At 67.0% G+C, this 56663-nt stretch carries 49 protein-coding genes, 1 tRNA gene and 3 pseudogenes (1 of these 53 running past the window's edge); 24 read left to right on the top strand and 29 right to left on the bottom strand.

Features of this window, described 5'->3' with window-relative positions:
- The first annotated feature begins 243 nt into the window (after window positions 1-243).
- From KNW02_RS06525 to KNW02_RS06535, 3 genes and pseudogenes are all read left to right on the top strand, one after another.
- Window positions 244-597 (top strand): toxin-antitoxin system TumE family protein, encoded by a 354-nt coding sequence (locus KNW02_RS06525; RefSeq protein WP_216032463.1) that lies wholly within the window; start codon window positions 244-246, stop codon window positions 595-597.
- Window positions 594-983: an HVO_A0114 family putative DNA-binding protein gene (locus KNW02_RS06530; RefSeq protein WP_216032464.1), complete on the top strand. Its 390-nt coding sequence runs from the start codon at window positions 594-596 to the stop codon at window positions 981-983. Before KNW02_RS06525 ends, KNW02_RS06530 begins: the two co-directional genes overlap by 4 nt.
- A pseudogene (locus KNW02_RS06535) lies at window positions 980-2020 on the top strand (recombinase family protein); the annotation flags it as partial. The gene KNW02_RS06530 and the pseudogene KNW02_RS06535, both read left to right, overlap by 4 nt.
- Window positions 2021-2596: 576 nt before the next feature.
- Here KNW02_RS06535 and KNW02_RS06540 read toward each other — a convergent pair.
- Window positions 2597-2686 (bottom strand) — tRNA-Ser (locus KNW02_RS06540).
- Between the two features lie 96 nt (window positions 2687-2782).
- Here KNW02_RS06540 and KNW02_RS06545 point away from each other — a divergent pair.
- From KNW02_RS06545 to KNW02_RS06560, 4 genes are all read left to right on the top strand, one after another.
- Window positions 2783-3655: a DUF2059 domain-containing protein gene (locus KNW02_RS06545; RefSeq protein ID WP_216032465.1), complete on the top strand. Its 873-nt coding sequence runs from the start codon at window positions 2783-2785 to the stop codon at window positions 3653-3655.
- Complete coding sequence (locus tag KNW02_RS06550; protein WP_348524691.1) at window positions 3652-4743, top strand: NUDIX domain-containing protein; 1092 nt, start codon at window positions 3652-3654, stop codon at window positions 4741-4743. Before KNW02_RS06545 ends, KNW02_RS06550 begins: the two co-directional genes overlap by 4 nt.
- Window positions 4744-4836: 93 nt before the next feature.
- Complete coding sequence (locus KNW02_RS06555) at window positions 4837-5868, top strand: cysteine synthase A (RefSeq protein ID WP_216032466.1); 1032 nt, start codon at window positions 4837-4839, stop codon at window positions 5866-5868.
- 6 nt (window positions 5869-5874) lie between these two features.
- The gene (locus KNW02_RS06560; RefSeq protein ID WP_216032467.1) at window positions 5875-8358 is read left to right on the top strand and encodes a DUF3772 domain-containing protein; all 2484 of its coding nucleotides are present in this window, start codon (window positions 5875-5877) and stop codon (window positions 8356-8358) included.
- A gap of 17 nt (window positions 8359-8375) precedes the next feature.
- On the opposite strand, the gene KNW02_RS06565 is transcribed toward KNW02_RS06560, so the two are convergent.
- The 4 genes from KNW02_RS06565 to KNW02_RS06580 form a co-directional block, all read right to left on the bottom strand.
- Window positions 8376-9491 carry an AI-2E family transporter gene (locus KNW02_RS06565; protein WP_216032468.1) on the bottom strand — a complete coding sequence of 372 codons (1116 nt, stop codon included), beginning with the start codon at window positions 9489-9491 and terminating at the stop codon, window positions 8376-8378.
- A gap of 59 nt (window positions 9492-9550) precedes the next feature.
- The gene (gyrA, locus tag KNW02_RS06570) at window positions 9551-12247 is read right to left on the bottom strand and encodes a DNA gyrase subunit A (protein WP_216032560.1); all 2697 of its coding nucleotides are present in this window, start codon (window positions 12245-12247) and stop codon (window positions 9551-9553) included.
- Window positions 12248-12399: 152 nt separating this feature from the next.
- Window positions 12400-12885 carry a disulfide bond formation protein B gene (locus KNW02_RS06575; protein ID WP_216032469.1) on the bottom strand — a complete coding sequence of 162 codons (486 nt, stop codon included), beginning with the start codon at window positions 12883-12885 and terminating at the stop codon, window positions 12400-12402.
- A complete protein-coding gene (locus tag KNW02_RS06580) occupies window positions 12882-13460 on the bottom strand; it encodes a YqaA family protein (protein ID WP_216032470.1) in 579 nt (192 codons plus the stop codon). The genes KNW02_RS06575 and KNW02_RS06580 overlap by 4 nt, the downstream gene beginning before the upstream one ends.
- A 189-nt stretch (window positions 13461-13649) precedes the next feature.
- Between KNW02_RS06580 and ypfJ the strand changes: the two genes are divergently transcribed.
- Window positions 13650-14495 carry a KPN_02809 family neutral zinc metallopeptidase gene (gene ypfJ, locus KNW02_RS06585; protein WP_216032471.1) on the top strand — a complete coding sequence of 282 codons (846 nt, stop codon included), beginning with the start codon at window positions 13650-13652 and terminating at the stop codon, window positions 14493-14495.
- Window positions 14496-14651: 156 nt separating this feature from the next.
- Here the strand turns inward: ypfJ and KNW02_RS06590 are convergent, their stop codons facing one another.
- Window positions 14652-14837 (bottom strand): hypothetical protein, encoded by a 186-nt coding sequence (locus tag KNW02_RS06590; RefSeq protein ID WP_216032472.1) that lies wholly within the window; start codon window positions 14835-14837, stop codon window positions 14652-14654.
- 68 nt (window positions 14838-14905) lie between these two features.
- Between KNW02_RS06590 and KNW02_RS06595 the strand changes: the two genes are divergently transcribed.
- The gene (locus tag KNW02_RS06595) at window positions 14906-15376 is read left to right on the top strand and encodes a type II toxin-antitoxin system RatA family toxin (RefSeq protein ID WP_216032473.1); all 471 of its coding nucleotides are present in this window, start codon (window positions 14906-14908) and stop codon (window positions 15374-15376) included.
- Window positions 15377-15552: 176 nt separating this feature from the next.
- Window positions 15553-16671, top strand: coding sequence for a pentapeptide repeat-containing protein (locus KNW02_RS06600; RefSeq protein WP_216032474.1), 1119 nt, complete (start codon window positions 15553-15555; stop codon window positions 16669-16671).
- Window positions 16672-16706: 35 nt separating this feature from the next.
- Here KNW02_RS06600 and metK read toward each other — a convergent pair whose 3' ends face one another.
- The 6 genes from metK to KNW02_RS06630 all read right to left on the bottom strand — a co-directional run bounded on the left by metK (window position 16707) and on the right by KNW02_RS06630 (window position 24313).
- Entirely contained in the window at window positions 16707-17885 is a 1179-nt protein-coding gene (gene metK, locus KNW02_RS06605) for a methionine adenosyltransferase (protein WP_216032475.1), read from the bottom strand.
- Window positions 17886-17888: 3 nt separating this feature from the next.
- The gene (ahcY, locus tag KNW02_RS06610) at window positions 17889-19283 is read right to left on the bottom strand and encodes an adenosylhomocysteinase (protein WP_216032476.1); all 1395 of its coding nucleotides are present in this window, start codon (window positions 19281-19283) and stop codon (window positions 17889-17891) included.
- 507 nt (window positions 19284-19790) lie between these two features.
- On the bottom strand, window positions 19791-20489 hold the full coding sequence (locus KNW02_RS06615) for a WHG domain-containing protein (protein ID WP_216032477.1): 699 nt from the start codon (window positions 20487-20489) through the stop codon (window positions 19791-19793).
- A gap of 318 nt (window positions 20490-20807) precedes the next feature.
- Window positions 20808-22628: a translational GTPase TypA gene (typA, locus tag KNW02_RS06620; protein WP_216032478.1), complete on the bottom strand. Its 1821-nt coding sequence runs from the start codon at window positions 22626-22628 to the stop codon at window positions 20808-20810.
- Window positions 22629-23001: 373 nt separating this feature from the next.
- Window positions 23002-23757 (bottom strand): hydroxypyruvate isomerase family protein, encoded by a 756-nt coding sequence (locus KNW02_RS06625; protein ID WP_216032479.1) that lies wholly within the window; start codon window positions 23755-23757, stop codon window positions 23002-23004.
- 7 nt (window positions 23758-23764) lie between these two features.
- Entirely contained in the window at window positions 23765-24313 is a 549-nt protein-coding gene (locus tag KNW02_RS06630; protein WP_216032480.1) for a DUF1285 domain-containing protein, read from the bottom strand.
- A gap of 64 nt (window positions 24314-24377) precedes the next feature.
- Between KNW02_RS06630 and KNW02_RS06635 the strand changes: the two genes are divergently transcribed.
- The 8 genes from KNW02_RS06635 (at window position 24378) to lpxB (ending at window position 34541) form a co-directional block, all read left to right on the top strand.
- Window positions 24378-25385, top strand: coding sequence for an AAA family ATPase (locus KNW02_RS06635; protein ID WP_216032481.1), 1008 nt, complete (start codon window positions 24378-24380; stop codon window positions 25383-25385).
- Window positions 25386-25392: 7 nt separating this feature from the next.
- Window positions 25393-26262, top strand: a complete 870-nt coding sequence (locus KNW02_RS06640) for a DUF58 domain-containing protein (protein ID WP_252733508.1) — start codon at window positions 25393-25395, stop codon at window positions 26260-26262.
- Complete coding sequence (locus KNW02_RS06645) at window positions 26262-29027, top strand: DUF4159 domain-containing protein (RefSeq protein WP_216032482.1); 2766 nt, start codon at window positions 26262-26264, stop codon at window positions 29025-29027. The genes KNW02_RS06640 and KNW02_RS06645 overlap by 1 nt, the downstream gene beginning before the upstream one ends.
- Window positions 29024-31129: a hypothetical protein gene (locus KNW02_RS06650; RefSeq protein WP_216032483.1), complete on the top strand. Its 2106-nt coding sequence runs from the start codon at window positions 29024-29026 to the stop codon at window positions 31127-31129. The genes KNW02_RS06645 and KNW02_RS06650 overlap by 4 nt, the downstream gene beginning before the upstream one ends.
- A 111-nt stretch (window positions 31130-31240) precedes the next feature.
- On the top strand, window positions 31241-31720 hold the full coding sequence (fabZ, locus tag KNW02_RS06655) for a 3-hydroxyacyl-ACP dehydratase FabZ (RefSeq protein WP_216032484.1): 480 nt from the start codon (window positions 31241-31243) through the stop codon (window positions 31718-31720).
- Entirely contained in the window at window positions 31713-32501 is a 789-nt protein-coding gene (lpxA, locus tag KNW02_RS06660) for an acyl-ACP--UDP-N-acetylglucosamine O-acyltransferase (protein ID WP_216032485.1), read from the top strand. Before fabZ ends, lpxA begins: the two co-directional genes overlap by 8 nt.
- Window positions 32498-33295 carry an LpxI family protein gene (locus KNW02_RS06665; RefSeq protein WP_216032486.1) on the top strand — a complete coding sequence of 266 codons (798 nt, stop codon included), beginning with the start codon at window positions 32498-32500 and terminating at the stop codon, window positions 33293-33295. Before lpxA ends, KNW02_RS06665 begins: the two co-directional genes overlap by 4 nt.
- A gap of 85 nt (window positions 33296-33380) precedes the next feature.
- Window positions 33381-34541 (top strand): lipid-A-disaccharide synthase, encoded by a 1161-nt coding sequence (lpxB, locus tag KNW02_RS06670; protein ID WP_216032487.1) that lies wholly within the window; start codon window positions 33381-33383, stop codon window positions 34539-34541.
- Here lpxB and KNW02_RS06675 read toward each other — a convergent pair.
- The 3 genes from KNW02_RS06675 to gatB form a co-directional block, all read right to left on the bottom strand.
- Window positions 34519-34869 carry a RidA family protein gene (locus KNW02_RS06675; protein ID WP_216032488.1) on the bottom strand — a complete coding sequence of 117 codons (351 nt, stop codon included), beginning with the start codon at window positions 34867-34869 and terminating at the stop codon, window positions 34519-34521. The genes lpxB and KNW02_RS06675 overlap by 23 nt on opposite strands.
- A 4-nt stretch (window positions 34870-34873) precedes the next feature.
- Window positions 34874-35629, bottom strand: a complete 756-nt coding sequence (locus tag KNW02_RS06680) for a sulfite exporter TauE/SafE family protein (RefSeq protein ID WP_216032489.1) — start codon at window positions 35627-35629, stop codon at window positions 34874-34876.
- 233 nt (window positions 35630-35862) lie between these two features.
- A complete protein-coding gene (gatB, locus tag KNW02_RS06685; RefSeq protein ID WP_216032562.1) occupies window positions 35863-37377 on the bottom strand; it encodes an Asp-tRNA(Asn)/Glu-tRNA(Gln) amidotransferase subunit GatB in 1515 nt (504 codons plus the stop codon).
- Window positions 37378-37695: 318 nt separating this feature from the next.
- Here gatB and KNW02_RS06690 point away from each other — a divergent pair, with 318 nt between their 5' ends.
- A complete protein-coding gene (locus KNW02_RS06690; protein ID WP_216032490.1) occupies window positions 37696-38319 on the top strand; it encodes a lytic transglycosylase domain-containing protein in 624 nt (207 codons plus the stop codon).
- Window positions 38320-38369: 50 nt separating this feature from the next.
- Here KNW02_RS06690 and KNW02_RS06695 read toward each other — a convergent pair.
- The 10 genes and pseudogenes from KNW02_RS06695 to KNW02_RS06740 form a co-directional block, all read right to left on the bottom strand.
- Window positions 38370-38553 (bottom strand): annotated as a pseudogene (locus KNW02_RS06695) (IS1595 family transposase); the annotation flags it as partial.
- A 14-nt stretch (window positions 38554-38567) separates the two neighbouring features.
- Window positions 38568-38732 (bottom strand): annotated as a pseudogene (locus tag KNW02_RS06700) (IS256 family transposase); the annotation flags it as partial.
- 296 nt (window positions 38733-39028) lie between these two features.
- The gene (locus KNW02_RS06705) at window positions 39029-40015 is read right to left on the bottom strand and encodes an ABC transporter substrate-binding protein (RefSeq protein WP_216032491.1); all 987 of its coding nucleotides are present in this window, start codon (window positions 40013-40015) and stop codon (window positions 39029-39031) included.
- A gap of 25 nt (window positions 40016-40040) precedes the next feature.
- Complete coding sequence (locus KNW02_RS06710; RefSeq protein WP_216032492.1) at window positions 40041-40883, bottom strand: ABC transporter permease; 843 nt, start codon at window positions 40881-40883, stop codon at window positions 40041-40043.
- Entirely contained in the window at window positions 40880-41743 is an 864-nt protein-coding gene (locus tag KNW02_RS06715; RefSeq protein ID WP_216032493.1) for an ABC transporter permease, read from the bottom strand. Before KNW02_RS06715 ends, KNW02_RS06710 begins: the two co-directional genes overlap by 4 nt.
- Window positions 41740-42189: a GNAT family N-acetyltransferase gene (locus KNW02_RS06720; RefSeq protein WP_216032494.1), complete on the bottom strand. Its 450-nt coding sequence runs from the start codon at window positions 42187-42189 to the stop codon at window positions 41740-41742. The genes KNW02_RS06715 and KNW02_RS06720 overlap by 4 nt, the downstream gene beginning before the upstream one ends.
- On the bottom strand, window positions 42182-42961 hold the full coding sequence (locus tag KNW02_RS06725; protein WP_216032495.1) for an ABC transporter ATP-binding protein: 780 nt from the start codon (window positions 42959-42961) through the stop codon (window positions 42182-42184). The genes KNW02_RS06720 and KNW02_RS06725 overlap by 8 nt, the downstream gene beginning before the upstream one ends.
- The gene (locus KNW02_RS06730) at window positions 42958-43413 is read right to left on the bottom strand and encodes a hypothetical protein (protein ID WP_216032496.1); all 456 of its coding nucleotides are present in this window, start codon (window positions 43411-43413) and stop codon (window positions 42958-42960) included. Before KNW02_RS06730 ends, KNW02_RS06725 begins: the two co-directional genes overlap by 4 nt.
- A complete protein-coding gene (hydA, locus tag KNW02_RS06735) occupies window positions 43413-44864 on the bottom strand; it encodes a dihydropyrimidinase (protein ID WP_216032497.1) in 1452 nt (483 codons plus the stop codon). The genes KNW02_RS06730 and hydA overlap by 1 nt, the downstream gene beginning before the upstream one ends.
- A gap of 69 nt (window positions 44865-44933) precedes the next feature.
- Window positions 44934-46199: a Zn-dependent hydrolase gene (locus tag KNW02_RS06740; protein WP_216032498.1), complete on the bottom strand. Its 1266-nt coding sequence runs from the start codon at window positions 46197-46199 to the stop codon at window positions 44934-44936.
- A gap of 349 nt (window positions 46200-46548) precedes the next feature.
- Here KNW02_RS06740 and KNW02_RS06745 point away from each other — a divergent pair, with 349 nt between their 5' ends.
- Window positions 46549-47166, top strand: a complete 618-nt coding sequence (locus KNW02_RS06745; protein WP_216032499.1) for a TetR family transcriptional regulator C-terminal domain-containing protein — start codon at window positions 46549-46551, stop codon at window positions 47164-47166.
- Window positions 47167-47291: 125 nt separating this feature from the next.
- Here the strand turns inward: KNW02_RS06745 and KNW02_RS06750 are convergent, their stop codons facing one another.
- On the bottom strand, window positions 47292-47609 hold the full coding sequence (locus KNW02_RS06750) for an FYDLN acid domain-containing protein (RefSeq protein WP_216032500.1): 318 nt from the start codon (window positions 47607-47609) through the stop codon (window positions 47292-47294).
- 100 nt (window positions 47610-47709) lie between these two features.
- Here KNW02_RS06750 and KNW02_RS06755 point away from each other — a divergent pair, with 100 nt between their 5' ends.
- Both KNW02_RS06755 and KNW02_RS06760 read left to right on the top strand, forming a co-directional pair.
- Window positions 47710-48396, top strand: coding sequence for a M48 family metallopeptidase (locus tag KNW02_RS06755; RefSeq protein WP_216032501.1), 687 nt, complete (start codon window positions 47710-47712; stop codon window positions 48394-48396).
- A gap of 31 nt (window positions 48397-48427) precedes the next feature.
- Complete coding sequence (locus KNW02_RS06760; RefSeq protein ID WP_216032502.1) at window positions 48428-49072, top strand: GntR family transcriptional regulator; 645 nt, start codon at window positions 48428-48430, stop codon at window positions 49070-49072.
- Window positions 49073-49081: 9 nt separating this feature from the next.
- Here KNW02_RS06760 and KNW02_RS06765 read toward each other — a convergent pair whose 3' ends face one another.
- Both KNW02_RS06765 and hemB read right to left on the bottom strand, forming a co-directional pair.
- Window positions 49082-49690 (bottom strand): lipid-binding SYLF domain-containing protein, encoded by a 609-nt coding sequence (locus KNW02_RS06765; protein ID WP_252733511.1) that lies wholly within the window; start codon window positions 49688-49690, stop codon window positions 49082-49084.
- A gap of 70 nt (window positions 49691-49760) precedes the next feature.
- A complete protein-coding gene (gene hemB / locus KNW02_RS06770; RefSeq protein ID WP_216032503.1) occupies window positions 49761-50756 on the bottom strand; it encodes a porphobilinogen synthase in 996 nt (331 codons plus the stop codon).
- Window positions 50757-50854: 98 nt separating this feature from the next.
- Between hemB and KNW02_RS06775 the strand changes: the two genes are divergently transcribed.
- Together KNW02_RS06775 and KNW02_RS06780 are read left to right on the top strand one after the other, a co-directional pair.
- Window positions 50855-51427, top strand: coding sequence for a hypothetical protein (locus KNW02_RS06775; RefSeq protein ID WP_216032504.1), 573 nt, complete (start codon window positions 50855-50857; stop codon window positions 51425-51427).
- 118 nt (window positions 51428-51545) lie between these two features.
- Window positions 51546-52808, top strand: a complete 1263-nt coding sequence (locus KNW02_RS06780; protein ID WP_216032505.1) for a SulP family inorganic anion transporter — start codon at window positions 51546-51548, stop codon at window positions 52806-52808.
- Window positions 52809-53065: 257 nt separating this feature from the next.
- Here the strand turns inward: KNW02_RS06780 and KNW02_RS06785 are convergent, their stop codons facing one another.
- A protein-coding gene (locus KNW02_RS06785) for a vitamin B12-dependent ribonucleotide reductase (RefSeq protein ID WP_216032506.1) crosses the window boundary here: on the bottom strand, window positions 53066-56663 show its 3' portion. It continues 47 nt past the right edge of the window; only the last 3598 of its 3645 coding nucleotides appear in the window; its start codon lies beyond the right edge, outside the window — the gene reads right to left on this strand; its stop codon occupies window positions 53066-53068.

Genomic DNA, 56663 nt, shown 5'->3' on the forward strand with positions numbered 1-56663 from the left:
TCCGAGACGGCGAAAAAGAAACGAAAGGAGACATCTGCATTGACGCCAACATGACGCGCAGAACATAACAACCGGGTGGGTCAGATCTCGGTGACAATGCCGGGTCAATTCTCAGTGGCAATCAACAGTCGAAATCTTCGAGCGGCATTTCGGCGATGTGCTCGACCGGCTGTTTGGCCCGATAGACGGCAACCACGACAGTCCAGACTTGCCTGAATTAACACCAGATGGTAACGGTAGGCCATGAGCGGGGATCGGGACGCGAGCCTCGACATGCTTCTGGATCTCGATGGCCAGTTGCTTGTTGTCGATCCCGAGGGCGGCCATTGGGTGAAGTTCGTTATCACCCGCGTTCCGGTCTCGACGGAAAAGCCGCATGGCCTCGATTACTCGCTCACGCTTCACGGGCCTACGGGCGAACGGCTGGTCGGCTTTGACAACGCCCATCCGGTCGGTAGGGGCAAACGCGGTGAACCGATGGATCATCGGCATCGCCTCCTGACCGTGAAGCCCTACGCCTACGAGAATGCGGCCACTTTACTGGCCGATTTCTGGCAGGCGGTGGATGCGGTGTTGAAGGAACGAGGTGTGCTATGACCACATTGAAAGTCGGGATCGCCGACTATGAAGAAATGAAGGCCCGCACCCTGCGGATTGCGCGCGGCGAGGAAAAGCCCGGCGCGGACGATCCGAAAGTGTGGTTCACCTCCACCGAATCCTTCGCGCAAATCCTTTCCAGCGGGAACCGCGAGCTGCTGCGCGTCATCCACGAGCACGCCCCCGGATCACTGGAAGAACTGTCACGGCTGACCGGGCGAACGAAGCCCAGCCTGTCCCGCACTCTCAAGACAATGGCGAACTACGGCCTGATCCGCATGGACCCCGGAGACGGGCAGAAGGTGGTGCCCAAGGTGCTGCATGACCGGGTGGCGCTGGAATTGCCTTTGCTGGAGCCGCGCGGCGCGGAAGGAGGCCGGTCATGAACACACAAACCCCGAATGTCGCTTTACGGGCTGCCCTTTACCTGCGTGTCTCGACCGCACGGCAGGCCGAGCATGACGTGTCGATCCCCGACCAGAAACGGCAGGGCGAGGCGTATTGCGTCTCACGCGGCTATCAGCTTGTCGAAACTTTCGTGGAGCCGGGCGCGTCGGCCACCAATGACAAGCGCCCCGAGTTCCAGCGCATGATCGAGGCAGGCACGTCAAAGCCCGCCGCTTTCGATATTGTCGTGGTCCATTCATTCAGCCGCTTTTTCCGCGACCATTTCGAGCTGGAGTTCTACGTCAGGAATCTGGCCAAGAACGGCGTCAAGCTGGTCTCCATCACGCAGGAGATGGGTGATGACCCTATGCACGTCATGATGCGGCAGATCATGGCGCTGTTCGATGAATACCAGTCCAAGGAAAACGCCAAGCACGTCTTGCGCGCCTTGAAGGAGAACGCCCGGCAAGGCTTCTGGAACGGTTCGCTGCCGCCCATCGGCTATCGCGTTGTCGATGCCGAGCAGCGCGGCGCGAAGATGAAGAAGAAGCTGGAAATCGACCCGCTCCACGCCGACACGGTGCGGATGATCTATCGTCTGGCGCAGGAGGGCGACGGCATGTCCGGCCCGATGGGCGTCAAGGCCATCGTCAATCATCTGAACGGCAACCGCATCTTCACCCGCAATGGCGGCCGCTGGGGCATCGGCCAGCTTCACCGCGTCCTGACCCGCCGCACCTATATCGGCGAGCATCAGTTCAACAAACGGTCCAAGAAGGGTGAGGTGAAGCCGGAGAAGGAGGTTGTCACCGTCCCGGTGCCGCCGCTGATTGACCGCGAGACCTTTGACGCCGTGCAAGCCCGCTTGAAGGCTAACAATCCCAAGGTGACACCGCCGCGCGTGGTCAGTGGCCCGAATCTGCTGACTGGCATCTGCTATTGCGGAAACTGCGGCGGCGCGATGACGCTGCGCACCGGCAAGAGCGGTCGCTATCGCTATTACGCCTGCTCGATCCGCGCACGTCAGGGCGAGACCGGTTGCAAGGGCCGGGCGATTCCCATGGACAAGCTCGACAAGATGGTCGTGAATCACATTGAGGAACGCCTGCTCGACCCCGAGCGGATCGAAGAGGTGCTGGCCTCGCTGCTGGATCGCCGACAGGAGGGCGTCGAGCGCCGCAGCCAGCACATCGGTGAACTGAACCAACGTGCCGCCGAGGCCGACATGCGGCTCAAGCGTCTTTACGATGCCATCGAATCTGGCTCGCTCGATCCCACCGAATCCGCCTTGGGTGAACGCATCGCGGGATTGACAGCATTACGCGACCAGGCACGAACCGACGCAACACGGATCGAAGCCATGCTGGCCAGCTCCACCCATCAGCGCCTGACAGGCGAGGCTGTGCGCGAACTGACAATTGAAGCGCGTCGCAGATTACGACTTGGAAAAGGCGGCTATCGGCGGGAACACGTCCGGGCCTTCGCCCAGCGTGTCGAGGTCGCGGACGACGCAATCTACATCAAGGGCAACAAAAACACCCTGCTGCGGACGCTGGTGGCGACAAAAGGAGGGAAATCGGCGGCTACCGGCGTTCCCGGTTTTGTTCCGAAGTGGCGGAGAGACAGGGATTCGAACCCTGGGACCCCGCAAAGGGTCAACGGTTTTCGAGACCGCCCCGTTCGACCACTCCGGCACCTCTCCGCGCTGTGGTGTGGTGAGGCGGGGATTTAGAGGGCCGGGGGTTGAAGTGCAAGGGGGTTTCGCTCAAAAATCCTGTCGGTAAGCGAAAGGCGGGCCATGTTCAGAACTCTTTGCCTCGCGGCCGCGGTGGTTCTTACTCAGAGTGCGGCAGCGCAGGAGCCGGCTGGCCCCGGGATCCCGCCGGCCGGCGTGGTGCCGGCGCATGAGGTGGCGTCCCGGATCTGGGCGGCACTGGACATGCAGGCGCTGATGCCGATCCTGCGTGACGAGGCCCTGGCCGAGGCCGAAGCCATGCAGGAGAACCTGCCGGAGAGTGGCGCGGATCGGGGCTGGCTTGAGGCGGTGGCGCAGATCCACGAACCTGAGCGTCTGGCGGAGCTGTTCCGGGCCGGCATCGCTGACCGGTTGTCGCTTTATCCGGACCAGCGGCTGGACGGGGCGCTGGCCTTCTATGAGGCTGAATTCGGCCAGCGGCTGGTCGGGCTGGAGACAAGCGCACGTCGCGCGATGCTGGATCCGGATGCCGAGGCGCTGGCGCGCGAGGCATTTTCGACCGCTGCCAGCCATCAGGAGGCAAGGGTCGAGCAGATCGGCCGGCTGATCGAGGTGGCCGACCTGATCGGCCCGAACGTGGCCGGGGGGCTGAATGCCGCGGTGGCCTTTTCGCGTGGCTTCGCGGAAGGCGGCGGCTTCGACATGCCGCTGTCGGAAGAGCAGATGCTGGCCGATGCCTGGTCGCAGGAGCCCGAGATCCATTCCGAAACGCTGGGCTGGATGGAGGCCTATCTGATGCTGGCCTATTCGCCGCTGAGCGATGCCGAACTTGAACGCTATATCGGCTTTGCGGCGTCGCCGGAGGGGCATGGCCTTGCCGCGCTGCTGTTTTCGGGCTTTGACCGGCTGTTTCAGCAGACATCGCGCGATCTTGGACTGGCGGCGGCCGGGCTGATGCGCGGGCGCGATCTGTGAGCGATCCGCTGCTTCTGGTCGGGGCGCTGGCCGATCCGCGGATGCTGCGCGTTCTGGGGGCAGAGGCGATCGGGGCGCCGGTGACGCTGGCGGCGGGGCTGATCGGCGGCGGTCGTGCCGGGATCGTGGCGGGTGACTGGCCGGCGCTGTCGCCCGGGCGGGGCGAGACGCAGGCGGTGGCGGTGAGGCCGGGTCCGGCCCTGTGGCGCTATGCGGCGGTGATGGGGCTGTCGGTGTGGCATCTTGCGGGCCGGGCGCTGATGGGAGTGCAGGCGCAGCCGGGCGACGGGGCGGCCTGGCCGCGTTCGGACTGGTTGCCGGAACTCGCCGCGGCCATCGCACGGGAAATTCTCGATCAGCCGCTTGCGATCGAGCCCGAGGACATCGCGGCGCGGCTGCCCATGATCGGGGTCTGGGCCGAAAGCCGTTTGCGCGGGGCGTCCGGCCCGGTCTCGGGCGGCGATCTGGTGGCGCGGCGCGGTGCGCAGGATGTGCGGCTGCACGGCCGTCGAGAACCCTATGCGGGTTTCTTTTCGGTCGATGTCTGGAATTTGTCGCATCGCACCCATGCCGGTGGCTTCACCCCCGCGATCACCCGCGAGGGCTTTGTCATGGGCGATGCGGTGGTCGTGCTGCCCTGGGATCCGCTGCGCGACCGGATCCTGCTGATCGAGCAGTTCCGCTTTGGGCCGGCGCTGCGCCGCGATCCCCAGCCGTGGCTGCTGGAGCCGATCGCGGGCCGGGTCGATGCCGGCGAGGCGGTCGAGGCCGCGGCCCGGCGCGAGGCGCGGGAGGAGGCGGACCTGCACCTGCGGCATCTGTTTCCGGCCGTCCATCACTATCCCAGCCCCGGGGCGGTGACCGAGTTCCTGTATCTCTATGTCGGCATCGCGGATCTGCCCGACGGGGTGGCGGGCGTGCATGGGCTGGACGGAGAGGCCGAGGATATCCGCGGGCATCTGGTCGGACGGGACCGGCTGCTTCGGATGGTGCTGCAGGGGCAGATCACCAATGGCCCGCTGGCCCTGCTGGCGCTGTGGCTCGAGCAGAAAGCCCCGGATTTGCGTCGGGAACTGGCGGCTTCGTGACTGCCGCCGCGTCACGGCGCGGGGTTGCCCCTGCTGCCCGGCCATGTGTAGGTATTCGGAAACCGGGAACTCCCAGAAAGAAGGTCGGTCGCCATGCGAATCTGCTCTGATCTGTCCGATGCGATCGGCAACACGCCGTTGATCCGGCTGAACCGCGCCAGCGAAGAGACCGGCTGCGAGATCCTCGGCAAGGCCGAATTCATGAATCCCGGCCAGTCGGTGAAGGACCGCGCCGCCCTGTTCATCATCCGCGACGCGGTGGCGCGGGGCGATCTGAAGCCCGGCGGCACCATCGTCGAGGGCACGGCCGGCAATACCGGCATCGGGCTGGCCCTGGTCGGAGCGTCGATGGGTTTCCGCTCGGTGATCGTCATTCCCGAGACCCAGAGCCAGGAAAAGAAGGACATGCTGCGGCTGGCCGGTGCCACGCTGGTCGAGGTTCCGGCGGCGCCCTACAAGAATCCGAACAACTATGTCCGCTATTCCGGCCGTCTGGCCGAGGCGCTGGCCCGGACCGAGCCGAACGGTGCCGTCTGGGCCAACCAGTTCGACAATGTCGCCAACCGGCAGGCCCATGTCGAAACCACCGGCCCGGAAATCTGGCAGCAGACCGGCGGCAAGGTGGACGGCTTCACCTGCGCCGTGGGCTCGGGCGGCACGCTGGCGGGCGTCGCCATGGCGTTGCAGCCGAAGGGCGTGAAGATCGGCCTGGCCGATCCCGAGGGCGCGGCGCTGCATTCCTTCTACACCGCCGGCACCTTCGACAGCCCCGGTTCCTCGATCACCGAGGGTATCGGGCAGGGCCGCATCACCGCCAATCTCGAGGATTTCACACCCGATTTCAGCTGGCGCATTCCGGACAGCGAGGCCCTGCCGATCATCTTCGATCTGCTGGAACGCGAGGGGCTGTGCCTTGGGGGATCCACGGGCATCAATATTGCCGGGGCCATCCGCATGGCCCGCGAGATGGGGCCGGGCCACACCATCGTCACGGTGCTGTGTGACTATGGGAACCGTTACCAGACCAAGCTGTTCAACCCGGAATTCCTGCATGCCAAGGGATTGCCGGTGCCCGGCTGGATGACGCGTGAGGCGCCGGACCTTCCGGAAGTCTTCGAGGACTGAGGGATCATGAGCCGAATATTCCTGGCTGTCCTTCTGACGGCCCTGATCACCATTGCCACGCCGCTTGCCGCGCAGGATCGACCGGAAGTGGATTATCCGGCCTGGAGCAACACGGCCGCCCTGGCCGAGGCTGTCGTGGCCGAAGAGGATGCGCCCGAGCAGGAACTGCTGCAACTGCGCTCCGAGATCGTCGAGTGGCGCAAGACTTTCGAGGACGCGCAGAACGTCAATTCGGGGCGGATCGCCACGGTCAACGCGCAGATATCCGCGCTTGGGCCGGCCCCGGCCGAGGGCGCGACCGAAGCCGAGGATGTCGCGCGGCGCCGTGAGGAACTGCAAAAGCAACTGTCGGAACTTCAGGCGCCGCGCCTGACCGCGGTCGAGGCGTTCAGCCGCGCCGATGCCATCGTCCAGCAGATCGACGCGATCACCGCTGCCCGGCAGGCAAGCCAGCTGGCCAAGAAATCTCCCTCGCCGCTGCTGCCGCTCAGCTGGGCGCCCGCGCTATCGGACGGGCTGAGCCTGGTCGAGGGAATCGGCACCGAGCTTGGCCTGCTGAGCGATCGCGCCATCTGGCAGGAACTGAAGCCGAAGCTGCCGCTGATCGTCGCTTATCTCGCGGCGGCGCTGCTGCTTCTGACCGCCGGCCGGCGTTGGGTCAGGGGCCTGCCCTCAAGACTGTCGGCGCATGCCTCCGAACATTCGCGCTCGGTCGTGGCGTTCATCGCCTCGCTTGGTCAGATCGTCCTGCCGATGATCGGCGTCTATCTGGCGATCCGCGCCATCAAGGTCGCTGCGCTGACCGGTCAGTGGACGGCGCCCTTCGTGGACGCCTTGCCATCTGCGGCGGTGATCCTGTTCAGCGGCAGCTGGCTGGCCGGCCAGATGTTCCCGCGCCAGCGCCTTTCTCATGACAGCCTCGTCCTGGATTCCGGAACCGGGAACAAGGTGCGCCGGACGATGAACGCGCTGGCGGTGATCTTTGCGCTGCATCACATCCTGTCCCGGGCGGTGCTGCCGCAATCGGGCCTTTACGAGCGGGTCGGCGACCACATTGTCCGCGTCCCCGTGGCGTTTTCCGACGCTGGCGTAGCAGTCTGGCATTTCGTCATCATGCTGGTTGCCGCCGTCTGCCTGTTCCGCCTGGGCAGCATTCTGCGGCGACTGAAACGCGGCCTGTCCGAGCGCGAGATCATGTACCGCCACCGGGTGCTTGTCGCCATGGGCTCGGTGATCCGTGTGGTCGCGATCGTCGCGGTGCTGGTCGGCGCGCTTGGCTATATCAACCTTGCCAACATGCTGATCTGGCCCAGCATGCTGACGCTGGCGCTGATCCAGCTGTTGATCCTGCTGCAGGATTTCATCGCCGATCTCTTCGACATGATGAGCGGCGGCGAGGAGGGGGCCCGCGAGGGGCTGGGTCCGATGCTGACCGGGATCCTGCTGATCGTGCTGTCGGTGCCGCTGTTCATGATGATCTGGGGGGCGCGGCAGACCGATCTGGCCGAATACTGGGGCAGTTTCCAGCGCGGTGTCAGCCTGGGCGGTGTGCATCTGTCGCCCAGCGGCGTGCTGCGCTTTCTGCTTGTCTTCGGCATCGGCTATTCGATCATCCGGGTCATCCAGGAGGTGTTCCGCAACACGATCCTGCCCAAGACGCGGCTCGAGCCGGGGGTGCAGAACGCGGTCGTCTCGGGCCTCGGCTATGTCGGCGTCGCCCTCGTCGTCGTGATGGCGGTCACCTCGGCCGGGATCGACCTGTCATCGCTTGCCATCGTTGCCGGTGCGCTGTCGGTCGGCATCGGCTTCGGCTTGCAGACCATAGTGTCGAATTTCGTGTCGGGCATCATCCTGCTGATCGAACGTCCGGTCAGCGTGGGCGACTGGATCGATGCCGGTGGCCAGCAGGGGATCGTCAAGCGGATCTCGGTCCGTTCGACCCAGATCGAGACCTTCGACCGGACCGAGGTGATCGTTCCGAACAGCGATCTGATCAGCCAGCCGGTGACCAACTGGACCCGCCACAACAAGATCGGCCGGATCATCATTCCGCTGGGCGTCGCCTATGGCACCGATACCCGCAAGGTCGAGCGGATCCTGCGCGAGATCATTCAGGATCAGCCGACCGTGACCATCGACCCGCCCCCCGCGGTGCTGTTTCGCGGCTTCGGCGCCGACAGCCTCGACTTCGAGATCCGGGCGATGCTGTCGGATGTGACCGGCGGGATGGGCGTGACCTCGGAAGTCTGCCACCAGATTGCCGAGCGTTTTGCCCGCGAAGGGATCGAGATACCCTTCGCGCAGCGCGACATCTGGCTGCGTAACCCCGAGGCGTTGCGCGGCGATGCCGTGCCCGCCCCGGCCCGGGAAACCCTGCCCGGTACCGTGCCGGACGCGCAGCGGCCCGTCACCCCGTCGGTTTACGATCCGCGCCTCACCTTCGACGGTGACGACGGGGATGGCGGTGATGGCGGGGACGGCGATCGCTGAACAGGGGCGCGACCGGCTCAGGCCACCAGCGAGGGTGGCGGGGCCTGCTCGTCGTCGCTGCTGCCGTCATCCGGCAGCCCCTCGCGCGACAGCATGACGGCGACGGGGCGAAGCCAGGGGATATGGGCGCAGACGATCATCAGCGCCACCATGATCGGCACGGCAAGGAACATCCCCGGGATCCCCCAGATCGCGCCCCAGAAGGCGAGGCTGAGGATGATGCCGAAGCTGGACAGCCGCAGCGTCTGGCCCAGCAGCATCGGGTCCAGCACATTGCCGATGACGAACTGCACCATCGTGCAGGCGGCGCCGACCAGCAGCGTCAGCGTGGTGTCGCCGCTGAGGACGAAGACCAGGACCGCGGCGATGACCGTGGCGATGATCGAGCCGACCGAGGGGATGAAGTTCAGCACGAAGGTCAGCAGGGCGACGGCGCCGGCAAGTTCCAGCCCGGCCATGCGAAAGATGAACCACACCGCCGCCGCCGTGACCGCGCTGACCCCGGCCTTGACGATCAGATAGCGGTTCACCCGGTGCATGATCGAGGCGATGATGCGCCGCACATGCAGCGATCTGTCGCTGTCGCCGGTCAGCCGCTCGATCTTGACCGGAAACCAGACCTGTTCGGCGAACATGAAGCCGACGAACAGGATCACCAGAACGCTGCCGGACAGCAGGTTAGAGGCCTGACCCGCCAGCGACCGGATCCAGCCGGTGATGTTGAAATTGCCAAGCGCGGTCAGCACCCGCTCCTGCGCCTCGGGGCCCAGCCATTCGGTCAGGCTGGGCAGCGCGGCCTGGGCCTGCTCGGCATAGGCGATGGCGGTCACGACGACCTCGTTGACCTGCGCGACGATGGTGGTCGAGATCCACAGAAGCCCAAGCGCGATGCCGACCAGCGCCAGCGTCGTCGCCAGCCAGTTGGGCACCTTCAGCCGCGAGGAAATGGCGAAGATCGCGTCCGAGGTCAGCGAGAACAGGATGATCGCGATGGCCAGCGAGATCAGCAGAAAGCGCGCCTGCACCAGCATGAACAGGGCGATGCCGAAGGCGATGAGACCCAGAAAGCCCGTCTGAAGCCTCTCGCGCAGGACCGACTCGCCCGATCCCTGTTCCAACCTGTCCTTCACCATTGCCCTCCATTCTCCGGCAGGCGCGCCAATGGCCGCACCCGCCGGCCCATCAGGGCATCTTAGCCGTCGGTTTCGTCGTTGTCTGCGGCTTCTGCATCGCCCTGTTCCGCGATCCGCGCGACCGAGACCACGACCTCGCCATTGGCGGTGTTGAAGACCCGGACGCCGCCCGCGCTGCGCGAGCGGAAGCTGATCCCGTCGACCGGCACCCGGATCGACTGGCCGGTCGAGGTGGCCAGCATGATCTGGTCGTCGATCTCGACCGGGAAGCTGGCGACCAGCGCGCCGCCGCGCATCGCCTTGTCCATTGCCATCACGCCCTGACCGCCGCGCCCGCGCACCGGGTGGTCATGGCTGGAGCTGATCTTGCCCGAGCCCTTGGCGGTGATGGTCAGGATCAGGTCCTCGGCCGCCGACATCTCGGCATAGCGTTCCTGGGTGATGCTGCCCTCGGCCACGGCATCCTCGTCCTCGTCGGCCTCGGCGCCGTCATCCAGCGCGCCGGCGACGGCGCGGCGCATCTTCAGATAGGCGGCGCGTTCCGCCGGGTCGGCCTCGAAATGCCGGATCACCGACATGCTGACGACGCGGTCGCCATTGGCCAGCCTGATGCCGCGCACCCCGGTCGAATCGCGACCCTTGAAGACCCGGACATCGGTGGTCGGAAAGCGGATCGCGCGACCCGAATCGGTGACCAGCATCACGTCGTCATCCACGGTCGCCATGCAGACGCCGATCAGGCTGACGCGCTCGGGCAGCTTCATGGCGATCTTGCCGTTGGATTTGACATTGGTGAAATCCGACAGCGCGTTGCGGCGCACATCGCCCTTGTCGGTGGCGAAGATCACCTGATAGCTGTCCCATTCCGCCTCGGGCGCGTCCTGCGGCAGCAGCGCGGCGATGCTGACGCCCGGCTCGATCGGCAGGATGTTGACGATGGCCTTGCCCTTGGCGGTGCGGCCGCCCAGCGGCAGCCGCCATGTCTTCAGCCGGTAGACCATGCCATCGGTGGTGAAGAACAGCAGTTCCGTATGGGTATTGGCGACGAACAGCGTGGTGACGACATCGTCCTCCTTGGTCGACATGCCCGACAGGCCCTTTCCGCCGCGGCGCTGCGACCGGAAATCGGCCAGGGGCGTGCGCTTGATATAGCCGCCCGAGGTGATGGTCACGACCATGTCCTCGCGCTCGATCAGGTCCTCGTCCTCCATGTCACCGGACCATTCGGTGATCTCGGTCCGGCGCGGCACGGCGAACAGGGTCTTCACCTCGCGCAATTCGTCCGAGATGATGCCCATGATCCGCTCGCGCGAGGCGAGGATGGCGAGGTATTCGCGGATCGCGTCGGCGAGACTCTGCAACTCGTCGGTGACTTCCTGCACGCCCAGCTGGGTCAGGCGCTGCAGCCGCAGATCGAGGATCGCGCGGGCCTGCGTCTCGGACAGGTTATAGGTGCCGTCCTCGTTCACCGGATGCAGCGGATCGTCGATCAGCCGCAGATATTCGAGGATCTCATGGGCGGGCCAGCGCCGTTCCATCAGCCGCTCGCGCGCCTCGGCGGCATCGGCGCTGCTGCGGATGGTGGCCACCACCTCGTCGACATTGCTGACCGCCACGGCCAGACCGCACAGCACATGGCTGCGCTCGCGCGCCTTCTTCAACTCGAAGGCCGTGCGGCGGGCGACGACCTCCTCGCGGAAGCTGAGGAAATGGGTGAGGAAATCGCGCAGGGTCAGCTGTTCGGGCCGGCCGCCGTTCAGCGCCAGCATGTTGCAGCCAAAGCTGGTCTGCATCTGGGTAAATCGGAACAGCTGGTTCAGCACCACATCGGGGGTGGCATCGCGTTTCAACTCGACCACCACGCGCACGCCCTGACGGTCGGATTCGTCCTGGACGCTGGCGATGCCCTCGATACGCTTTTCCTTGGCCAGTTCGGCGATCCGCTCGATCATGCTGGCCTTGTTCACCTGATAGGGGATCTCGTCCACGACGATGGCGAAACGGTCCTTGCGCGGTTCCTCGATATGGGTCCTGGCGCGGATGATGACGCTGCCGCGCCCTTCGAGATAGGCCTTGCGCGCGCCCGAGCGGCCAAGGATCAGCGCGCCGGTCGGAAAGTCGGGGCCGGGGATGATCTCCATCAGCCGTTCGGTCGGCAGATCGGGGCTCTCGATCAGCGCCAGCGTGGCATCCACCACCTCGCCCAGATTGTGCGGCGGGATATTCGTGGCCATGCCGACGGCGATGCCGCCCGCGCCATTGACCAGCATGTTCGGAAAGCGCGCCGGCAGAACCGTGGGTTCGCGGTCCTTGCCGTCGTAATTGTCCTGGAAATCGACCGTGTCCTTGTCGATATCGGCCAGCAGGAAATTCGCCGGCTTGTCCATACGCACCTCGGTATAGCGCATGGCCGCGGGGGGATCGCCGTCCATGGAGCCGAAGTTGCCCTGACCGTCCAGCAGTGGCAGCGACATGGAAAAATCCTGCGCCATCCGCACCAGCGCGTCATAGATCGCGGCGTCGCCATGAGGGTGATATTTCCCCATCACGTCGCCCACCGGGCGGGCCGACTTGCGATAGGGCTTGTCGGAGGTGTTGCCGGTCTCGTCCATCGCATAGAGGATGCGGCGGTGCACCGGCTTCAGCCCGTCGCGCAGATCGGGGATCGCGCGGCTGACGATCACCGACATGGCATAGTCCAGATAGGAGGTGCGCATCTCGGACGAGATGTCGATCACCGGCCCGTCATGCGGCATCACATAGCGCGTGTCCGCGCCATTCTCGTCGCCCTCATCGGGGGTTTCCGGCAGATCGTCTTCTGGGGTGTCGGCCACGGGTATTCCTCAACATCTTGTTGGGGTTCGGTATAGCCGAGGCTGCTGTTGGGGGCAATCTTGCGGGGGGGATTTCAGGCCCCGAAACGGGACCCGCCGCCACGGATCGCGGCCAGACCCCAGATCACCGCCAGAGCCGCCGACCAGAAGGCGTTCCAGCCGGCCATCGAGAGGCCGAGAAAGCTCCAGGCGACCTCGTCGCAGCGCACCACCGGCGCCTCTTGCAGCCGCGCCATCAGATCCTGCGTCGACATGGTCGCAAGATTGCCGACCCCGCCGCTGCAATGCTGCGGGCCGGGCCACCAGCCGATCTCGACCCCGCTGTGATAGATGGCCAGCCCCATGGCCACGCCGACGGCGATCATGCCCAGAACGGCCATGACCCGGACCCGGCCGGTCAGCCACAGCAGCGCGGCGATGAGGACCGCCGCGACATGCGGCCAGCGTTGCAGGATGCACAGCTCGCAGGGCGCATAGCCGGCGGCCTGAAATCCCAGTGCCGCGATCAGCAGCGCTGCCGAGCCGGCGCCCGCCAGCAATCCCAGTCGTGTTCCGCTCATAGATACCTCAGCGCGGCGAAGCCTCCGATGAGGCAGATCATGAAGATGGTGAAGACCAGACCCAGCCGTTCCTCGATGAAGCTGCGCACCGGTGGGCCAAAGCGCCACAGCAGGCCCGAGACGATGAAGAACCGCGCCGCCCGGCCGATCGCCGAGGTCACAAGGAACAGCGGCAGCGGCAGGCCGACCGCGCCCGAGAAGATGGTGATGACCTTGAAGGGAAAGGGCGTCAGCGCCGCGAAGAGGACCGCCCAGCCGCCATATTCGGCAAAGCGGGCCGCCAGATCCTGATAGGCGGTCTCCTTGCCATAGACGGTCAGCACCCATTGCCCGACGCTGTCCATCAGCACCGCCCCGATCCAGTAGCCCAGCAGGGCGCCGAGGACCGAGCCCACGGTCGCCACCAGCGCCACCATGAAGGCCCGCGCGCGGTCGGCCAGAACCATCGGGATCATCAGCACGTCGGGCGGGATCGGAAAGACCGAACTTTCGATGAAGCTGACCCCGAACAGGGCCGGCATGGCGTGACGGTGGGCGGCCAGCCCCATCGTCCAGTCGTAAAGCCTGCGCAGCATCACTGTCCCTTTTTTCGTCCCGCCGTGGATGGACCGGCACCATCCCGGGGTCAAGCATCTTGCGCGACCGTCGCGCGGCTGTGATCATTGGTCAGGCCGTCCGGCGGCGGAACCGCCATGCCGGACAACGAGTTGCGATGACGTTGCGCGGGCCTCGGGCCGGCGGGATCACAGGGAAGGTGTTTCACAATGCAATGGCGTGGCAGGCGCGGAAGCCGCAATATCGAGGACCGGCGTCGCATGGGTCGGGCCGGGGCAGGGGGGATCGGCATCGTCGGCATGCTGGCCGTTCTGGCATTCGGCTATTTCTTCGGCGTGGATATCAGTCCGATCGTCAGCGGGCTGGATCAGGGCCAGCCGCAGGACGGCGCGCCCTTGTCCGAGCGCGATCAGCAATATGGCGAGTTCGTCTCGGTCGTGCTGGCCGATACCGAGGAGGTCTGGGGCGGCACGCTGCCGCAGCAGGCGGGCCGCGACTATGTCGAGCCGAGCCTGGTCCTGTTCCGCGGCGCGGTGCAGTCGGCCTGCGGCGGCGCCTCGGCGGCGATGGGGCCGTTCTACTGCCCGGGCGATCAGAAGGTCTATCTGGATACGGACTTCTTCGACCTGATGGCGCAGCGGATGGGGGCCGGCGGCGATTTCGCCTTTGCCTATGTGATCGCGCATGAGGTCGGGCACCACGTCCAGAACCTTGTCGGGACGCTGGGGCAGGTGAATGCCGCCCGCAGCCGCGCCAGCCAGCGCGACTCCAATACCCTGTCGGTGATGACCGAGTTGCAGGCCGATTGCTATGCCGGCATCTGGGCCCGGCAGGCCCAGCAGCAGTTCGGCTCGCTGGAAGAAGGCGATCTGGATGAGGCGATCGGCGCGGCGCAGGCGGTCGGCGATGACGTGATCCAGTCGAATGCCGGGCGCACGCCGGTACCCGACAGCTTTACCCATGGCAGCGCCGAGCAGCGCCGGACCTGGCTGCTGCGGGGGCTTCGCTCGGGCGACATGCGACAATGCGACACCTTCAGCGAGGCCGGCCTGTGACCCAGATTCAGTCAGGCAGACACAGGAGAACGACATGCTTGCCCTGACATGGCTTTTCGTGACGGCCCTGGCCGCCGTCCTGACCTTCGCTGCACGCGGCAATGCCGGCGCGAGGCCGGTGCCGGTCGCGGCGCGGGGCTAGACGGGCCTCGGCTGTCAGCGGGGCGGGCGCGGGGCGCGGCCCTGTTCCATCTTCGCCCAGTCGGGCCACCAGCCCATTTTTTCCAGAACGACGATGGCGATGGCCAGCGCGACGATGGCCAGCACCAGCCGCACCATCCGCGCCGAGGGCGGGTTTCTTGCCCATTTCGACGCCCGAAGAAGCCAGATCAGGTTGTTCATCGCCCGCTTGCCCTGCTAAGCCCGGCAGAGACCTGACACAGCGACGCGCCGAAATTCAAGAGTTCTCCTTGCCCCAACATCAGGACAGCCGCGACCTTCCCTATTCCGCCCGCCAGATGTTCGACCTGGTGGCGGATATCGAAAGCTATCCGAAATTCCTGCCCTGGAACAGCGCCGCCCGGATCCGTGCGCGCAAGCCGCTGCGCGACGGCAGCGAAGAGATCTCGGCGGATTTGGTCATCAGTTTCAAGGTGTTCCGCGAACGCTTCGGCAGCCGCGTGGTGCTGCGCCCGGCCGATCCCGAGACCGGCCGGCTGGAGATCGACACCGAATATCTGGACGGCCCGTTCCGGCATATGCGCAGCGGCTGGACCTTTCTCGACCGGCCCGAAGGCGGCTGCCATGTCACCTTCTTCGTGGATTTCGATTTCCGCAACGCGATCCTGCAAAAGCTGATCGGCACGGTCTTTCACGAGGCCATGACCCGCATCGTCCGCGCCTTCGAGGATCGCGCCAGGGCGCTGTACGGGGCCGGCTGAGATCGGGTTAACGCAACGGCGTGGTGCGGGCGTAGGGCAGGCGGTGGAGGGGGTCTGAAAAACAAGGAAAAATGCCTGCACGGGGCGTCCACCGGCGATGCACGGGGCGTGCACAGCCTGTACACCGCCTGCGCACGCCGCGTTAAGCGGTCGGGCGCAACGGCGGGGCGTGTCGCATGGGCGGTTTCGTGATAGGATCGGCGGGTTCGCCGTGCCGTGTCAGGATCTGCCCCCCGTGTCCCGCCAGAGCCGACAGCTTCGCCAGATCGGCCGCAGCATGGGCGCGCGCGCCCAGGCGTGAGGGGCCGCCGCAGATCGATCCGGTCGCGCGGATCGACGCGCTGACCGCGACCGGGCGGGCGAACTGGTTTGCGCTGCTGGCCTATCTGGCCTTCGCGCTGATCACCACGCTGGGGGTCGAGGATGTCGATTTCTTCGTGGACAGCCGGCAGACGCAGCTGTCGCTGGTCAATGTCTCGATCCCGACCTTTTCCTTCTTCGTCTTCGCCCCGATCCTTGGCGCGGCGCTTTATGCCTATCTGCACCTGCATATCCGCAAGGTGACCGAGCCGCTGGCCGAGGCGCCGCAACCCGCGTACCTTAAGGCGAAGCGGCAGGCGTGGTGCACAGCGCGCGGCTATGTCGAGGGTGCAGACCCGGATTGCGCCGGTTTCTTTGCCCGGATCGAGCAGGATTTCGACGTGGAATGGATCACCTATCGCAAGGCCCTGATCGCCTTGATCGCCAAGCCCGACCTGCGCGGCAAGGACCTGCGCCGGGCCCTGCTGTCAGGGGCAGAGCTTTCCGGAATCGATTTTCGCGGGGCGCTGATGCAGGGGGCGAACCTCGGCTGGGCGGGCTTGCAATCCGTTAAATGGCAGGGTGCCAAAGGCAGTGCATCGCTCGCCCATTCCGCGGATTTTCGTGGAAGCACCGGTCTGATGCAGGAGCTTCTTTCCACAATGATCGGAAATCCCGAAACATTGCTGCCGGATACCCGCGATGCCGCAACGGGCGAATCGTTGTTCGTTCCCTCTTGCTGGCCCTTCGAACCCAAAGGCTGGCATGTGCTTGTCGGGGCTCTTGCCCGAAACGGAATGACCGAAGAGAGGATGCGTGCCGAATTCCTCTGCGCGCCCGGCGAGGCGCCCCGGAAGACCGGCACGCCTTGGCCATTGGACCGCGATCCACCTTGGGTCGAGGACCCGGGCTGGATGCCACAGGATAGAGGCGAGATGGTGATCTATACGCCGACGCCGGCTCCGCCGAAGGCTTTTGCTCCGCCTGCCCTGTAGAAGCAAAAGGGGCGGCAGCGCCGCCCCTCTCGGGGTCAGGTCAGGGCTGCCCGCAGCGCCTCGGCCTTGTTCGCCTGTTCCCAGCTGAAGGCCAGGGCATTGGCCAGCGCGTAGGGTTCGCGGCCGAAATGGCCGTAGCTGGCGGTCGGGCGGTAGATCGGGTGCAGAAGGTCCAGATCGCGGATGATGGCGAAGGGGCGCAGGTCGAAAACCTCGCGCACCGCCGCCACGATCCGGTCATGGGGCACGGTCTCGGTGTCGAAGGTGTTCAGCGAGATCGAGGTCGGCTGCGCCTCGCCGATGGCATAGCTGACCTGAATTTCGCAGCGCGAGGCCAGGCCGGCGGCGACGATGTTCTTGGCCACCCAGCGGCCGGCATAGGCGGCCGAGCGGTCGACCTTGCTGGGATCCTTGCCCGAAAACGCGCCGCCGCCATGGCGCGCCATGCCGCCATAGCTGTCGACGATGATCTTGCGCCCGGTCAGGCCGCAATCGCCGACCGGGCCGCCGATGACGAACTTGCCGGTCGGGTTGATGAAATACTTGGTGCCGGCGGAGAGCCATTCGGCCGGCAGCACCGGCCTGATGATTTCCTCGATCACCGCCTCGCGCAGGTCCTTCAGCGCGATCTCGGGGTTGTGCTGGGTCGACAGGACCACGGCGTCGATGCCCTCGGGGCGGCCGTCGGCGCCATAGCGCAGCGTGACCTGCGATTTCGCGTCCGGGCGCAGCCAGGGCAGGGTGCCGTCGCGGCGGACCTTCGACTGGCGTTCCACCAGACGATGCGCATAGGTGATCGGCGCGGGCATCAGCACGTCGGTCTCATCCGAGGCATAGCCGAACATCAGGCCCTGGTCGCCGGCGCCCTGATTTTCGAGCGTGTCGCGGTCAACGCCCTGATTGATCTCGGGCGACTGCTTGCCGATGATGTTGATGACCGAGCAGGTGGCGCCGTCGAAGCCGACCTCGCTGCTGGTATAGCCGATATCGTTGATGACGCTGCGCACGATCGATTCCAGATCGACCCAGGCGGTCGTGCTGATCTCGCCCGAGATGATGGCGACGCCGGTCTTGACCATGGTCTCGCAGGCGACGCGGGCGCGCGGATCCTCGGCCAGGATGGCGTCGAGGATGGCGTCCGAGATCTGGTCGGCGATCTTGTCGGGATGGCCCTCGGACACGGATTCCGAGGTGAAAAGGGAATACTCGCTCATGGTTCAGTACCGGTAATGATCAGACTTGAAGGGACCTTCGGGGGTGACGCCGATATAGGCGGCCTGCTCGGGCGACAGTCTGGTCAGCCTGACGCCGATCTTGTCGAGATGCAGGGCCGCGACCTTTTCGTCGAGCGCCTTGGGCAGGATATAGACGCCGGGCCGGTAGTCGTTGCCCTTGGTCCACAGCTCGATCTGGGCCAGCACCTGATTGGTGAAGCTGGCCGACATGACGAAGCTGGGATGGCCGGTGGCGTTGCCGAGGTTCAGGAGCCGGCCCTGCGACAGCAGGATGATGCGGTGCCCCGAGGGCATCTCGATCAGGTCCACCTGGTCCTTGATATTGGTCCATTTGTGGTTTTTCAGCGCGGCGACCTGAATCTCGTTGTCGAAATGGCCGATATTGCCGACGATGGCCATGTCCTTCATCGCCCGCATGTGTTCCAGCCGGATCACGTCCTTGTTGCCGGTGGTGGTGATGAAGATGTCGGCGCTGTCGGCCACGTCTTCCAGCGTGACCACCTCGAAGCCGTCCATGGCGGCCTGCAGCGCGCAGATCGGATCGACCTCGGTCACCTTCACCCGGGCGCCGGCGCCGCGCAGGCTGGCCGCGCTGCCCTTGCCGACATCGCCGTAGCCGCAGACCACGGCGACCTTGCCGGCCATCATCACGTCGGTGGCGCGGCGGATGCCGTCGACGAGGCTTTCCTTGCAGCCGTACTTGTTGTCGAATTTCGACTTGGTGACGCTGTCGTTGACGTTGATCGCGGGGAAGGGCAGCAGGCCCTTCTTGTGCAGGTCATAGAGGCGATGGACGCCGGTGGTGGTTTCCTCGCTGACCCCTTTGATCGCGTCGCGCTGGCGGGTGAACCAGCCGGGGCTGGCCTCGAGCCTCGTGCGGATCTGGGCGAAAAGCGCCTCTTCCTCTTCGCTGCCAGGCGTGGCGATCAGCTCGGTCTCGCCGGCCTCGACCCGCGCGCCCATGAGGATATAGAGGGTCGCGTCGCCGCCGTCGTCGAGGATCATGTTCGCCGTGCCTTCGCCGCCGAACTGGAAGATCCTGTCGGTATAGGACCAGTATTCCTCGAGCGTCTCGCCCTTGATGGCGAAGACCGGCACGCCCGAGGCCGCGATCGCCGCCGCCGCATGGTCCTGCGTCGAGTAGATGTTGCACGACGCCCAGCGGACCTCGGCGCCAAGCGCGGTCAGGGTCTCGATCAGCACCGCCGTCTGCACGGTCATGTGCAGGCTGCCGGCGATCCGCGCGCCCTTCAGCGGCTGGGCGTCGCCATATTCGGCGCGCAGCGCCATCAGGCCCGGCATCTCGGTTTCGGCAATGTCCAGTTCCTTGCGGCCAAATTGGGCAAGGCCGATATCCCTGATGATATAGTCGGTCACGCTGTCCGTCCCTCGTCACTCTGAAAATCGGGCCGGTGATAGCGCAGGACCCGGACGGACGGAAGGGTATTCGGGAAAGGTGTTACGAAGTCGTTTCCGAGCCGATGGGTGCCGTGGCCGGGGGAGAGGGGCGTTAAGGCTGCGGCAGAACCCCAGACCCGCCGCAGCCCGGAAAGGCGACAGTGCGCTGTCTCCCCTCCATCTTGTGGGGCGGGGGTCCTGGACGGCCTCGCGGCCTCGTCCGGAACCTGCCCCCGACACATATGCCCGACATCACTGCAACAACCGTTCGGCTGGCCTGCGGGAAAATCACGCGGCAGCGGCTCGTGCTACTCGGTCCGGTCCGGCGTCGGGCCGCAGGAACCGGAAACTCTGGGCGGCCCGTTGCCCGAATTTTGCGTGACATGCAATGCCCGGCCGGAATCTTGTTCCTTCACCATGACCTCCGCGCCGCAGTCACCGGATCCGGCGCGGAGGCAGTCAGCCTTTCTCGTCCTGTCCTGCAATTCAGCGCTGCCGCCGCAGGGAGCCACGGGCGAATCGGCGCACGAAATCGTGCAGCACCACCTTCGCGGCCTCGATCGGCGCCGCGTCAGGATACCACTCGGCCATGCGATGGTCGATGACCATGCGCGCCAGCCCGTAGGCGAAGGTGCGGCTGGAGAGGACCATCAGGTGGATATTCTCGTCCGGGGACAGGCGGCCCGATTGCTGCGCGCGTTCGAGCATCCGTGTCATCAGTTCGGTGAGCGAATCGAGGTAGCGGCGAAGCTGCGGCGTGCCCAGCGTATCCAGAAGCCGGTCATCCGACAAAAGCCGGAACTGGGCGTGATAGACGCTGGCCCAGTCGATATAGGCATCGCCGAGCGCGGTGAACTGGGCGACGGCATCCTCGGGGTCGACCTTGACCACGGCCTTCACGCAATTGTCGATCAGCAGCACCAGGGCCTGCTCGGCCGCGGCGACCATAACGGCATGAATATCCGGGAAGATGCGCTGCACATCCTCGAGCGGCACCTCCAGCGCCTCGGCGACCGCGTCAAGCTGCGGCAGGGTCGTCTGGCCCCGTTCAAGCAGGTCCAGCATCGCCACGATCGTGCGTCCGTGCAGGCCCAGCCCCTCGGCGATGCGCTGGTGCTTGCTCATCGGGCCGTCCTCGAAGCCGGGCGTGGCGCCGGCGGGCGCCGGGTGGTCGTCAAGTGACATCGTTTGTCCTTACCTGATGACTCAGGATAACCCGAAACCAGCCGGAATGGTTCAATTTTATGCAGATCGTGCAGGCGCGGCCGGCAACGGCGGCCGGCCGCCGGAGGCCGGCCGGACAAAGCCCGGCCCGCGGAAGGGTACGCGGCTGCGCCGCATCGGGATGCGGGGACCTCGGACCGTCGCCGAGTAATCCGACCTGGACAAGACGTCATCGGCAAGCGCCTCGGACCGTGAGTGATACGGACCAGCGTATCACCCTCGCCGGAGGCTGCGAACTGGGAGAAAAGGTCAGGTTCGGTCGCGGATGGACCGGCCGGCTCAGGCTTCGGCGCGGGCCTGACGCTTGCGCTCGTGCGGGTCGAGGTGCCGCTTGCGCAGGCGGATGTTCTTCGGCGTGACCTCGACCAGCTCGTCATCGTCGATATAGGCGATGGCCTCTTCCAGCGACATGCGCACCGGCGGCGTCAGGCGCACCGCCTCGTCCGTGCCCGAGGCGCGGACATTGGTCAGCTTCTTGCCCTTCAGCGGGTTCACTTCCAGATCGTTGTCGCGGGAATGCTCGCCGATGATCATGCCCTCATAGACCTGTTCCTGCGCGCCGATGAACATCTTGCCGCGCTCTTCCAGGTTCCACAGCGCATAGGCGACCGAGACGCCGTCCTCCATCGAGATCAGCACGCCCTGGCGGCGGCCCTGGATCGCGCCCTTGTAGGGGGTCCAGCCGTGGAAGATGCGGTTCAGCACGCCGTTGCCGCGCGTGTCGGTCATGAATTCGCCGTGATAGCCGATCAGCCCGCGCGAGGGCACATGGGCGACGATCCGGGTCTTGCCATGGCCGGCGGGGCGCATGTCCAGCATCTCGCCCTTGCGGTCGCCGGTCAGCTTTTCGATCACCGCGCCGGTGAAATCGTCATCGACATCGATGATGACCTCCTCGACCGGTTCCAGCCGCTGCTCGTCCTCTTCGCGGTAGATCACGCGCGGGCGCGAGATCGACAGTTCGAACCCCTCGCGGCGCATGTTCTCGATCAGCACGCCCATCTGCAACTCGCCGCGGCCCGAGACCACGAAGGCGTCGCCGCCCGGCGTGTCCTCGACCTTGATGGCGACGTTGGATTCCGCCTCTTTCAGCAGCCGTTCACGGATCACGCGGGACTGCACCTTGTTGCCGTCGCGGCCGGCGAGCGGCGAATCGTTGATGCCGAAGGTCACGCTGATCGTCGGCGGGTCGATCGGCTGGGCGGGCAGCGCGGTATCCACCTCGGGGGCGCAGATGGTGTCGGCGACCGTGGCTTTGGCCATGCCGGCCAGGGTGACGATATCGCCGGCCTGGGCCTCGTCGATGGGCTGCTGGGTCAGGCCGCGGAAGGCCAGCACCTTCGAGATGCGGAACTGTTCGACCCGCTGGCCGTCGCGCGACAGGGCCTTCACCGTGTCGCCGGCCTTTGCGCGGCCGGCCTCGACCCGGCCGGTCAGCAGGCGGCCGAGGAAGTTGTCGGCGCCGAGCGTGGTGGCCAGCATCTGGAAGGGCTCGGATTCGCGGGCGATCTGCTTCGGCGGCCCGACATGGCTCAGGATTAGGTCGAACAGCGCCGACATGTCCTTGCGCGGGCCATCGAGGGCCGCATCCGCCCAGCCGCCGATGCCGCTGGCATAGAGATGCGGGAAATCCAGTTGCTCGTCGCTGGCGCCGAGATTGGCGAAGAGGTCGAAGACATCGTTCAGCGCGTCATCGGGTTCGGCCGCCGGCTTGTCGACCTTGTTCAGCACGACGATCGGGCGCAGGCCAAGCGCCAGCGCCTTCGAGGTCACGAACTTGGTCTGCGGCATCGGGCCTTCGGCGGCATCGACCAGCAGGCAGACGCCATCGACCATCGACAGGATCCGCTCGACCTCGCCGCCGAAATCGGCGTGGCCGGGGGTGTCGACGATGTTGATGCGGGTGCCTTTCCATTCGACCGAGGTGGCCTTGGCGAGGATGGTGATGCCGCGTTCGCGTTCGATATCGTTGCTGTCCATCACCCGCTCGGCGACCGACTGGTTCTCGCGGAAGGATCCCGATTGCTTCAGCAACTGGTCCACGAGTGTCGTCTTGCCGTGATCGACATGGGCGATGATGGCGATATTGCGGATATCCATTGGCGAACCTTCTGCTGTCGCGGTCGCCCTACAGAAAGCCGCCGCGAAACGCCAGCCGCAAATGTGCGCCCGTCCGCCCCTAGCGCAGGCCGAGGAAGGACAGGATGAACAGGACCACGACCACCAGGCCGACGATATAGATGATGGAGTTCAAGGCGCTTTCCTTTCCTGTTGCGCGGTCGGGGCCGGGATCAGAACACGAAATTCACGATGGCGAGGACGATCACCACCAGACCGACCAGATAGATGATGCTGTGCATGGCTCCTCCCTTCATGCCTGCTGCCGGGGCGCCGTGCAGGTGCCGCCCCGTCGTCCGAGGAAAAACGCCCCCTGCGGCCCGGAGGTTCCCGCCTGTTTCGCGCGCCCGTCAGATCAGGCGCCCCGCAGCCAGCCGAGCCCGGTCTCGGTATGTCGTTCGGGGTTGTATTCCGCGCTGACCCAGCCGCGATAGCCGTCCGCATCCAGTTGCGCGAAGAAGGCCGGATAGTCGATCTGGCCGCCCGCGGGCTCGTGCCGGCCGGGGCAGCCGGCGATCTGGACATGCCGCACATGGGCCGCGACCCGGCGCCAGGCGGCGGGCATGTCGCCGGTGATCATCTGGGCGTGATAGGCGTCGAATTGCAGGCCCAGATTCGCCGCCCCGATCTGGCCGATGATCTCGGCCGCCAGATCGAAATCCGACAGGAAATAGCCGGGCATGTCGGTGCGGTTGATCGGCTCGATGGTCAGGCTGGCATGGGGCGCGCGCTCGGCCGCCCAGGTCAGGTTCCCGATGAAGGTCCGCTGTGCCGCCTCGCCTTCGGCCACGCCGGCCATGATATGGATATGCCGCGCCCTGAGCGCCTGGGCAAAGCGCAGCGCGCGGTCGAAATCGCGGCGGAACCGGTCCTCGAGGCCCGGCTGGGCGGCAAAGCCGCGCGGCCCGCCGGCCCAGTTCGGCGGCGGCGTGTTGATCAGCACCATCTCGAGCCCGGCCGAGATGGCGGCGCGCGACAGGTCGCGGGCGGGGATGTCGTAGGGAAACAGGATCTCGACGCCCTCGAAGCCGGCCTCGGCGGCGGCGGCAAAGCGGTCGAGCATCGGCAGTTCGGTGAACAGCAGCGTCAGGTTGGCGGCAAAGCGGGGCATTCTTGCCTCATGGTTCCAGCGCGAAGAACTGCCCGGCCGAGCGCACCCCGGCGCGCCCCTCGGGTCCTTCGCCCGCCGCCGCCGCCAGCCGGTAGAAGGTCTTGCGGTCGATCAGCGCCTCGAGGCCCGCGCGGACATGGACATAGGGGCGCGGCTCGGCCTGGTCGCCGCGGATGACGATCGGATGATCGGCATCGGCCACGACCCGGTCGCCGACATTGGTGGTGAAGGTGATCCGGTCGGGGCCGATATCGGCGTCGATGGCGACGAAGGGCGCGTCCTCGACCCGGATGCCGACCTTCTCGATCGGGGTGACGAGGTAGAACTTGCCGTCCTCGCGCTTCAGCACCGTGGAAAACAGCCGCACCATCGCCGGGCGGCCGATCGGCGTGCCCTGATAGAACCAGGTCCCGTCGGCGCGGATCTCCATGTCAAGATCGCCGCAGAAGGGCGGGTTCCACAGATGCACCGGCGGCAATCCGCCCTTTTGCGCCGCCTTGCTGGCAGCGGCGGCAATCCCTTCGGCACTCACGCTTTTGTCACTCTGATCTGCCATTGGTTATGGTCGCCCCGTCATGACTTCCCTATGCTCTGGTCTAGAGCAGCAGAAGGGCGTTGTCATGGCTTCGGATGAAATTCTGGTCCACGAGGTCGAGGCTCTGGGGCAGCGGCTGACCGAGGCCCGCACCAGCATCGAGCGGCGCTTTGTCGGCCAGCACGCGGTGGTCGAGCAGGTGCTGGCGGCGATCCTGTCGGGCGGGCATGCGCTGCTGGTCGGCCAGCCGGGTCTGGGCAAGACCATGCTGGTCCAGACGCTGGCGACGGTCCTGGGCATGGACAGCAACCGCATCCAGTTCACCCCCGACCTGATGCCGGCCGATATTCTCGGCTCGGAGGTCCTGGACGTGCTGCCCGACGGCACCCGCGCCTTCCGGTTCATCGAAGGGCCGGTCTTCACCCAGCTGCTGATGGCCGACGAGATCAACCGCGCCTCGCCCCGCACCCAGTCGGCGCTGCTGCAGGCCATGCAGGAGCGCGAGGTGACGGTCAGCGGCCAGCATCGCCCGCTGGGCCGGCCCTTCCATGTGCTGGCGACGCAGAACCCGATCGAGCAGGAGGGCACCTATCCGCTGCCCGAGGCGCAACTGGACCGGTTCCTGTTGCAGATCGACGTGGATTACCCCGACCGCGACACCGAGCGCGAGATCCTGCTGGCCACCACCGGGCTGGGCGAGGGCGAGGCGCATCGCGCCTTCGACCCCGAGGCGCTGATCGCGGCGCAGCGGCTGATCCGGCAGATGCCGGTGGGCGAGGCGGTGGTCGAGGCGATCCTCGATCTGGTCCGCGCCTTCCGGCCCGGCTCGGACGAATCCGGCGGTCGGGTCGATGATGTGCTGGTCTGGGGGCCGGGGCCGCGCGCGGCGCAGGCGCTGATGCTGGTGACGCGGGCGCGGGCGGTGCTGAACGGCCGCTTCGCGCCGACGTTGGAGGATGTCGAGGCGATGGCCGCCCCGGTGCTGCGTCACCGCATGGCGCTGTCCTTCGCGGCGCGGGCACGGGGCGAAAGCGTCGATGGCGTGATCGCCCGGCTGGTCGGGCAGCGTTTCGGAAGCCAGCAGGCGGCATGAGGCGATCTTGACGCAGGCTCCCGCCGATCTCCGTGCCCGCGCCGAAGCCGCCAGCGCCCATCTGCCCGGCCTGATTCTGTCGGCCGAGCGGCTGGCGGCGATGGTGGCGCCGGGCGCGCACGGGCTGCGCCGGGCCGGCCCCGGCGAGGATTTCTGGCAGTACCGGCCGGCCCATGCGGGCGATACCGCGCGCAGCATCGACTGGCGCCGCTCGGCCCGTTCGGATGCGCAGTTCGTGCGCGACCGCGAGGCGCAGACGGCGCAGGCGGTGGGGCTGTGGGTCTCGGCCGGGCAGGGCATGGGTTACAGCGGCGCCCCGGAGCGCCCGGCCAAGGGCAGCCGCGCGCAATTGCTGGCGCTGGCCCTTGGCATGGTGCTGCTGCGCGGCGGCGAGAAGGTCGGGCTTCTGGGCCAGCCGGCGCGCGCGGGCCGCGCGCAGGCCGCGCGTCTGGCCGAGGGCATGACCATGGCGCCGACGGCCGAGGACGATGCCGACGCGCCCCCGCCCGAGGTTCTGCGCCCCAATCAGCGGCTGGTGATCCTGTCGGATTTCCTGACCGATCCGGCCTGGGTCGAGGCGCTTCTGGCGCGGGCGGCGGGGCTTGGCGTCGGCGGCGTGCTGATGCAGGTGCTGGACCCGGACGAGGAGAATTTTCCCTATGCCGGTGCGGTTCTGTTCCGCTCGTTCTCGGGCGCGCTGCGCCATGACAGCCGCGATGCCGAGGGGCTGCGCGAGGCCTATCTGGCGCGGCTGGCGGCGCGGCGCGACTGGCTGCGGGCGCAGGCCGAGGGCGCGGGCTGGCATTTCGGCCATCACGCCACCGACCATGCGCCGGCGCAGGCGCTGAACTGGCTTTATCGGGTGCTGGGGGGCTGATGCTGATCCTTGGCCCTCTTGGTTTCGCCGCGCCCTGGGTACTCACCGCGCTGATCGCGCTGCCGATCCTGTGGCTGATCCTGCGCGCGATGCCGCCGGCGCCGCGGCGGGTGGCCTTTCCGGGCGTCGCCCTGCTGCTGGGGCTGGTGGACCGGATCCCGGTGGCGCGGCGCACGCCCTGGTGGCTGCTGTTGCTGCGGCTCATGGCCGTCGCGGCGCTGATCCTGGCCTTTGCCGGGCCGATCTGGAAGCCGGTGGTGCAGGCCCCGGCCAGCGGCCCGCTGCTGGTGGTGATGGATGCCGGCTGGGCCGCGGCGCCGGACTGGGCCAGCCGCCAGAGCCGCGCCGAACGCGCCCTGTCCGAGGCCGCCGGGCGCGGTCGCCCGGCCGCGCTGCTGCTGGCCGATGGGCGGGGCGATCCCGGCGCGCTGGGCTTTGCACCGGCCGATACGCTCTTGGCGGGGCTGCGCGCGGCGCAGCCGGTCGCCTGGCAGAGCACCTATCCCGCGGATCCGCAGGCGGCGCTGGCGGCGATGCCCGAGGGGCGGCTTCAGACCCTGTGGCTGGCCGACGGGCTGGACCATCCGGGCCGGGGCGACTGGCTGGCCGCCCTGTCGGCCCGGGGTCCGGTGACGGTGGTGCCGCCGGCGCGGCCGGTCCGCGCGCTTGGCCTGCATGGCGGCGACACGCCCTCGCTGACGCTGAGCGCAAGCGACGAGGCGGCGCCGGCGATCCTTGCCATCGGCCCCGATCCGCAGGGCATCCAGCGCGATCTGGCGCGGCTGGTCCCAGGCGCGCCTGTGATGCGTGGCGGCGTCACCAGCCGCCCCACCGCCATCGACCTGCCGCCCGAGCTGCGCAACCGCATCACCCGGTTCCAGATCGAGGGCGAATCGCATGCCGGCGCCGTGGTTCTGGCCGATGACCGGGTCCGGCGGCGCAAGGTCGGGCTGGTCGGCGATCCCGACCGGCAGGCCGAGGGGCAGCAACTGCTGTCGCCGCTCTACTACCTGCGCCGGGCGCTGGCGCCGACCACCGATCTGGTCGAGGGGGGCCTGGGCGACGTGCTGGACAGCGCGCCCGATGTCATCATCCTGGCCGATCAGGTCGAACTGGCCGAAAGCGCCGAGCTTGCCCAATGGGTGGATGAGGGCGGGCTGCTGATCCGCTTTGCCGGGCCGCGCATGGCCGCATTCGAGCGGCTGGTCGATGAGCCGCTGCTGCCGGTTACGCTGCGCCAGGGCGGGCGCGATATCGGCGGCGCGCTGAGCTGGGGCGACCCGCGCGGGCTGGCGCCCTTTGCGGGCGACGGCATCTTCGCCGGGCTCACCGCGCCCGGGGATGTGGCGGTGCGCGCGCAGCTGATGGCGCAGCCCTCGCCCGATCTGGCCGGGCGGACGGTCGCGGCGCTCAGTGACAACACGCCGCTGGTCACCCGGCTGCGGTCGGGGCAGGGACAGGTGGTGCTGTTCCACGTCACCGCCAATGCTGAATGGTCGAACCTGCCGCTGTCGGGCCTGTTCGTCGGGATGCTGGACCGGCTGGTCGCCACCGCCCGGATCTCGGCTGCCGAGGAACGGGCCGATGACCGCGACCAGCCCTTCTGGACGCCCGAGACGGTGCTGGACGGCTTTGGCCGCGCCGCCCCGGCCGAGGATCTGGCGCCGGTGCCCGCCGCCGATCTGGCGCTTGGGCCGGGGCCGGGGCGGCCGGCCGGCATCTATGCCGCGGGCGAGCGGCGGGTGGCGCTGAATGCCGGGGGCGAGATCACGCTGGCGACCTGGCCGGGCGCGGCGGTCGAGAACCGTGCCGAGACGCCGGGCCGCGACCTCAAGGGGCTGCTGCTGGCCGCGGCGGCGCTGATCCTGGCGCTGGATGCGCTTGGCTCGGCGGCGCTGGCGCGCGGCGGGCGGGTGGCGGCGCTGCTGCTGATTGCGCTTGCCGCCCAGCCCGCATCGCAGGCGCGCGCGCAGGCGCAGGAGGCGCCGGTGCTGAACCCGGAACTGATCCGCGCCGCCGACGAGGTGGCGCTGGCCTATGTGCTGACCGGCGACGAGGCCATCGACCAGACCTCTTACGAGGGCCTGACGGGGCTGTCGCAGGCGCTGCGCCAGCGCACTTCGGTCGAGCCGGGCCAGCCCATCGGCATCGATCTGGACCGCGACGATCTGTCGATGCTGACCTTTCTCTACTGGCCGGTGACGGCCGAGCAGCCGGCGCCCTCGCCGCAGGCCTATCTGCGGCTGAACCATTTCCTGCGCTCGGGCGGGATGATCCTGTTCGACAGCCGCGACGGCGATGTGGCTGGCGTCGGCGGCCCGGACATGTCGGAGGCGCTGCAGAGCCTTGCCGCGCCGCTGGAGGTGCCGCCGCTGGCGCCGATCCCCGACGACCACGTGCTGACCCGGACCTTCTATCTGCTGGCCGATTTTCCGGGCCGCTGGCAGGGCAACCCGGTCTGGGTCGAGGCCCCGCCCGCCGGCGCCGAGGCCATGGAGGGGGTGCCGTTCCGGCAGCTGAACGACGGTGTCAGCCCGGTGGTGATCGGCGCCAACAGCTGGGCCGAGGCCTGGGCGATCGACGAGAACGGCTATCCGGTCTTTCCCATCGGCCGCGGCTGGGAGGGCGAGCAGCAGCGCGAGATGGCCTTTCGCTTTGGCATCAACCTGATCATGTATGTGCTGACCGGCAACTACAAATCCGATCAGGTGCATGTGCCGGCGCTGCTTGACCGGCTGCGGGTGGAAGAGGAGCTGGGTCCGTGAACCTCTCGGCGACCGAGCTGCGATTCGATCCGGCGCTGCCCTGGTGGGTGATCGCCGCGCTGGCGGCGCTGGCGCTGCTGGTGGCGGGTTTCGCGCTGTGGCGCGGACTGCGCGGCTGGGCCTGGCGCGGGCTTGCCGGACTTGCCGCCGCACTGGCGCTGGCCGGCCCGGCGCTGGAGATCGGCGATCGTGCCGGGCTGAGCGATATCGTCATCCTGCTGGACGACCGCTCGGCCAGCCAGACCCTGCCCGAGCGGGCAGCCCAGACCGATGCCGCGGTCGAGGCCCTGAGCCAGCAGATCGCGGCGCTGCCCGATACCGAGCTGCGCCGGGTCACGGTCGGCGATGACGAGGACGGCACCCTGCTGGCCACCGCCATGACCCGCGCCATCGCGGCCGAGCCCGAGGCGCGGCTGGCCGGCGTGATCGCCGTGACCGACGGCAACATCCACGACCCCGCCATGCTGCCCGCGGGCCTGCCCGCGCCGGCGCATGTGCTGCTGACCGGCCGGCCGCAGGACTGGGACCGGCGGCTGGTCATCGAGGAGGCGCCGGCCTTCGGCCTGATCGATCAGGATGTCACGATCCGGCTGCGGATCGAGGATCAGGGTGCCGTGCCGCCGGGGCTGCAAGGACGCTCGGCCAGTCTGCGGATCAGCATCGATGGCGGCGAGGAACAGCTGTTCGCCGTGCCCGTCGGGGTGTCGCTGGACCTGCCGGTGACGCTGGGCCATGCCGGGCAGAACGTGGTGCAGATCGGCTTTGACGCCCCCGGCGGCGGCGAACTGACCGAGCGCAACAATACCGCCGCCGTCAGCATCAACGGCGTGCGCGATCGGCTGCGCGTGCTGCTGGTCTCGGGCGAGCCGCATGCTGGTGAAAGAACCTGGCGCAACCTGTTGAAGTCGGACGCGGCCGTCGATCTGATCCATTTCACCATCCTACGCCCGCCCGACAAGTCCGACGGCGTGCCGGTGAACGAGTTGTCGCTGATCGCCTTCCCCACGCGCGAGCTGTTCCTGCAGCGCATCGACGATTTCGACCTGATCATCTTCGACCGCTATCGGGTGCGGGGCATCCTGCCGCCCGACTACTTCACGAACATCACCCGCTATGTCCGCGACGGCGGCGCGATCCTGGTCGCGGCGGGGCCGGAAATGGCCAGCGTCGAAAGCCTGAACCTGTCGCCCTTGGGCACGATCCTGCCGGCGCGCCCGACCGGCCGGGTGATCGACCAGCCCTTCACCCCGGAACTGACCGACGAGGGCCGCCGGCATCCGGTCACGGCGGGGCTGCCCGGCGCGCCCGTGGCCGAAGAGGGCGACGATTGGGGCCGCTGGCTGCGCATGGCCGAGGTCCTGCCCGATCCCGGGGCGCAGGTGGCGATGACCGGGGCCGAGGACAAGCCGCTCTTGATCCTGCAGCGGGTCGGCGAGGGGCGGGTGGCCATGCTGACCTCGGATCAGGTCTGGCTGTGGGGGCGCGGCTTCGAGGGCGGCGGGCCGCAGCTGGAACTGCTGCGCCGCATCGCGCACTGGTCGATGAAGGAGCCCGAACTTGAGGAAGAGGCGCTGCTGGCCGATATCGCGGGCGGGCTGGATGTCCGGTTCACCCGCCGCACCATGCAGGACAGCGCCGGGCCACTGACGATCACCGGGCCGGATGGCGAAACCGAAGAACTGGCGCTGAGCGAGATCGGGCCGGGCCGGTTCACCGCCGAATGGACCGCGCCCGGACCGGGCCTCTATCGCCTTCAGGACGGCGAGTTGCGCCGGGTTCTGGCGCTTGGTCCGCCCGCGCCGCGCGAATTCGAGCGGACGGTGGCCGATGCCGGGGCGCTGACGCCCCTGGCCGAGGCCAGCGGCGGGGCGGTGCTGGCGCTGTCCGAGGGGGTGCCCGACCTGCGCACCGTCGCGCCGGGCCGCAGCGCGCATGGCCGCGGCGTGGCCCGCGACTGGATCGCGATCACGCCGCGCGAGGCGGCCACCGTCACCGGGCTGGCGCGGCGGCCGCTGTTGCCGGGCTGGGCCTGGCTGGGGCTGATCGCCGCGCTGATCCTTGCCGGATGGCTGACCGAGGGTCGGGCTGGCCGGCGCGGCTAGACCGGCAGGGCGGCGCCGATGCCGCAGCGGTCGCGCCCCGGCGCCAGCCCGAATGCTTGCCAAGGCGCTGCGGCGTTGTTAACCCGAGGGAAATCGCCTGAAGGAACGCGCATGGCAGACGAGAAGTCCATTTCCGCCCCGTATACCGAGGCCGATCTTTCGCTGATCAAGCGGATCATCCCGCATCGCTATCCCTTCCTGTTCATCGACCGGGTGCGCGATATCGTGCCGCATGAGGGCGGTGTCGGGATCAAGATGGTCACCAATAACGAGCCGCATTTCCAGGGCCATTTCCCCGATGAGCCGGTCATGCCCGGGGTGACCATCGTCGAGGCGATGGCGCAGACCTCGGCCGTGGTCGTGGGCATCAGCATGAACATCATCGACCGGCCGCTGGCGACCTATTTCATGGGTATCGACAAGTGCAAGTTCCGGCGCATGGTGGTGCCGGGCGACGTGCTGGAACTGCACTGCAAGGCGCTGCGCGGCGGCGGCAAGATCTGGAAGTTCGAGGGCCGGGCGCTGGTCGATGGCCAGCTCTGCGCCTCGGCCGAGTTCACGGCGATGATGGCCCTGAAAGCCGATGAGTGAGAGCCGCATCCATCCCACGGCGGTGATCGAGCCCGGCGCCGAGATCGGCACCGGGGTCGAGATCGGCCCGTTCTGCGTGATCGGCCCGCAGGTGCGGCTGGCCGCGGGCGTGGTGCTGAAATCGCATGTCGTCCTTGCCGGCGAGACCTCGATCGGCGAAGGCACCACGATCTTCCCCTTCGCCTCGATCGGCGAGGTGCCGCAGGACCTGAAGTTCAGGGGCGAGCGGGTGCAGCTTGAAATCGGCGCCCGCAACCGGATCCGCGAATATGTGACGATGAACCCGGGCACCGAGGGCGGCGGCGGCGTCACCCGCGTCGGCGATGACGGGCTGTTCATGGCCGGCAGCCATGTCGGCCATGACTGCCAGCTGGGCGACCGGGTGATTCTGGTCAACAACGCCTCGCTGGCCGGGCATTGCCATCTGGGCGATGACGTGATCATCGGCGGGCTGTCGGGGGTGCATCAATGGGTGCGCATCGGCCGCGGCGCGATGATCGGCGCGGTCACCATGGTCACCGCCGATGTGATCCCCTTCGGTCTGGTGCAGGGGCCGCGCGGGCATCTGGACGGGCTGAACCTTGTCGGGCTGAAGCGCCGCGGCACCAGCCGGGCCGAGATCGCGGCCCTGCGCAAGCTGCTGGAGGCGCTTGGGCAGGGGGCCTTCCGCGACACCGCCCGCAGCCGCGCCGAAGCCGAGGTCAGCGGGATGGAGCGCGAGGTGCTGGACTTCATCCTCGGCCCCTCGGACCGGTCGTTTCTGGCGCCGAAACCCGCATGAGCCGGATCGCCGTCATCGCCGGGCAGGGCGGCCTTGCCCCCGCCGTGATCGCCGCGCTGGACGCGCCCTTGGTCTATGCGCTGGACGGGTTCGCGCCCGAGGTTCCGGCCACGCCCTTCCGGCTTGAGCGGCTGGTGCCGTTTCTGGACGGTCTGATCGAGGCCGGCGTCGGCCGGGTGGTCTTTGCCGGGGCGGTGCGGCGCCCGCGTCTGGACCCCGAAGCCTTCGATCCGCGCACCGCGCAGTTGGTCCCGCGGATCCTGACGGCCATGCAGTCGGGCGATGATGCGGTGCTGCGCGAGGTGCTGCGGATCTTCGAGGAACATGACCTGACGATCTGCCGCGTCGATGAAATCCTGCCCGATCTGGTTCCCGCCGAAGGCGTGCTGGCCGGTCAGCCCTCGGATGCCGACCGCCGCGACGCGGCCCGCGCGGCCGAGATTCTGGCGGCGACCGGAGCGCTTGATATCGGGCAGGGCGCGGTGGTGGCCCAGGGCCTGTGCCTGGCGCTGGAAACCCTGCCGGGCACCGCCGCCATGCTGGACTTTGCTGCTGCCCATGCCGGGCTGCGACCCAATGCGAAGGGGGCGCGCGGCCTGCTCTACAAGGCGCCGAAGCCGGGGCAGGATCGTCGCATCGACCTGCCCACGATCGGGCCGGACACGGTCGATCAGGCCGCTGCCGCCGGGCTGGCCGGGATCGCCTGGCAGGCCGGCGGGGTGATCCTGCTGGATCGCGACGAGGCGCGGCGCCGGGCCGAGGCGGCGGGGCTGTTTCTGTGGGCACGCGGCTGATCGGGTCATCGAACGGCAAAGAAATGCTGGCAAGTTCCTTGTTGTCCCAATACCCATAAGGCGACGGAGCAACCGGAAGGCGAGGATGAAGTTCTTCCTGATCGCGGGCGAACCTTCGGGCGACCAGCTTGGCGCGGCGCTGATGGCCGGGCTGCGGATGCTGGTGCCTGATGTGCGGTTCACCGGCATCGGCGGCCCGCTGATGCAGGCCGAGGGCATGGAAAGCCTGTTCCCGATGGATGAACTGAGCCTGATGGGCATCTGGGAGGTGCTGCCGAAGTACCGCCACCTGAAGCGCCGCATCGCGGAGACCGCCGAGGCGGTTTTGGCCGAGGCGCCGGATGCGCTGATCACCATCGACAGCCCCGATTTCTGCCTGCGCGTCGCCCATGCCGCGCGTGCCAAGGCGCCGGGCCTGCGCACCATCCACTATGTCGCGCCCTCGGTCTGGGCCTGGCGGCCGGGGCGGGCGAAGAAGATGGCGCCGGTCATCGACCATGTGCTGGCGATCCTGCCCTTCGAGCCGCCCTATATGGAAGCCGCCGGGATGAGCTGCGATTTCGTCGGCCATCCCGTCGCCACCGCGCAGGTCGGCGGCCCCGATCAGGCCGGGCTGTTCCGCGCCGCCCACGGCATCGACGCCGATGCGCCGGTGGTGCTGTGCCTGCCCGGATCGCGCAAATCCGAGGTCGAGCGGCTGGCCGGGCGGTTCGACGAGGCGCTGATGCGGCTGCGTGACCGGGTGCCCGAGATCCGGGTGGTGCTGCCGACGGTGCCGGGTGTGGCGCATATGGTGCGCGACATGGCGCGGCGCTGGCCGACGACGCCGATCGTGATCGAGGAGGCCGAGGAAAAGCAGGCCGCCTTCGCCGCCGCCGATCTGGCGCTGGCGGCCTCGGGCACGGTCAGCCTGGAACTGGCGGCGAACCGCATTCCCATGGTGATCGGCTATGACATGGCGCCGCTCAGCCGGATGATCGTCGGGCTGCTGCTGCGCACCGACACGGTCACGCTGGTCAATCTGGTCAGCGAGACCCGGGCGGTGCCGGAATTTCTGGGCCATGACTGCCAGCCCGGACCGCTGGCCGAGGCGTTGCAATCGGTGCTGGAGGACATGGCGATCCGCAAGGCGCAGCTGGATGCCATGGACCTGACCATGGACCGGCTGGGCAAGGGTGGAGAGGCGCCGGGCCTGCGCGCGGCGCGCTCGGTGCTGCGCGCGGTTACAGAACCGCGGTCACGATGATCTCGACCTTGTAGTCGGGCGTTGCCAGCTTTGCCTCGCCGGTGGCGCGGGCGGGGGCGTGGCCGGGGGCGACCCAGGCATCCCAGACCTTGTTCATCGAGGCGAAATCCGCCGCCATGTCGGCCACCCAGATCTGGGCCGAGACGATCCTGGTCTTGTCGGTGCCGGCCTTTTTCAGCAGCGTGTCGATCTGGGAAAGGATCGCCCGGGTCTGGTCTTCGACCGAGGTGCCGGGCTCGCCCACCTGGCCGGCCAGCCAGACCATGCCATTGGCGACGACGCCCTGGCTCATGCGTTGGCCGCATTCGATGCGCTTGATATCGCTCATGTGCTTATCCTCCATTAATGAGACGCCAGAAGAAGATGGCCGACATGCCAAAACCGACGGCGGCAATCAAGAGCCGCAGCGTGTGGCGCGGGATGCGCCGCGCCACCGGCGCGCCGGCATAGCCGCCGATAATCGTGCCCGCCGAGACCATGGCCGCCGGAACCCAGACGATCTTGCCGCCGACGGCGAAGACCACGGCGGCGATGACGGCCAGGGCAAAGCTGAGCCAGCTTTTCAGCCCGTTCATCTGGTGCAGGTCGGTCATTCCCCACATCGCGAAGACCGCCAGCATGATGATCCCCAGCCCGCCGTTGAAATAGCCGCCATAGATCGACATCGGCAGCAGGGTGCCCAGCCCGAAGGGCGTGACCACCGAGCGCCAGCGCGAGGCGAGGCGGCGCACCGTATCGGACCAGTAGAAGATGACGGTGGCGACCAGCAGCAGGAAGGGCACCAGCACGGCGAAGGCCGCGTTCGAACTGACCAGCAGCAAGCCGCAGCCGACCGCCCCGCCAACGACGGTCCAGAGCGTCAGCTTCAGCATCGGTGCCCCCTCCATGGCCGCCAGATCGCGGCGGAAGCCCAGGGTGGCGGTAAGATAGCCGGGGAGGGCCGCGACGGTCGAGGTCGCGTTGGCCGCGATCGGCGGCACGCCGGCGAAGACCAGGGCGGGAAAGGTGATGAAGGTTCCTCCGCCGGCGACGGCATTCATCACGCCGCCAATCACCCCGGCAACGAACAGCAGGGTGAATTCAAGCATCGCGGCCTTCCGTTGCTGTCAGGGGACCGGCGCTGCGGGGGAGGTCCGCCCCCGTCGCAAGCCTGCGGGCGCCCTTGGGCCGCCTCTCAGGCATCCGTGTCGTTGCATCAGATCCGATCCCGTCAACACCATCGCGGGATTCGGCATTTCGCCAGACAGTGGACATTTCCCGCGCGCTTGCCAAGGCCCTATCGCCGCGCGCCGCGATCCTGCGGCCGCCGAGGGAACCCCGATCAGAGGCCCAGTTTCTGCGCCACCAGTTGATTGACCGCGGCCGGGTTCGCCTTGCCGCCGGTCGCCTTCAGGACCTGGCCCACGAACCAGCCCGCCAGCTTCGGGTTGGCCTTGGCCTTTTCGACCTGCGTGGGATTGGCGGCGATGATCTCGTCCACGGCCTTCTCGATGGCGCCCAGATCGGTGACCTGCTTCATGCCGCGCGCCTCGACGATCGCAGCCGGATCGCCGCCCTCGGTCCAGAGGATCTCGAACAGGTCCTTGGCGATCTTGCCCGAGATGTCGCCGCGCGCGATCAGGTCGATCACGCCGCCAAGCTGGGCCGCCGAGACGGGCGCGGTCTCGACGCTCAGCCCCTCCTTGTTCAGCCGGCCGAACAGCTCGTTGATGACCCAGTTCGCGGCCTGCTTGCCGTCGCGGCCCCGGGCCACGGCCTCGAAGTAATCGGCGCTTTCGACCTCGGCGGTCAGCACGCCCGCATCATATTCCGACAGGCCCAGATCCTGCACGAAACGGGCTTTCTTCTCATCCGGCAGTTCCGGCATCGAGGCGCCGATGGCGTCCACCCAGGCCTGCTCGATTTCCAGCGGCAACAGGTCGGGATCGGGGAAATAGCGGTAATCATGCGCCTCTTCCTTCGAGCGCATCGACCGGGTTTCGCCGCGGTCGGGATCGTAGAGGCGGGTTTCCTGCACCACCTTGCCGCCATCTTCGAGAATGGCGATCTGGCGCCGCGCCTCAAAGTCGATGGCGGCCTGGATGAAGCGCAGCGAGTTCATGTTCTTGATTTCGCAGCGGGTGCCCAGATGGCTGAAATCCTGGGTTTCCTGATATTTCTCGTAAGCACCGGGCGGGCAGACGCTGACATTCACATCGGCGCGCAGGTTGCCGTTCTGCATGTTGCCGTCGCAGGTGCCCAGGTAACGCATGATCTGGCGCAGCTTGGCGACATAGGCCGCCGCCTCCTCGGGGCCGCGCAGATCGGGGCGGCTGACGATCTCCATCAGCGCGACCCCGGTGCGGTTCAGGTCCACGAAGGACATGTTCGGATCCATGTCGTGGATCGACTTGCCGGCATCCTGTTCCAGATGGATTCGCTCGATCCGGACGCGGCGGGCAACGCCGGGGCCCATGTCCACGATCACCTCGCCCTCGCCGACGATGGGCGCGTAAAGCTGGCTGATCTGGTAGCCCTGCGGCAGGTCGGGGTAGAAATAGTTCTTGCGGTCGAAGGCGCTGGTCAGGTTGATTGCGGCCTTCAGGCCAAGGCCGGTGCGCACCGCCTGGGCCACGCAGAATTCGTTGATGACCGGCAGCATGCCCGGCATGGCCGCATCGACGAAGGCCACATTGCTGTTCGGCTCCGAGCCGAATTCGGTCGAGGCGCCCGAAAACAGCTTGGCCTTCGAGGCGACCTGGGCATGCACCTCCAGCCCGATCACCAGTTCCCAGTCGCCCCTGGCGCCGGCGATGGTCTTCGGTTCCGGCGCGGTGAAGGAGAGGTGGTCAAGCATCATGGCCTCGCTTGCGGTGTGGCATCTTGGCGGCGCTTTTAGGCCAGTGCCGGGACATTGTCACGGGGCGGTCGGCGATCCCCGGACCTGATTCGCGGCTTTTTAGCAGGACGGTCCGAATCGCGGGCCGCCGCTCGCGGCCCATGAGAAGGTTGTGAAAGGGTTAACGGCCGCAGCGGCACGGGACGCGATTGGCGGAATTCCGTCCATGCCTTCGGGGCGGCTTGGCGCGATCCCGCCGACGGGCAGGCGCCGCGCTTGCGCGATCTTCGCCGCACGCGCATCGCTGGCGGGTGAAAACCGCCTGATGAGGATTGAATGCGCGCCGCGCTTGTGCCCCTTGCCGCCCTGACCTTTCTGGCCGCCTGCCAGTCCACGCTCACCCCGCAGACCGATGCCGAGGCAGAAGCGCTTCGGAACGAGCAGATGCAACTCGCCGTGACCCCGCCGATGCGGTGGGAGGATCGCAGCGGTTCCGATGACTGGACCCGGGCGACGCTGGCGGCGCTGGATCGCGAGGGCGTGACCATCCTGTCGAACGTGCCGCAGGACATCGAGACCTTCTGCCCGAACTATGCCGAACTGGCCCAGACCGGGCGGCGTGCGTTCTGGGCGGGGCTTCTCTCGGCGCTGGCCAAGCACGAAAGCACCTATAATCCCAAGGCCAGTGGCGGTGGCGGCAAATGGCTGGGCCTGATGCAGATCGCGCCGGCGACCTGGCGCGGCTATGGCTGCAACGGCAATATCACCAACGGCGCCGACAACATGGCCTGCGCGGTGCGGATCATGTCGAAACAGGTCGGCCGCGACAATGCCGTCGCCCATGACGGCAGCGGCTGGCGCGGCGTGGCCCGCGACTGGGCGCCGATGCGCAACGCGAAAAAGCGCGCCGACATCGCCGCCTGGACCAGCAGTCAGAGCTATTGCAGCGAAGAGGTCTGAGGGGCTTTGCCCCTCTCGCCGCGCCACGGGGCGCGGCTCACCCCAAGGTATTTGCGGTTTGCCTTACGGTTAGCCGGGCGGATATGGCCACCAAAGTAGGCGCCATCAATCTCGACATGACCGGCCAGCTTTTCGCCCGTGTGGACCTCTTGAGCCATCGCCTCGCGCAGCTCGTGAGCCAGAACGAAGGCCGTCTTCGTATTGGCAGCCCAGATCGCGGGAAAGCTGGACACACATCCGCCCGGATGCAGAGGAACTTCCGGCTGCCCGGTCAGTGCCTCGCGCTCGGGCAGATGTCCGTGCTGGACCAGCCGGGCGCGGCCGTCTTCCAGCTTCTCGGTCGCGTGGTGCTCCAGCAGCGCCGCCAACTCGGCCTCGACCGCCTGACGGATCAACTGCCGCGCGCCGATTCGGTCAGAGGATCGGTGGTATATCCCTTTCTCAGCTGAGAATTGACGGCGCGTGAACATCGCCTTGACATGCCGTCCCTCAGGGCATCACCAACTACTGCGCATATCTCGCAATCCCCTCTTCGCCGCCAATGCCCGTTCCTGCCCGGCCTCGGCCGGCGGCAGCATGGCGATCCTGTCCCGTCTTCTCGCACGGCGGGCGGAACAGGGCGGTCGTCGCGCCGCGTGAACCGCCCTGCCGCATTTCGATCCGGGCGACGGCAGGACGGTCAGCCGCCCCGTCGCCGCCCCTGCGGGGCCTAGTTCAGCGCCGCGTCGGTGACGACAGGGCTCCACGCGCCCTCGGGGGCCTTCGAGATGACCGGATCCGAACCGCCCGACAGCAGCGTGTCGACCGTGCGCTGGTAATCGGCCTCGACCAGCGCGCCGTCCGAGCCCGCCGTCAGCTTGGCGACCTCGCCCATCATGCGGGTCTGGTGTTCGATGGTCTGGGCGCCGGTCTCGTCGTTGTCCAGAACGATCTGGGCGGCTTCCTCGGGGTTCTCCTCGGCATATTTCCAGCCCTTCATCGAGGCGCGCACGAACCGGGCCAGCTTGTCGACCATCGCCGGATCCTCAAGCGTCTGCTCCAGCGTATAGAGCCCGTCCTCCAGCGTGGCGACGCCCTGATCCTCGTATTTGAAGGTGACAAGATCGTCCGCGGTCAGCCCGGCATCCAGCACCTGACCGTATTCGTTATAGGTCATGGTGCTGATGCAGGCGGCCTGTTTCTGCAGCAGCGGATCGACGTTGAAACCCTGCTTCAGCACCGTGACGCCGCCCTCGCCACCCTCGGTCGAAAGGCCCAGCGTGTTCATCCAGCTGAGGAAGGGATATTCGTTGCCCGAGAACCAGACGCCCAGCGTCTTGCCGGCGAAATCGGTCTTGGGATCGGTGATGCCGGTTTCCTTGAGGCAGGTCAGCATCATGCCCGAGGATTTGTAGGGCTGGGCGATATTGACGATCGGCAGGCCCTTTTCGCGCGCGGCCAGTGCGGCGGGCATCCATTCGACCACCACATCCGCGCCGCCGCCGGCCAGAACCTGCGTCGGGGCAATGTCGGGGCCACCCGGCTTGATGGTGACATCGAGGTCCTCTTCCTCGTAGAACCCCTTGTCCTTGGCGACGTAATAGCCGGCGAACTGCGCCTGGGTGACCCATTTCAACTGCAGGGTCAGTTCGTCGGCGGCTTGCGCGCCGCCGGCCAGCAGGGCCATGGCTGCCGCAGATAGCATCAGTGTCTTCATAGGTCGCTCTCCTGTTGGGGGGCGGTCAGCCCCGTTGTTTGCGCTGTGACGGGTGCCAGAAGGTCACCTTCTTTTCGATCAGCGCCACGATGCCATAGAACAATGATCCGGCGATTGCCGCCACAAGGATTTCGGCCCAGACCAGCGGCAGGTCCAGCCGCCCCACGGCGGTCGAGATGCGAAAGCCCATGCCCCTGGTCGGACTGCCGAAGAACTCGGCCACGATGGCGCCGATCAGGGCCAGCGTGGTGGTGATCTTCAGCCCGTTGAACAGGAAGGGCATGGCGGCGGGCAGGCGCATCTTCGCCAGCGACTGCCAATAGGGCGCGGCCCATGTCGCCATCTGGTCGCGCTGCATCTGGTCGGTGGCGGCCAGCCCCGCCACCATGTTCACGAGGATCGGGAAGAACACCATCACCACCACCACCGCCGCCTTCGACTGCCAGTCGAAGCCGAACCACATCACCAGGATCGGCGCGATGCCGACGATCGGCAGGGCGGCGACGAAATTGCCGACCGGCAGCAATCCGCGCTGCAGGAAGGGGCTGCGGTCGATGGCAATGGCGGTGGCGATGGCGGCCGCGGCACCCAGCACCCAGCCGCTCAGCGCGCCCTTCAGGATGGTCTGCACGAAATCGCCCCAGAGAATCGCGGTATTCTGCGTGAAACTGGCCGCGATCTGGCTGGGGGCCGGCAGGATGACGGTGGGGATGGCATAGGCGCGGACGGTCATCTCCCACAGGATCAGCAGGGTGATGCCGAAGATCAGCGCCACCAGGAAACGGCTCAGCCGCGTGTCAAAGCGGGCCAGCCAGGCATTCAGCGCCCAGCCGCCCAGCCAGACGGCGATGATCGGCAGCGCGCTCATCGCGCCAGCCCCATGCGGCGCAGGGCCAGCCTCTCGATCCAGCCGATCAGGAACACCAGCCCCGCCGCCAGCGCGGCCGCCACGAACAGCGCCGCCCAGATCTGCACCGTCTGCCCGTAATAGCTGCCCGACAGCAACCGCGCGCCCAGCCCGGCCGAGGCCCCGGCCGGCAGTTCGCCGACGATGGTGCCGACCAGTGCCGCCGCGACCGCAACCTTCAGGCTGGCGAACAGGTAAGGCATCGAGGACGGCAGCCGCAGCCGCCAGAACACCTGCGAACGCGAGGCGTTCCAGGATCGCATCAGGTCCAGTTGCATCGCGTCGGCGGTGCGCAGACCCTTCACCATGCCGACAAGGACCGGAAAAAACGACAGCCAGGCGGCGATGATCGCCTTGGGCAGAAGCCCGGTGATACCGGCGCTGGCAAAGACCACGATCACCATCGGCGCGATGGCAAGGATCGGCACCGTCTGGCTGGCCACCGCCCAGGGCATCACCGACTGGTTCATCGCCCGGTCATGGACGATCCCGACCGCCAGCCCGATCCCGGCCAGCGAGCCGATGGCAAAGCCCGCCAGCGTCGCCGAAAGCGTGATCCAGCCATGCCAGACGAGGCTGCGCTTCGAGGTGATCTTCTGCCCGAACACGCCGTCCCACAGGCCCGCGGCCACCTGATGCGGGGCGGGCAGGACCGGTCGGTCGAGGCTCAGCGTCTGGCGGACGAATTCGCCCATGCCCAGAACCGTCTCGCTGCGCGCCGCCTGATCGCGCACCCAGGTCGAGTTCATGCCGATGGCCGCCACATACCAGATGGCGACGACGGCCAGCAGGACGGTCAGGACGGGCAGCGTGTTCCTCATTCCTGGCCGCTCCAGGTCATGTTCCAGACCGGCAGGCCGTCATCATCGGTGCCCTCGCCGATGACACTCAGCCCCTCGCGCAGATAAAAGCGCCGGGCGTCGCGGTTCGGCTGCCAGACGGTCAGGGAAAACCCTGCCGGAGAGACCGCCTTGACCGCATCCAGCAACGTCTTGCCCAAGCCGCGCCCACGGTCGGCGGGCGACAGGTACAAGGCCGGCAGGAACCGTGCCTGCGGGTTCAGGGTGACGTAACCCACCACCGCGCCATCCTGCTCGGCGACGAAGACCCGCCGCGTCTGAAGAAGACGGGGCGAGAACATCGCGGCGATCACCTCGTGCGGATGCGAGCGCGGCAGCCAGTCGGTCGCGTCGATATAGGCGTTGAGGATCGCCGCGCAGGCGGGCAGATCCTCGGGCCCGGCCTCGCGGATCAGGGCCTCAGTCATAGCTGTGCCCTTCGCGCAGCCCCTCGCGCACCTCATGGGCCAGGGCGATGAATTCGGGCGTGTCGCGGATGTCCAGCGGCCGCTGCGTCGGCAGGGGGCTGTCGATGACCTTGGTGATCCGGCCCGGACGGGGCGACATGACCACGATCTTGGTCGACAGATAGACCGCCTCGGGGATCGAATGGGTCACGAAACCGATGGTCTTGCCCGTCTTGCGCCACAATTCCAGCAGCGCCTCGTTCAGCCGGTCGCGGACGATCTCGTCCAGCGCGCCGAAGGGTTCGTCCATCAACAGGATATCGGCGTCAAAGGCCAGCGCGCGGGCGATGCTGGCGCGCTGCTGCATGCCACCCGACAGCTGCCAGGGATACTTGCCGCCGAACCCCGCCAGATCGACCAGGTCCAGAACCCGCGCGATGCGCGCCGCGCGATCGGCCTTTGCAAAACCCATGATCTCCAGCGGCAGACCGACATTCCCCGCGATGGTCCGCCACGGATAAAGACCCGGCGCCTGAAAGACATAGCCATAGGCCCGCGCCCTCCGCGCCGCATCGGGATCCATCCCGTTGACACTCAGCCGTCCGGCGGTCGGCGCCTCCAGCGCTGCGATGGCGCGCAGAAGCGTGGTCTTGCCGCAGCCAGATGGTCCGATGAAGCTGACGAAATCGCCCTGGTTGATGGTCAGATCCACGCCCTTCAGCGCATGGACCGGGCCATCGGCGGTCTGGAAGGTCAGGTCGATCTGGTCGGCGGTGATGACGTAAGCGGTCATGGCAGAGCCTCTGCCGGCTTCTGGTGATAAATCAAATGGCCTAGTGCCAGACCGATCGCGATTGTCAGCGGCAGGGCAAGCGTTATTGCCAAAATTGGTAGGTCACCGAATATGCGTGGCCCGAAGATGGACCACGCCAGCCAAACAGCGTTCAGCCAACCAATTACCGCGGCCATCGCGGATGCGATAATTGGACCGGCAGGCTCCGTCCTCAATCGCCGGCAGATCGCGATCACAAACATCCAGACCGCCAGAGATGGCAAAACAGAGCGTGCTGTCGCGCCGACTGCCAAGAGCATTGCGATTTCATTCCATTTGTAGGGAAGGCGTGTTCCCGACACATTTGCGAGAACCGAGAGGAAAGTAATCGTTACCGTAGTTGTAAGGGCGGCACTACCGAAGAACAGGACGGGCCATCTCCAGTCGATTTGCATGCGAGCAAAAAAGGTCATCACACTCCCGTCGCCGGAATCCCCGACCGTTCCACCGGTCGTGGCGCTGTCAACTCCTTCCATTGTGACAGGGCGCGGTTCACCGTGCCGCGTGGTTCGCGGCCGACGAATTCGCCGTGACCCTCGCGGCTGTCGACCTTGCCCTCGGTTACGGCGACGACGCCGCGGGTCAGGGTGAAACGCGGCAGGCCCCTGACCTTCTGGCCCTCGAACACGTTGTAGTCGATGGCTGATTGCTGCGAGCCCGCCGTAATGGTCTTTTCGGCTTGCGGATCCCAGACCACCAGGTCGGCATCCGCGCCGACCAGCACCGCGCCCTTTTTCGGGTACAGGTTCAGGATCTTGGCGATATTGGTCGATGTGACTGCGACGAACTCATTCGGTGTCAGCCGACCCGTACCGACTCCGTGTGTCCACAGCATCGGCATCCGGTCCTCAAGCCCGCCGGTGCCGTTCGGGATCCTGGTGAAATCGCCCACGCCATAGCGTTTCTGCTCGGTCGTGAAGGCGCAGTGATCGGTCGCCACCACCGACAGGCTGCCCGATTGCAGCCCGGCCCAGAGGCTGTCCTGATGCGAGCGGTTGCGGAAGGGCGGCGACATGACGCGCCGCGCCGCGTGATCCCAGTCCTTGTTGAAATACTCGCTCTCATCCAGTGTCAGATGCTGGATCAGAGGCTCGCCCCAGACGCGCTTGCCTTGGCTGCGCGCGCGGCGGATCGCCTCGTGGCTGTCCTCGCAGGACACATGCACGACATAGAGCGGCACGCCCGCCATGTCGGCCACCATGATGGCGCGGTTCGTGGCCTCGCCCTCGACCTGCGGCGGGCGGCTGTATGCATGCGCCTCGGGCCCGGTATTGCCCTCGGCCAGCAGCCGCGCGGACAGTTCGGCCACCACATCGCCATTCTCGGCATGGACCAGTGCGATCCCGCCCAGATCGCCGACCCGGCGGAACGACGCGAACAACTCGTCGTCATTCACCATCAGCGCGCCCTTGTAGGCCATGAAATGCTTGAAGCTGGTGATGCCGCGCTTCACCACCTCCTCCATCTCGTCGAACACCTGCTGCCCCCACCAGGTAATCGCCATGTGATAGGAATAGTCGCAATGCGCCCGCCCGGACTTGTTGTCCCACATCTGAAGCGCATCCAGCAGCCCCTGCTGCGGCGAGGGCAGGGCGAAATCCACCACCATGGTTGTGCCGCCCGACAAGGCCGCGCGGGTGCCGCTCTCGAAATCATCGGTCGAGTAGGTGCCCATGAAGGGCATCTCCAGATGCGTATGCGGGTCGATCCCGCCCGGCATGACATAGCAGCCGGTTGCGTCCAGTTCGGTGTCACCGCCGAGGTTCTCACCGATCGCGGTGATCTTGCCGCCCTCGATCAGCACATCCGCCCTATAGGTCAGATCGGCGGTCACAATGGTTCCGTTCCTGATAACCTTGCTCATCCCTGCGCCTTTCTTCTTCATCCAAATATCCCGGGGGTCCGGGGGCAGCGCCCCCGGCTTTCCCTTGTCTCAGCGGACAATCTCCGCCACGTCCAGCACAGCGTGCAACAACACATCCGCCCCGGCACTCGCCCATTCCGGCGAAATCTCCTCGGCCTCGTTATGGCTCAGCCCGTCCACGCAGGGGCACATGATCATCACCGTCGGCGCGACGCGGTTGATCCAGCAGGCGTCGTGGCCCGCGCCGCTGACGATATCCATATGGCTGTAGCCCAGCCGCTCCGAAGCCTCGCGCAGCGTCTGCGCCAGGCCCGCATCAAATGTCACCGGGTCGAAATGGCCGACCGGTTCGATCTCGATCCCCAGCCCTAGTTCGGCTGCAATCTTCGGGGCTTCGGCCTCCAACCGTGCGCGCATCGAGGTCAGCTTGTCCAGTTCGGGTGAGCGGAAGTCGATGGTGAAGACCGCGCGGCCGGGGATCACGTTGCGGCTGTTCGGATAGACATTGGCCTGACCCACCGCGCCCACGGCATTCGGCTGATGGTCCATGGCGATGCGATGCGCGGCCTCGATGATCCGCGCCATGCCAAGGCCCGCGTTCACCCGCATGTGCATCGGCGTGCTGCCGGTATGCGCCTCCTTGCCGGTCAGCGTGACCTGCAGCCACCACAGGCCCTGGCCATGCGTCACCACGCCGATCTGCTTGCCCTCGGCTTCCAGAATCGGACCCTGCTCGATGTGATATTCGAACATCGCATGTATCGGCCGGCCCCCGACATCCTCGGCCCCGCGCCAGCCGATGCGGTCCAGTTCCGCCCCGAATGTCCTGCCCTCGGCATCCTCGCGGGCATTGGCGAAATCCTCGGTATGCATCCCGGCATAGACGCCGCTGGCCAGCATGGCCGGCGCGAAGCGGGTGCCTTCCTCATTGGTCCAGTTCACCACCACGACCGGCCGGCGCGTCTTCAGCCCCATGTCGCGGATCGAGCGAATCACCTCCAGCCCCGACAGCACGCCCAGCACACCGTCATATTTCCCGCCCGTCGGCTGGGTATCCAGGTGGCTGCCGATATAGACCGGGTCCAGCGACGGATCCTCGCCCTCGTGGCGCATGAACATGTTGCCCATGCGGTCGAGGCCCATGGTCATCCCGGCTTCCTCGCACCACCTGCGGAACAGGGCGCGGCCCTCGGCATCCGCATCGGTCAGGGTCTGGCGGTTGTTGCCGCCGGCGATACCCGGGCCGATCTTCGCCATCTCCATCAGGCTGTCCCACAGCCGGTCGCCATCGATCTTCATGTTGGCGGCGGAGGCCGTGCCACTGCTGTCGGTCATGTCTCGTCCTTCCTGTCTGGCCGTCCCGTCTTGGCGCGGGGTGGCGGGATGGGATGCTTCAGCCTGTCCCTCCGAACCCGCCGGAAACACGCGGCCGCAAGAGGACATTATGCGCGCGATTTCCGCGCCGTGAAGAGGTACCGGCCACGGGGCGCGGTGTCCTGATGCGGCTGGTGGCGCCGGGGGCGAAATGGCGGTCGGGCGGCATGGCGGCACCATCCCATGAAATGCTGACCGAACGGTCAGGATCAGGCTAGCACGCCCCTTGGACCAGTCAAGCATGCAAGTCCGGGCGTGACAAATCGCAATCATCTGCTCAGAAAAGAACCATGTCAGAGCAGGATGGACGATGACTGATCAGAACGAGCCGCAACTGACCCGGATCCAGCAGAAGAACCGCGAACGGATTCTTGAAGGCGCCCTGACCGCATTTTCGGCCAACGGCTTCAGGGGCGCGACCATCGACCAGATCGCCGAGGCGGCGGGACTGTCAAAGCCGAATGTGCTGTATTATTTCGGCTCGAAGGACGAGATCCACAAGACGCTGCTGACGGCGCTTCTGGACATGTGGCTTGCGCCGATGCTGGCGATCGACCCCAGGGGCGACCCCCTGGACGAGGTGCTGGACTATGTCTCGGCCAAGCTGCGCCTGTCCCGCGACTTTCCGCGCGAGAGCCGGCTTTTCGCCTATGAGATCCTGCAGGGTGCCCCGCATCTGAACGAGATTCTGGGCGGACGGCTGCGCATGCTGGTCGATGAGACGGTGGCGATTCTGGCCGCCTGGATCGATGAGGGGCGGCTGGCGCAGGTCGAACCGCATCACCTGATCTTCTCGATCTGGGCGCTGACCCAGCATTATGCCGATTTCGAGGTCCAGGTGCGCGCGGTTCTGGGGCCGGGCCATGATCCCTTCGCCGAGGCCGAACTCTATCTCGAGAACCTGTTCCGGCGCATGCTGCAGGTCTGAGGCGCGCAGGCCCACCGGGCGGCCTCGGGGGCGATCAACCGTGCCGGGCACGCAGAAACGCAAAAGCGCGGCCCATCGGCCGCGCCTGCGTCTGCCGGGCCGCTCGCTGCGGCAGGGACGGTCGATCAGTCCTCATCGTCGTCCGCGACATCGGCGATGTCGTCCAGCGAGACATCGCTGTCGTCATCGTCCTCCTCCAGCAGATCGTCGTCCAGATCGCCGCTGTCATCGTCCAGATCCTCGTCGTCATCGTCGACCAGATCATCGGAATCCCGGGCCGAGGCCTTTTCGCTGACAAGGCTCTTGCCGCGCCCTTCGGTGATGCTTTCCAGCGTGAACTGGTTGCCGCATGCAGGGCAGGTCATCGGATTCGTCCGCAGGTCGTAGAACCGGGTCGCACAATGCGGGCACAGGCGTTTCGTGCCCCATTCCTCTTTGGGCATGGTAATCTCCTTCCGCCGCGATTAGGGAATTTGGCGTCCCCTGCCACAGCATTGCGGGGGTGTCAAAGGCTTTTCCGGGCTAAGGGGGCGGGCAGGGCGGATGGACGACGGCATCACCATCGCGGGCGGGCTGCGGATAGCGCTGCGCCGCTCGGGCCGGGCGCGGCGGATGACGTTGCGGGTACCGCGCGACGGCGGCGACGCGGTGCTGACCCTGCCGCGTCATGTCGCCCTCAGCGAGGGGCGCGCCTTTGCCGAATCGAAACGCGACTGGTTGCTGCAGGCGACCGCGCGGCGGCCGGTGCCGCAGCGGGCCGCGCATGGCGTGGCGATCCCGGTCGAGGGGGTGCCGCGGCAGATGGTCCCGGCGCCGGTTCCCTCGGCGCGGCTGGAACCCGACAGGCTGCTGATCCCCGAGGGGCGGGCGGTCGGGTCGGTGGTGCAGGCGTTCCTCAAGCATCTGGCGCATCGGCGCCTTCATGATGCCTGCGACCGTCACGCCACGTCGCTGGGCCGGCCCTTCCGCGCCATCGCCCTGCGTGACACGCGCTCTCGCTGGGGCAGTTGCACCGCGGATGGGCGGCTGATGTTCTCATGGCGGCTGGCGATGGCGCCGCCCGCGGTGCTGGACTATGTCGCCGCCCACGAGGTTGCGCATCTGGCGCATATGGACCACTCGCCGCGCTTCTGGGCCGCGGTCGAGCGGTTGATGCCCGACTTCCGCCCGCGGCGCGACTGGCTGCGTCGCAATGGCGCGGATCTGCTGATGTGGAAATTCCGCGATTGACCGCCATGCGGTTTGTGATCACAGATGTGGCATGACCGCCACACGCACCACCGATCCCGCCGCGCATGAGCGCCTGTACCGCAGCCTGCGCAGCCGCATCATGCTGGGCGAACTGGCGCCCGGCGCGGCACTGACGCTGCGTGGGCTGGCACGGGAATATCATCTGTCGATGACGCCCGCGCGCGAGGCGGTGCGGCGGCTGGCGGCCGAGGGGGCGCTGACCCTGTCGGCCTCGGGGCGTATCGCCACGCCGGAACTGTCGGATGAGCGGATCGAGGAACTTGCCGCGCTGCGGGCGCTGATCGAGCCGGAACTGGCCGCCCGCGCCCTGCCGCGGGCGCATTTCGCGCTGATCGACCGGCTGGCGCAGATGAACGGCCGCATCGCCGACGCGGTCGAGCGGCATGACGCGGTCGGCTATATCCGCTGCAACCTGGACTTTCACCGGATGCTGTATCTGCGGGCTCAGGCGCCGGCGATGCTGGCCATGCTGGAGACGATCTGGCTGCAGCTTGGCCCGACCATGCGGGCGCTATACGGCCGTGTCAGGCGCAACGAACCGCCGCGCCATCACCGGATGATCCTGGCCGCGCTGCGCGCCGGGGATGAGCCGGCGCTGCGGTTGGCGGTGCGGGCCGATGTGACCCACGGCTTGCGGCATCTGACGGCGACCTGAGGCGGCGCCTCAGCCCGGGGGCGCGCCGGTCCCGCCGATGGCCACCAGCGAGGAGGGGATGATGCGCGAATATTTCGTCCCCTCGATGGCGGCGCCGGCCATCAGCCCGGCCTGCCCGAAGATCATCGCCACCACCGGCAATTGCGCGGTGATCGTATCGGCCCCCAGCGACATGCCGCCGGCCGGGATGGCGTAATAGGCGTCGGCCCCCGCGACCCAGCCGCTGGCGGCGCGGAAGGCGGCCAGTGCGGTATCGGTCTGGAAGATCAGCACATGCGCATATTGCTGGGCACCGGCCTGAAAGCCGAAGGTGGCCTGGGTGGCCGAATAATAGTCGACCGTCGCCCCGCCGATGCGCAGCGCCCCCTGACCGTAGGCCGCACCGACACCCAGGGCCGCCTCGGTCATCAGCGGCATGTAGAGGACACCCTTGGCGTTCTGCACCAGCGGCGCCGCTGTCGGATAGTTCTGCAGCAGATACTGATGCGTCTGGTCCACCCGCGCATCCAGTTGCGCCGCGGCGTTCGAGCCCACGGCATTGGTGCAGCCCGCAAGGGCCAGCATCGCGCCGCCGCCCGCCAGCAGGCCGCGCCGGGTCATCATGTTGGATTTGCTCATTTTGTCGCCTCGCTTGTTTCAATCGGGCACTGACGGCCCGTTGCGCGGAACGATACGCGAGACGCAGCGATCATGCCAGCATTTCAGCCACGGCAGGCGCGAAATAGCTGAGGATCCCGTCGCAGCCGGCGCGGCGGAAGGCCAGCAGGCTTTCCAGCATCACCTCGCGCGACAGCCAGCCGGCGCGGATCGCCCCCTCGATCATCGCGTATTCGCCGCTGACCTGATAGGCGAAGGTCGGCGCGTCAAAGCGGTCCTTCACCTCGCGGCAGATATCCAGATAGGGCAGGCCGGGCTTGACCATCACCATGTCGGCGCCCTCGGCCAGGTCACGGGCGACGCAGCGCAGCGCCTCGGCCCGGTTGGCGGGGTTGATCTGATAGGTCTTCTTGTCGCCGACCAGCCGCCCCGAGGCCCCGACCGCGTCGCGGAACGGGCCATAGAAGGCGCTGGCGAACTTCGCCGCATAGGACAGGATCGCCACATCCCTGTAGCCGTCCAACTCGAGCGCCATGCGCAAGGCGCCGATGCGGCCATCCATCATGTCGCTGGGGCCAAGGATGTCGGCGCCGCATTCGGCCTGAACCAGCGCCATCTTCACCAGCGCCTCGACGGTTTCGTCATTGACGATCTCGCCATCCACGACGAATCCGTCATGGCCGTTGATGTTGTAGGGATCCAGCGCGATATCGGTCATCACCGCCAGCTCGGGCACGGTTTCCTTGATCGCGCGGATGGCGCGGTTGCCGATGTTGTCCGGATCCCAGGCGCGCTCGCAGGTTTCGGTCTTCAGGTCCTGATCCGAATGCGGAAAGATGCAGATCGCCGGAATGCCCAGACGTGCCGCCCGCTCGGCCGCGCGCCGGGCACCGTCCAGTGTCAGCCGCTCGACCCCGGGCATCGAGGCGATCTCGCCCTCGGCGCCGGCGACCTCGGTCACGAAGATCGGCCAGATCAGATTGGCGGGCGCAAGGCCTGTCTCGGTCACCATGGCGCGCAGATTGGCGTTGCGGCGCATCCGGCGCAGCCTCGTGGCGGGGAAGGGGGCAATGATCGGTCGGGCCATGGCGGGATCCTTTTGGTCGGTCGGGACGGGCGGCAGGCGCTTTCCCTTGGCTCGCCAACGTTCTAAGGTCGCGCGCGATCAAGAACAAGGAATGCTGCGTGCCGCAATTTGACGGATTGATCAGCCTGCTGGACAGCCGCTCTTTCGGGACCGTCTGGTTCTGGCTGGTGCTGATCGGCATGTGGTCGGCGGTGGGGCGCAACGTGCTGGGCGTGCCGTCCGAGGTTCTGGCCCGCGCCTGCCGCGCACGGGCGGCGGGCGAGCCCGAAGGCCCCGCCGTCATCGCCCTGCTGGACTGGCTGTCGCTGACCCTGCCGCGCTGGCGGCTGGGCGCGCGCGAGGGCGCGATCTTCCTTGGCGTCGTCTCGTTCCTGCTGACCTCGCTGGCGCTCTTCGGCTTTCGCTACGGGCTTGAATTCGCGCAGGCATTGACGCTTCTGCTGCTGCCCTTCGCGGTGCTGTTCTGGCTGCGCGTGCTTCTGGCCCGCCGTCTGCTGCCGCTGCTTGAGGCGGGAGAGGCGGGGGATCGCCCCGTTTCGGGCGTGGCGGCCGATGCCGTTCGCCACATGATCAATCACCGCCGCCTGGTCCTGGTGCTGTCCATTGTCGCCGTCGCCGGGACCGCGCTTTGGGCCACCCTCTGGACGCAGATGCACCCGAACGGGCTGTAGGGCCGTCGCGGCTCGAATGACCGGGCGGCAAGCTCCGGTTCCGGCGGCTGCCGATCCGGCCGGGGCGGGCGCCGCGATCGCGGCTGGCATCCGTTGCGGCAGCAGCTATTGTCGCGGCATGAAACCGAAGATCATCACGACACTGTCCGACTATTCGCGCGCACTGTTCCTGCAGGATGCGGTTGCAGGCGTGCCCGTCGCCATGGTCGCCCTGCCGCTGAGCCTTGCGATTGCGATTGCCTCGGGGGCGGAGCCGGCCGACGGGCTGGTCACCGCCATCGTCGCCGGCTTCCTGATCTCGCTGCTTGGCGGAAGCCGCGTGCAGATCGGCGGGCCGACCGGAGCGTTCATCGTCGTCGTCTATGACGTGATCGCCCGGCACGGCTATGACGGGCTGGTCGTGGCGACCTTCATGGCAGGGCTGATCCTGCTGGTCGCGGCGTATTTTCGCGCCGGCAACCTCATCAGGCTGATCCCCGAGCCGGTCATCAACGGTTTCACCATGGGCATCGCCGTGGTCATCGCGGCGAGCCAGCTGAAGGACATCTTCGGACTGAAGGTGGCCGAGGTGCCGGCCGATTTCCTGGCGAAGATCGACGTTCTCTGGGCGGCAAGAGAGACGGGCTCGATCGCCGCGGCGCTGATCGGTCTGGCGACCATGGTCCTGATCGTCGTCTTTCGCCGCGCTGCGCCCAGGCTGCCCGGCCTGATCGTTGCCATCGTGCTGACATCCGCTCTGGTTGCCTTCGCGAATCTGCCGGTCGAGACGATCCGGACACAGTTCGGCGAGTTGCCGAATTCCCTGCCAAGCCCCGCGATCCCGGCATTCGATCTCAGCCAGTTGCCGGATCTTCTGCCCTCGGCGCTGGTCATCGCCTTTCTGGCGGGCGTGGAGTCGCTGCTGTCGGCAATGGTCGCCGACCGCATGATCGCGGGACGGCACCGGCCCAATGCCGAGTTGCTGGCGCAGGGCATGGCCAATATCGGATCGTCGTTGTTCGGGGGGCTGCCGGCAACCGGCGCCATCGCCCGGACGGCGACCAATATCCGCGCCGGTGGAAAGACGCCGGTGGCGGGGCTGATCCATGCCCTGACGATTCTGGTGATCATGTATGTGGCGGCGCCCCTGGTCGGGCGCATGGCGATGCCGGCGCTGGCCGGGCTGCTGATCATGACCGCCTGGAACATGAGCGAGCCGCACAAGTGGCGCGGCTATCTGGCCGAGCGGCGGTCCGATCTGCTGCTGATGATACTCACCATGACGCTGACGGTTCTGGTGGATCTGACGGTCGCCATCGGGGTCGGTGTCGGCCTGGGGCTGGCCCTGCGCCTGCAACGCCGCAACATTCCGGCCTCGGACTGGTCGGACCCCGAACGATAGGCGAGACGGGGCCGCATCGCCCGCATGAAAGTTGGCATGGCCGGAAGGGGGGGCGTTATCGGCCTCGCGCCCGGCCCCGCATGACCGGCCGTTCGGAAAAATTACCCCCCGCATTCGCTGCCAGAATGCGGGGGGCTGGTGTCAGGCTGCGCGCCTCTTGCCGGGCGGCTGGCTGCTTCGATAGGGGCGCGGTGAGGAGGAAGTTCCGCGACCTTCGCCTGACAAAAACGGAGGCCGGCGAACCGGCCCCTATGGGATCAGCTGCACCCCGACGTTGCGCCGCAGGTGTTGCACTTCATGCAGGTGCCGTTGCGCACCAGCGTGTAGTTGCCGCATTCGCCGCAGGGATCGCCCTCGTAGCCCTGCATCTTGGCTTTCGAGCGGGCATCCAGCGTGGTCGCGGTCGTGGTCACGCTGGCCGTGCGCAGGCTGACCGCGCCGTCGGTCAGGCCGGCGGCCACCGCTGTTGTCGACACGCCGCCCTGCAGCACCATCAGATCCTGCGGCAGCCGCTTGCGCAGATAGCCGGCAGAACTGATCTGCTTCAGCATGGTCAGCGATTTCAGTTCGGCCTGTTCGCTGACCGGGGTGACGTTCTGGCCTTCCGCCTCGCCGCCGCCCAGTTCGTCGAAGCGCGCGCCCTCGGGCTTCACATGCGCGAGGTCGGTGCGGTCCAGATAACTGACCGCCAGTTCCCGGAACACATAGTCGAGGATCGAGGTGGCGTTCTTGATGCTGTCATTGCCCTGCACCATGCCCGCCGGCTCGAAGCGGGTGAAGGTGAAGGCGTCCACGAATTCCTCCAGCGGCACGCCGTATTGCAGGCCCACCGAGACGGCGATGGCGAAGTTGTTCATCATCGCCCGGAAGCCCGCGCCTTCCTTGTGCATGTCGATGAAGATCTCGCCCAAGGATCCGTTGTCGTATTCGCCGGTGCGCAGATAGACCTTGTGCCCGCCGATCACCGCCTTCTGGGTATAGCCCTTGCGGCGCTGCGGCAGTTTCTCGCGGTGGCTGCGCACGGCCTCCTTGACGATGATCTTCTCGACGATCTTCTCGGCGATGACGGCGGCCTTTTCCTGCGGGTTGCCGGTGGCGAGGATTTCTTCGGCCTCCTCGTCATCCGCGACCAGCGCCGCGGCCAGCGGTTGCGACAGTTTCGAGCCGTCGCGGTAAAGCGCGTTGGCCTTGATGCCCAGCGACCAGGACAGTTCATAGGCGGCCAGCGCGTCGGCGATGGTGGCGTCGTTCGGCATGTTGATGGTCTTGCTGATCGCGCCCGAGATGAAGGACTGCGCGGCGGCCATCATCCGGATATGGCTGTCGACCGACAGATAGCGCTTGCCCTTCTTGCCGCAGGGATTGGCGCAGTCGAAGACCGGCAGATGCTCGGCCTTCAGATGCGGCGCGCCCTCCAGCGTCATGGTGCCGCAGACATGGTCGTTGGCGGCGTCGATCTGGGCGCGGGTAAAGCCCAGGTGGCGCAGCAGGTCGAAGCCCGGATCGTTCAGCTTTTCGGCCGGGATGCCCAGCGTGCCCTTGCAGAATTCCTCGCCCAGCGTCCACTGGTTGAAGACGAAGCGGATGTCGAAGGCGGTGGCAAGGGCGGCCTCGACCTTCTCGATCTCGCGCGCGCCGAAGCCGTGGCCGGCCAGCGCGGTATGGTTGATGCCGGGGCAGTTCCCGAGGCTGGCGTGGCCGACCGCATAGGCGATGACCTCCTCGATCTGGGCGCTGCCATAGCCCAGCATCTCGAGCGCGGCCGGAACCGACTGGTTGATGATCTTGAAATACCCGCCGCCGGCCAGCTTCTTGAACTTCACCAGCGCGAAATCGGGCTCGATCCCGGTGGTGTCGCAATCCATCACCAGACCGATGGTGCCGGTCGGCGCGATCACGGTCGCCTGCGCGTTGCGGAAGCCGTGATCCTCGCCCAGGGTCAGCGCCTCGTCCCAGGCCTCGCGGGCGATGGCGACCAGACGGACATCGGGGCAGTTCTCGTCGTCCAGTTCCACCGGGCGGACATTGATGCCGTTATAGTTGCCGATGCCATGGGCGGCGGCGCGGTGATTGCGGATCACCCGCAGCATGTGGTCGGCATTCTTCTTGTAGCCCGGGAAGGCGCCCAGTTCGGCCGCCATCTCGGCCGAGGTGGCATAGGCCACGCCGGTCATGATCGCGGTCAGCGCGCCGCACAGTGCCCGGCCCTCGATCGAGTCATAACCGTAACCCATGTTCATCAGCAGGCCGCCGATATTGGCATAGCCCAGCCCCAGCGTGCGGAAGTCATAGCTGCGCTGCGCGATCTCGCGGCTGGGGAACTGGGCCATCAGCACGCTGATCTCCAGCGTGACGGTCCACAGCCGGGTGGCATGGACATAGCCATCGGCGTCGAACTGATCGCCGGTCCAGAACTTCAGCAGGTTCATCGAGGCCAGGTTGCAGGCCGTATCGTCGAGGAACATGTATTCGCTGCACGGGTTCGAACCCCGGATCGGCCCGTCCTCGGGGCAGGTATGCCAGGCGTTCACGGTGTCGTGGAACTGGATGCCGGGGTCGGCGCAGGCCCAGGCGGCATGGCCGATCTGGTCCCACAGCTCGCGCGCGCTGATCGTCCTGGCGACCTTGCCATCGGTACGGCGCAGCAGTTCCCACGGCTTGTCCTCGCGCACGGCATCGAGGAAGGCGTCGGTGACGCGAACCGAGTTGTTCGAGTTCTGGCCCGAGACGGTGATATAGGCCTCGCTGTCCCAGTCGGTGTCATAGGTCGGGAATTCGATGCTGTCGAAACCCTGCCGGGCATATTGCAGCACGCGGTTGACATAGGTTTCGGGGATCATCGCCTTCTTGGCGGCGCGGATCGCCGATTTCAGCGCATCGTTGCTGGCCGGATCGGTCGCGTCCTCGATGTCGCCGTCCCATGCCCGGATGGCGGCGAAGATCTCGTTCAGCTTCGCCTCGTGCGCCTTCGAGCCGGCGACGAGGCTGGCGACCTTCTGTTCCTCGATGACCTTCCAGTTGATGAACTGTTCGATATCGGGGTGATCCATGTCGCAGATCACCATCTTGGCGGCGCGCCGCGTGGTGCCGCCCGACTTGATCGCGCCCGCCGCGCGGTCGCCGATCTTCAGGAAGCCCATCAGCCCGCTGGACTTGCCGCCGCCCGACAGGGACTCGCCCTCGGCGCGCAGGCTGGAGAAGTTGGTGCCGGTGCCCGAGCCGTATTTGAAAAGACGCGCCTCGCGGACCCACAGGTCCATGATGCCGCCCTCGTTCACCAGATCGTCGCTGACCGACTGGATGAAGCAGGCATGGGGCTGGGGATGTTCATAGGCGCTGTCGGACTTGACCAGCTTGCCGGTCTTGAAATCGACATAGAAATGCCCCTGCGACGGCCCGTCGATCCCGTAGGCCCAGTGCAGCCCGGTGTTGAACCACTGGGGCGAATTCGGCGCCGCCATCTGGCGGGCCAGCATGTGGCGCATCTCGTCGTAATAGGCGCGGGCGTCCTTTTCGGCGGTGAAATAGCCACCCTTCCAGCCCCAATAGGCCCAGGCACCGGCCAGCCGGTCGAAGACCTGCCGGGCGCTGCTTTCGCCGACATAACGCTGATCTTCCGGCAGATCCGCCAGTGCCTTGTCGTCGGCCACGCTGCGCCACAGGAATTCGGGCACACCCTTTTCCTTGACGGGTTTCAGCGCCGCGGGCACGCCCGCCTTGCGGAAGTATTTCTGCGCGATGACGTCGCTGGCGACCTGGCTCCAGCCCTTCGGGACCTCGACATGCTCGTTGCGGAAAACGATCTTGCCGTCGGGATTGCGGATCTCGCTGGTGGTGGTGGTGAACGCGATGTCA

Source organism: Paracoccus marinaquae (assembly GCF_018860165.1).
In the GTDB taxonomy this organism is placed as follows: Bacteria; Pseudomonadota; Alphaproteobacteria; order Rhodobacterales; family Rhodobacteraceae; genus Paracoccus; species Paracoccus marinaquae.

Excerpts from the sequence above, each read along its gene's own strand:
- KNW02_RS06525 (WP_216032463.1), top strand. The coding sequence starts at position 244 with ATGAGCGGGGATCGGGACGCGAGCCTCGACATGCTTCTGGATCTCGAT.
- KNW02_RS06530 (WP_216032464.1), top strand. The coding sequence starts at position 594 with ATGACCACATTGAAAGTCGGGATCGCCGACTATGAAGAAATGAAGGCC.
- KNW02_RS06545 (WP_216032465.1), top strand. The coding sequence starts at position 2,783 with ATGTTCAGAACTCTTTGCCTCGCGGCCGCGGTGGTTCTTACTCAGAGT.
- KNW02_RS06555 (WP_216032466.1), top strand. The coding sequence starts at position 4,837 with ATGCGAATCTGCTCTGATCTGTCCGATGCGATCGGCAACACGCCGTTG.
- KNW02_RS06560 (WP_216032467.1), top strand. The coding sequence starts at position 5,875 with ATGAGCCGAATATTCCTGGCTGTCCTTCTGACGGCCCTGATCACCATT.
- KNW02_RS06565 (WP_216032468.1), bottom strand. The coding sequence starts at position 9,491 with ATGGTGAAGGACAGGTTGGAACAGGGATCGGGCGAGTCGGTCCTGCGC.
- gyrA (WP_216032560.1), bottom strand. The coding sequence starts at position 12,247 with ATGCCGCATGACGGGCCGGTGATCGACATCTCGTCCGAGATGCGCACC.
- KNW02_RS06575 (WP_216032469.1), bottom strand. The coding sequence starts at position 12,885 with ATGAGCGGAACACGACTGGGATTGCTGGCGGGCGCCGGCTCGGCAGCG.
- KNW02_RS06580 (WP_216032470.1), bottom strand. The coding sequence starts at position 13,460 with ATGCTGCGCAGGCTTTACGACTGGACGATGGGGCTGGCCGCCCACCGT.
- ypfJ (WP_216032471.1), top strand. The coding sequence starts at position 13,650 with ATGCAATGGCGTGGCAGGCGCGGAAGCCGCAATATCGAGGACCGGCGT.
- KNW02_RS06590 (WP_216032472.1), bottom strand. The coding sequence starts at position 14,837 with ATGAACAACCTGATCTGGCTTCTTCGGGCGTCGAAATGGGCAAGAAAC.
- KNW02_RS06600 (WP_216032474.1), top strand. The coding sequence starts at position 15,553 with ATGGGCGGTTTCGTGATAGGATCGGCGGGTTCGCCGTGCCGTGTCAGG.
- metK (WP_216032475.1), bottom strand. The coding sequence starts at position 17,885 with ATGAGCGAGTATTCCCTTTTCACCTCGGAATCCGTGTCCGAGGGCCAT.
- KNW02_RS06615 (WP_216032477.1), bottom strand. The coding sequence starts at position 20,489 with ATGTCACTTGACGACCACCCGGCGCCCGCCGGCGCCACGCCCGGCTTC.
- typA (WP_216032478.1), bottom strand. The coding sequence starts at position 22,628 with ATGGATATCCGCAATATCGCCATCATCGCCCATGTCGATCACGGCAAG.
- KNW02_RS06625 (WP_216032479.1), bottom strand. The coding sequence starts at position 23,757 with ATGCCCCGCTTTGCCGCCAACCTGACGCTGCTGTTCACCGAACTGCCG.
- KNW02_RS06630 (WP_216032480.1), bottom strand. The coding sequence starts at position 24,313 with ATGGCAGATCAGAGTGACAAAAGCGTGAGTGCCGAAGGGATTGCCGCC.
- KNW02_RS06635 (WP_216032481.1), top strand. The coding sequence starts at position 24,378 with ATGGCTTCGGATGAAATTCTGGTCCACGAGGTCGAGGCTCTGGGGCAG.
- KNW02_RS06645 (WP_216032482.1), top strand. The coding sequence starts at position 26,262 with ATGCTGATCCTTGGCCCTCTTGGTTTCGCCGCGCCCTGGGTACTCACC.
- fabZ (WP_216032484.1), top strand. The coding sequence starts at position 31,241 with ATGGCAGACGAGAAGTCCATTTCCGCCCCGTATACCGAGGCCGATCTT.
- lpxA (WP_216032485.1), top strand. The coding sequence starts at position 31,713 with ATGAGTGAGAGCCGCATCCATCCCACGGCGGTGATCGAGCCCGGCGCC.
- KNW02_RS06665 (WP_216032486.1), top strand. The coding sequence starts at position 32,498 with ATGAGCCGGATCGCCGTCATCGCCGGGCAGGGCGGCCTTGCCCCCGCC.
- lpxB (WP_216032487.1), top strand. The coding sequence starts at position 33,381 with ATGAAGTTCTTCCTGATCGCGGGCGAACCTTCGGGCGACCAGCTTGGC.
- KNW02_RS06675 (WP_216032488.1), bottom strand. The coding sequence starts at position 34,869 with ATGAGCGATATCAAGCGCATCGAATGCGGCCAACGCATGAGCCAGGGC.
- KNW02_RS06680 (WP_216032489.1), bottom strand. The coding sequence starts at position 35,629 with ATGCTTGAATTCACCCTGCTGTTCGTTGCCGGGGTGATTGGCGGCGTG.
- gatB (WP_216032562.1), bottom strand. The coding sequence starts at position 37,377 with ATGCTTGACCACCTCTCCTTCACCGCGCCGGAACCGAAGACCATCGCC.
- KNW02_RS06690 (WP_216032490.1), top strand. The coding sequence starts at position 37,696 with ATGCGCGCCGCGCTTGTGCCCCTTGCCGCCCTGACCTTTCTGGCCGCC.
- KNW02_RS06705 (WP_216032491.1), bottom strand. The coding sequence starts at position 40,015 with ATGAAGACACTGATGCTATCTGCGGCAGCCATGGCCCTGCTGGCCGGC.
- KNW02_RS06710 (WP_216032492.1), bottom strand. The coding sequence starts at position 40,883 with ATGAGCGCGCTGCCGATCATCGCCGTCTGGCTGGGCGGCTGGGCGCTG.
- KNW02_RS06715 (WP_216032493.1), bottom strand. The coding sequence starts at position 41,743 with ATGAGGAACACGCTGCCCGTCCTGACCGTCCTGCTGGCCGTCGTCGCC.
- KNW02_RS06720 (WP_216032494.1), bottom strand. The coding sequence starts at position 42,189 with ATGACTGAGGCCCTGATCCGCGAGGCCGGGCCCGAGGATCTGCCCGCC.
- KNW02_RS06725 (WP_216032495.1), bottom strand. The coding sequence starts at position 42,961 with ATGACCGCTTACGTCATCACCGCCGACCAGATCGACCTGACCTTCCAG.
- KNW02_RS06730 (WP_216032496.1), bottom strand. The coding sequence starts at position 43,413 with ATGACCTTTTTTGCTCGCATGCAAATCGACTGGAGATGGCCCGTCCTG.
- hydA (WP_216032497.1), bottom strand. The coding sequence starts at position 44,864 with ATGAGCAAGGTTATCAGGAACGGAACCATTGTGACCGCCGATCTGACC.
- KNW02_RS06740 (WP_216032498.1), bottom strand. The coding sequence starts at position 46,199 with ATGACCGACAGCAGTGGCACGGCCTCCGCCGCCAACATGAAGATCGAT.
- KNW02_RS06745 (WP_216032499.1), top strand. The coding sequence starts at position 46,549 with ATGACTGATCAGAACGAGCCGCAACTGACCCGGATCCAGCAGAAGAAC.
- KNW02_RS06750 (WP_216032500.1), bottom strand. The coding sequence starts at position 47,609 with ATGCCCAAAGAGGAATGGGGCACGAAACGCCTGTGCCCGCATTGTGCG.
- KNW02_RS06755 (WP_216032501.1), top strand. The coding sequence starts at position 47,710 with ATGGACGACGGCATCACCATCGCGGGCGGGCTGCGGATAGCGCTGCGC.
- KNW02_RS06760 (WP_216032502.1), top strand. The coding sequence starts at position 48,428 with ATGACCGCCACACGCACCACCGATCCCGCCGCGCATGAGCGCCTGTAC.
- KNW02_RS06765 (WP_252733511.1), bottom strand. The coding sequence starts at position 49,690 with ATGAGCAAATCCAACATGATGACCCGGCGCGGCCTGCTGGCGGGCGGC.
- hemB (WP_216032503.1), bottom strand. The coding sequence starts at position 50,756 with ATGGCCCGACCGATCATTGCCCCCTTCCCCGCCACGAGGCTGCGCCGG.
- KNW02_RS06780 (WP_216032505.1), top strand. The coding sequence starts at position 51,546 with ATGAAACCGAAGATCATCACGACACTGTCCGACTATTCGCGCGCACTG.